Raw genomic sequence first — 57,671 nt, 5'->3', positions numbered from 1 at the left:
CTTGGCCTTCTCATCGGGCTTTTGCAGTTCCGTCAGCTGCCGCATGGCGGTGGCGCGCTCGTCGAGAGCAGCGCGAAGTTGCTGCACGTCGGCCTCCAGAGCACGCTCTGCAACCGCCAATCGGTCCCGCTCGTCGCACGCGATTGCATAGCGACCGCCCGATTTTGGACGCCCCGTTGGCGTGACCAGTGCATCGAGCGAGATGCTCGTCTTATTCATGATTTCGGCGATCCGGCGACCGCCGGTGACCGCCTCGACCTCTCCCTGCACCGATTCGAGCAGACTGGCCCTGACCTGCTTTTCGTTGTCTTCTTCAGCCTTGCTGCGCTTTTCGATTCCGGTGATGCCTTGCCTCACCCACAGCAGACCGGCCGGGCCACCGGCACCTCCCTGCACCAGATCGCTGATGAAGTTTTCTGCCTCGTCGGCCTGGGCGATCAGCCGTCCGCTGACGAGATCCTCCACCCGTGCTGACTTGCCCGTGTAGAACTGCTTGGTGATCCGATACTGCCCGGCTTCAGTGGAGATATCCGCCTGAACCACCGGAGTGCCGCCGCTATAGGGGCGCAGGTTTCGCACCTCGCCCGCGGTGCTGGTGTGCGGCTGGAAGAATAAAGCGTGCAGCGCCTCGAAGCTGGTCGACTTGCCGAACTCGTTCGGTTTGCACAATACATTGACGCCCTCGCCAATGTTCTCGATCGCTACGCCGCGCCCGGCGAAGCGTTTTACGTTGAACAGCCGCAGTGCCAGTATCCGCATCACGACACCTGCTGAGCAAAGGCGTAAAGACGTGCCAGCGCCGCGTTGGCGACACCCCGGTCTTGCTCGGAACGGCGATCATCGCGCCCCTCGGCCAGCAGGGCATCGGCGGCCTGACGCAGAGCCCCTCCCTTATCGATCTGGTCGAGATCATCGACCTCGCAAACGGTGACAAGCTCGCTGTCTTCAAGTTCAAACCAGGCAAAGTCATGCGCCATGTCAGCAGCGGCATGCGCCAGTGCGGTGCGCGCGGCGAGCCGGGCGTTGCCACTCACCTGAACGCGGGCCAGCGAATGCCTGCGATCTGCAGACGGCAGCAGTTGCGCAAGCGCCTGCACAGGGTCTTCGCCATCGAGCAGGTGCAGGTCCAGCGACTGCCAAACGAAGGTTCCGGTGCGCAATCGGTCGACCTGAGGCGACGCTGACGGCCCTGCGATGCTCACCAGCAACGCCTCTCCGGGTCGGTCATGCTTGAAGCGGTCCTGCTCTGGCGAGCCACTGTAATACGTCCGCGGGTTAACTTCGATCGCGCCATGCCAATCGCCCAGAGCGAGATAATCGAGCCCCGCTTTGACGGCGCGATCGGGGGTAATCACGTCAGACGCGACCTTGTCCTCGGAAAACTCGGTGATCGCGCCATGCGCCAGTCCGATGCGGATCATGCCATCGGCCGTGGCGCAAGCGTCCATCCATTCCGTCAGGTCGCGGCCCGGACGCCGCGTGGTGCAAGGAGCTGGCAACAGCGCTACACCTTCAGCAAGCGCGATCGGACTGGGATCGACCGCCAACACCACATTGTCGGGAGCCTCGTTGCGCAAGTTTGACCACAATTGCGCCGCCTGCAGTGAATCATGATTGCCGGGCAGGATGACCCAGCGAATGTCCTTGTGCTGGGCCATTTCCGCGAGTGCCTGCCGCCGAACGTCTGGCGCAGGTGTCTCCGTATCGAACGTGTCGCCCGCCAGCAGGATCGCGCTGGCACCATGAGAGTGCGCGTCGTCGGCGAGGCGCGCGAGCACGTTGTGCCGCGCCTCGCGCAGACGTCCGGGCAGGTCGCCTGAAAAACTGCCGAAGCGCTTGCCCAGATGGAGGTCGGCGGAGTGGATGAATCGAAACATGGCGTTTATTCAATCCCTGTGCTTGTGGCGGACGCAATGGCGCGAGCGCGGGCCAAGGCCTCTTCCAGCCGTTCGCGTGAAGTAGCGGCAAGCCGGTCTACCCCCAGAAGCCGCGCCATGTCGCGCGGTGCATCGGGCATTTCGGCCAAGCCTTCATTTTCGAGCACCACCGATACCAGCTCTGCGAGCGGAATCTCAGCGATAGCGCGGCGAGCGTCGTCGTCTGCGGGGCTACGGTAAGGATGGACCTGCACCACCGCCCCCTTCTTCCAGATAAACTCGCCAACCGATTCCTCCGTCCGATCACAGTCGCGCAGATGAAGCGCAATCTGATCACGGATCCGTGCTCCGGTGCGCTGCCAGCCATGCGCGCGTGCGATCCGCTGGTAGAGGATATCGGTCCGCAGCGGGCTTTCGGCTTCCATCACAGCATCGACCATCGCGCGCAGGGTTTCGCGATAGGCAAATGTTGCAAAGCGATCAGGATGTGCGGAGAAGCCGGACAGGTCGGTGATGCGGTAGTGCTTTGACGCCTCTTTGGCGGGGTGCGGTTCGTCCACCGGATCGGGCGGCGCCAAAGGCTGTGCCACGCTGGCGACATTGCCGCGTATCAGCATTGCTTCCGGTTCTGACACGTAAGTTTGGGCAGCTTCAGCCACCACCGCATCATGGTCCTCGATGGTATCGGCATCCTCAATCTTTTGCCCCATGTCCCAGTGGCCGGTTGGCAGTGCCTCCGCAACTTGTGCTTCAGCGGCCTGTCGTTCCCGGCTGGCTGCGAGCAGATCGCTCAACTGGCCGTCCAGCCGTGCCGCACAGCCAGCCGCATCGAACCACCAGTCGGTCGACCATACGCGCAATATGTTCCAGCCCAGCCCGGTAAGCACCTGCTCGCGCACCTTGTCGCGATCGCGCGCGGTGGCCGCGCTGTGGTAGGTCGCGCCATCGCACTCCACTCCTGCCAAATATGCACCCGGCAGATCGGGGTGGCGCACCCCAAGGTCGATGCGAAATCCCGATATGCCGACCTGCGGCACCAGCATCCAGCCACTTTGTTCCAGCCGCTCAGCCACCGCTTCCTCGAACGGCGATTCGAAGGTTCCGACCGAGCCGATGTCCTGCGCAGGCAAAGCGATTGCGCCTCGCTCGGCGTAATCGAGAAAGGTCTTGAGATGCTGAACCGCTAGCGCCTTGGTGCGGCTGGTGTCGATCTGATCTGCGGTAAAGCCAGAAAAGACGATCAATTCCTGCCTCGCCCGCGTCACCGCAACATTCAGTCGCCGCTCGCCGCCGTCGCGGTTCAGAGCCCCGAAATCCATCGTCAGCTTGCCCGCAGCATCTTTCCAGAAGGTAATCGAGAACAGGATGACATCGCGCTCATCGCCCTGCACGTTTTCCAGATTCTTGACGATCGTGCCCTCTATGCGGTCTTCGGCGAAGAAGTATTCCAATTCCGGTAGCTCGCGGCGGGCCGCATCGAGCAAATCCATGATTAGCGACTGCTGCTGCGCGTTGAAGGTGATGATGCCGAGCGTTGGGCGCTCCTTCTCGGGCATTTTCAGCCAACTGCGCATCCTGGCAACCGCTTCGTCGGCAACTGCCTGCGCTTCGATACGGTTGGTCCGGCTCTTGCCGCGATCGTAGATGCCATTGGGCACCTTTTGCAACCTCACAGCCTGGTCATCGACTTTCGGCGAGGGGAACGTGACCAGCCGGTTCTTATAATAATGGTGGTTGGAAAATGCGATCAGAGACTCGCTGCGGCTGCGGTAATGCCACCGCAAATCCCGCACCGGAACGCCGGCCGCCTTCGCCTCGTCGAGAATGCTCTCAAGGTCCTTTTCGTGATCGGCGACATCTTCCTCGACTTCGTTCCGGCCGAAGAAATTGGTCGGCGGAAGCTGCTTGGGGTCGCCAACGATGATGGTCTGGCGGCCACGCGCAATCGCGCCGACTGCATCCCAAGTCGTGATCTGCGAAGCCTCATCGAAGATCACCACATCGAACAGCGACTGATTGGGCGGGAAATACTGCGCAATCGAAAGCGGCGACATCAGCATGCATGGCGCAAGCTTGGAAAATGTCTCGGGCATCTTGCCAATCAGCTCGCGGATCGACTGGCTGGGGCGTTGCAATTCCATCTGATGGCGCAGAAGGCCAAGTTCGGAATTGCGGGGCACACCCTGCACCGGCGGCAAGCCATGCGAAATCGCGCCGATCACCCTCGATGCAGCATGCGAGCGCACCAGATCATCGATCTCGCGAAACTCCGTGATCACGTTCTCGTGCTGGAAGCGCCGGAAATCCCGCAGCACCGGGTCGCCATCCAGAACCTGGGGAAGCCACCAGCGTGCATAGCCGGTGCGAAATGCTGACCGGGAGTTATCAGCGTCCACCAGGCCGCCTTCGAGCTGTTCGACCAGTGGAGACAGACCACGCGCGTCTGCACGGTTGCGCACCTGGCACCATGCTGCCCAGTCCCGCAGCAGGTGGCGGCCATCGACCAGCGACTTCAGTTCTTCGCTGAGCCGTGCGAGGCCTCCAGGGGAATCGGTCAAGGATACCCGGCGTCCCGCCACCGCGCTGAATTCTTCGCGCGCGCTGTCAAAGCCGTTTATTCCGGCCAGCAATCTCGATCCTGCCATCAACAGCCGGTTTTTGTCGCCAGAATCGCGCAGGCAGGCCTCGACCGAACGCTCCACCGTTTGGCGCATATCGTCAGTATAGCCGGTCAGACGCAATGCGCGGCGCACTCGCGCAGCTCGCTCCAGGACGTCGGCGACCCTAGCCATGTCGGTATCTAGCCCATCCACGGGCAAGGGGCACCCATTCAGTGCACAGCCGTCGATCGCTGCGAGGCTTTCCTTCATCTCCCGCAAATGCTGCAGGTCTTCCTCCGGCTGTGCTTCACCGCCATCCGTATAGCCTTGGAGCAGCTTACGAACCTTGCGCTTGCCCAATATCGACATCGGCCAAAACGAAGCGTCCGCCTCGCGCCACTGCCGGTCGAGCGCATCAGGATCGAGATCACGCACTGCGCGGGGTGCATAGGCCGCGTCCATCGCGCGTTCGGCATTGCGATAGCGTGCAATCGCGTTGCCCAGGCCATCCAGCGCAGCCTTGCATTGAGCAAAAGCGGGGTCAAACGCGATGGTGAGATCAAGCTCCCTGCCCGCCTCAACTGCCTTGGCCAGCGCAGCCATTTGCTCAATTTCATTCCATGTTGCCGGCTCTGCTGATCGGATGCCAAGCGCCGCCTGATAGGCATCATATGCACCGCCCAGCAGGTCGGTGGCATTTCGCAGGGACTGCGCAGAAGTGAGCATATTTTCCTGCCACCCAGCACTCCAGGCAGCGATGTCGACCGTATCGAGCGCAGGCACTCGCTTTATCGACGCGAATACCCGGCCAAGCTCTCCGGCCAGGTCTTCAAGCTCCAGTAACGTCGCAGCATCATGTGCATCGCGCTGCGGCCATGACAGCTCAGGCGCGCACGCCGCCGAAGCCCTCAGAGCTATTCCCAGCGCCTTGTAGGGCGTCCAGCCATTGGGATAGACAGTGTGCAAAGCCGCGACATAATTGTTGAGGGTATCGCGGCGCAGGCGCAGCCGCTCGTTGCTCGCCACCCATTCGACAGGATCGACGCTCGTTCCATTTTCCCACGCCGCCTTGAGTTGACCGAGGAAGTTCCTGCGATCGGCCTTGTTCGAATGCAGTTCGATACAGCGATCGCCAAGGCCGTGCTCGCGCAGTCGTCTATAGACGACGTCCAGCGCAGCGGTCTTTTCCGCCACGAACAGCACCGTTTTGCCGACAGCAAGGCAGTTCGCGATCATGTTGGCAATCGTTTGGCTCTTGCCTGTGCCAGGTGGTCCGACGATCACGAAGTCGCGCCCCGCAGCAGCAGCAAGGCTGGCCGCCGTCTGCGAGGAATCGGATGGCAACAGGCAGACAATGTCGGCTGGCGCAAAGGCGCGGTCTATATCGGCTTCTTCATGAAATACACCAGAGCTGTCGTCCGCGCCGAACGCCTCCTCGGGCGTGTCGATCAGATGGCGAACCATGCGGTTTTCGCGCAGGGCATCCGTCCGCTCGACCAGATCCTTCCACATCAGGAATTTTGCGAATGAGAAGGTGGAAAGTGCGGTCTCGTCGACAACTTCCATTCCTGGCGCATCACGAACTGCAAGACGCATCAGCGCCAGCAACTTAGGCACATCCACACCATTGTCATCGAGCGGAAGTTCGCCTGAAAACTGTGGCAGCTTCAGATCGAACTCGCGTTCAAGAAACTGCAGTAACGTTGCGTTGAAGCGCGGTTCATCTTCATGATAGCGGATGCGAAAAGGCGAGCTGGCACTGCTGCGTTCGAGCTTGACGGGCACCAGCAACAGAGGTGCGCGATAAGTGCGCACATCTTCCGGCTTTTTCTTCCATCGCAGGAAGCCCACAGCCAGAAAGAGGGTGTTCGCACCGCCCTCGGCAAAATCGTTGCGAACCTGACGATGCAGATCGATCAGACGTGCGTCTAGCTGGGCTGTGTCCAACGGTGAAGGTAATTCGTCGCGTTTCAGCGCCTCAGCGGCAAATTCGCGCTGGATGTCCTTGCCATGCACATCGCGATACAGCGCGGGATCCCGCTCCCCCAATGGGTTCTGCGCGGGAAGCGAAATGATGCGGATGGCCGTCCCGCCCGCCAGCCTGTCTTCCAGAAACGCAGGATCGGTGCAGACGAAAGGGATGGTCTTCTTGGATTCAGGAAAGTTGAGCAAGCGGTTGCGCAATGTGAGGTCAAGTAGCTTGCGTTGCCAGCGATCGATACGCCCCGCAGCGGTTGTCGGCTTCACCTCCACCTCTTCGGCCGCCAGACTAGTGAACGAGGGCATTGCCGGAAGCGGCATTGGGGTCTGCCCGCCATCGTCAGGTCGGTTGTCGTCCCGCCGCGCCGGCTCGTGCGATGCCAGCGGCATGATCCCTCCACTGCGCGCCCGGCGCACATCAATGGCGGCCACAAACCCGTGCGCTTCGTGCTCACCCATCCTGTGATCGAGCGCGCTTTGTGCTGCTTCCAGCGTCATTGCCGGACGGTGGGTGACACCAGTTGTTTCAAAGACGATCAATTCCCGAGATGCCAGTGCCTTGCGCACCTCCATCTGGTCGGGTTCGATTGCGTTTCCAAAAGTGCGCGGCGTCAACCAGACGCCTGCAGCAGAATGACCTTCGAACATCAGGATCACCGGGTTAAGTCCTGCTGCCTCCAGAGCCGCAGCAAAATACAAGGTGGTATCAAGACAAGTCGCCAGCCGTTGATCGATCACGGTTGCCGGACGACGGACCTTCTGACCGCTGCGTTCGAAGCTCGCCGGTGGCTCGGCGTAAAACAGACCCAGCCCCGCGACTGCAGAATAGACTGCAGCCGACAGCATATAGGCGCGCTGCGGCGAGCCGGATTGATAGCCATCCAGTCCGCTCGGGTGCCCATGCGCGACAAGCTGTTCGGCTGCCGCTCGCAAAGTCTGGGCAATACCGGGGTCATTGGGCATCACAAACGCCGGCAGCAGTTGCGCCATATCGGAGACCCCGCCCCATTCGTCGCGAGCCAGCAACCGCACAGGAAAGACGCATTCGTGCAGCACATCACCGTGGGATGAGAGCGACAAACGAATTTCGCCGCGTTCAGCCTCGTTCAGCCCAGCGAGATAGTCAGCGTCCAGCTCCACTTTGCGATCGGCTAGGGCGAGGCTATCTCCCGAAGCGAGCCGGTCGATGGTCCAGATTTTGGGGCGCAGAAAGGCCGGCGAGGACGTCAGCGAGAGGCGGCAATCATCGAACTGCCTTGCAGTCACATTATTGATTGTGATCGACCTGACAACCGGAACGGCGTTCTGATAGGATGCATAGGTGAAACTGGCAGCGGCGTCTGCGACCACCTGTGGAGTCAGTGGATTTGGTTCGTCATCTGGACGCTGCAAGGGACCGGGCTGTTCAAATTTTTCCATGCGGAGCCTTTCGATCGAAGTAGCCCATCTAGCGTTCAGGATATTAAGAAGCGGATATCTCGTTCCATCTCAAGTGAATGCTTCCATCAGACCAAAGTAACCATTTTCGCATGTCCGTCGTCAGAACATTTGGCGCAACTCGCGGCGTAGATTAATGGAAAGCAAATCTCGTCGGTGGGTTGATGTTAGGCGGCGAGCTTGCGGTGTCGCAAGCGCCGATGTTCGATGGTCTGTCGTTTGATCTTTTCGCGCTGTTTGATGATGGCAGGCGCCCTGCCGAAGTAGACATCGGCGGGAGTAGGCTCTCGTGGTAGCGCTGGTGGTTGTAGTGCTCGACGAGCGCCTCGATCTGGGCCTCGAGGTCGCCGGTCAGGAAGTAGTTTTACAGCATGATGCGGTTCTTGAGGGTCTGGTGCCAGCGCTCGATCTTGCCCTGGGTTTGCGGATGCATCGGGGCGCAGCGCACATGGCTTCTCCGTCGACCAGTAGGGGCACATCGCAGAACCGATTTGTCAGCCTTACGGTGGCCAGAAAGTCAGACGCGAACTGTGCACCTTGCTGTGCACTTGACTGTGCTCACATTATGATTCACAAACCGATGCAATTGGAAAATCATTGGAAATGCTGCGGATTTTCTGAGCTTCTGCGTAAGGTTGATGATCCGGTCGGGAATCCTCTCGTCCCGACCAATTTCCCAGCGAAGCATTGAAAGAGAACGGCACCTAACGTCTGGTTGATCGGCGTATCACACTCGTGGAAGGTGTCCGATCAAGCGCGTGAAGAGCGGTTATGCTGCCCAAAGCTCTGGTTCGGCCAACGAGCCAAACATAGCCAGCCCGTGCGCAATCGAGGTGAGTTCCCCGCCCGACGCAATCCTTTCCGTCCCAAAGCGTCTGTCGAAGACGCTACGCACAGCGGGGATCAGCGAGGAGCCACCGGTTAGAAACACGCGGTCAATCTCCTCCGCAGCGATACCGGCCTGCAGAAGTGCGCGGTCGAGTGCCTGTTCTATGAGAACCAGGTCCGGGGCAATCCATGCCTCGAAGGCGGCTCGCTCGACCTCGACAGCGATTGTCAGCCCGCCGCCATCAAAGCGGAACGTGGCGCTGTCATGGTCCGACAGCGCCCGCTTCAATTGCCCGACTGCATCATAAAGCGGATAACCTTGCTCATGTTCGATCAGCGCTATCAGCCGCTCGATCGCTATGGGATCCACAGCATTGCGCTGTAGGCGCCGCAGCTCGTCGAGTGTCCGGCGGTTGCGCATCAGCGCGAGCCGCGACCAGTCGGAGAATTCCGAAAACCAGCCGTTCGGAATATCCAGAAGCTTGTCGAACGATCGGTATTGACCGCCCTTCCCCAGCATCGGCAGCACCAGCCGGTCGACAATGCGCTGGTCAAAGCGATCACCGGCAATCCCGATCCCAGACGAGGCCAAGGGCGTGCAGCGTTGCGGCGCGCGAGGTTCTGCGATCCGGACGATCGAGAAGTCCGTCGTCCCGCCGCCAAAGTCGGCCACCAGAACCGTAGCGGGCTCCGTAAGCCGGGTCGCGTAGCTGAACGCCGCGCCGAGCGGCTCATAGACGTAGTGGACTTCCACCCCGAACTCGCTGAACATCGCCTGGTAACGCTCGCGCGCAAGATCGCTGTCAGGCTGGGCGCCGGCGTATTCGACTGGGCGCCCCACGATCACCCGGCGGGGACGTTCGTCCAGCTTCCCTCGCGCGTGCGACACCAGTTTGCGCAGGAATAGCTGGCCCATATCCTCAAAGCGGCATGGCCGGTTAAAGATCAGCGCCCGTTCAAAGGACGGGCTCGCCACCACCGACTTGAAGGACTGAACGAAGCGGCAGTCGGAGGGGCTCTCAAGATATTCCTCGATCGCCCATGGGCCAGCCTCGCTGGCAATCCCGTCATCCTCCCAGAAACACAAGGCGGAGCGGAATGTTGCCCCGCTCGTTTGCATGGATTGGAATTCGATCAGTTCGGACCCGCCTGCGCCGTCCGCTAGCGCAGCGACGGTATTAGTGGTGCCGAAATCCAGGCCAATTGCCTCGATCATGTCGAACTCCGTTACGGGTGGGAAGGGGGAATGACCAGTCCCGAACGCCATGTCGAAGATTTCCAACCGGCTCAACCCGCAGGCCAGATCATCGTGCCGTCTTCTCCTGAACAACTGGAACCAACGTAATCTTGTTTCCAAAATCACGGACCAATGCATCTATCAGAAATGCCCGGTGATCCGCTCCGACGACAAACACCACGCGGGTCTCTGGGGACTTCCGATCCAGCAGGGATTTGATCACCCGCGAGGCGTTGCGGGCAATTTGCCGATCTCGCTCGGCGTAGAATGCGCTCAGTGGCGCAAGTGGTGTGTCCCTAAGCTCCACGGACAGGGCGTGATAATACTCTCGCGTTGCCTTATCGTAGCGCCCATCGTTGAGCGATGCAGCCGTTGCGGACTGAATAATCTGCTGCTGCTGCCTCTGGGCGGCCTCGACTTGCGGCGACCGAAGATCCGGCCGCTTGCTGAGATCGCGCTGCAAGCGCTTGATCTCGCTCTGCTCGCGCCAATAGTCCACCGGAATCGCTCGACCCTCTAGATCGTGTCCGAGCCAGTCTAGCCCGGTCGCGCCCGATCCATAATCTCGCGCCAATTCTCGCATCTCCAGCGGATAATTGGCCGCAAGATAGTTTGCGTCGCGATGCATATCTTCGTCGCGGATCTCAACTCCGACCGCATCTGGAGCGAATGCGCGGACAATCGTGTAGAGATCGTCATACGAATAGCGCGGGTTATCGGCATGGGCCGAATGCAAGGTCGCTATCACCATCACGTTGATGGGAGGCTGAGCGTCTGCGCCTGTGCGTCCGCTGGCCGACATGCAGCCGGAAAGCATGGCCATCGCGGCAAAGCATGCCAGCGCAATCGTGAGGATCCGGCAGTTTGACATCGCGTTCATACGCACTTTCCTCGCGCAATGCAGGCATGGAGCGCCGGGCAGACCTTGCCCAATCTGGGACATCACCTCGGCTGGAGCCATACGCGGCGCTTGGGAAAATCGGTAACGATGATGAACTCGCGGAGCAAACTGACACCCACATTGGCATGAACGCGGGCATCAGCGGAGACCTGCGCCCGGACATTGCGGAAGGTTTTTCCGGCAATCGTCAACTCCGGCACATAGACCACTGGCCGCGATACCGCTCCGCCGATGCCGCCCCCTTCCTCCGTGCCGACGGGCGTAAGCGCCAGCTGGGAGGCTAGCGTGGAAGAGATCAGCAGGTCCGAGCCGTTGCCGAGATCGAAATCGGCCGCCTGTTCCCCGGCGGCTCCAAACCCGACCTTGATGGTCTCGATCCCGTGCGCAGCCGTAAGATCAAGCATGATACCTTCCGGCACGGCAACGTCGTCCAGCCATTCTATCCGCCGGCCTTCGATATCGACGAGGACCCGATTGGCATCGAACAGCTCGCGCCCAAGGATCATGGGAAGCGGGGCGTTCAGAAGACGCGCGCCCACGTCCGACAAGTCCATGATGGCAGCCGTCGAGATCAGCAGGTCGCGACCCAGTGCCGTGACGCTGATATTGTTAACGAGTTCGGCGCGGGTGGTGCTTGCGCCGGTTCCTCTTGCCTCGACTGCGGCACCCTTGCCGAGCCGCAAGTGCCGGGCGGTAGAGGTGTCGAAAATCGTCACCTCAGCACCGCTGTCGACCAGCGCCTGAACCGGCTCACCGTGGACTTCGACAGATAGGAAAAGGCGATCGCCCCGGACTTCGAGGTCTTCGGCGTGCAGGGGAACTGCGAAAAGCGCGGCAAACGCCGCAATCAGATAACGTGACATCCCGCAATCATGCATGGTGTGTTAGTAAGTTGGCACACGTTCTCGACCGATGAACAAGCGGCACTGACAAACTGCTCTCGCTCGGCGTCGCACTGGCTTGTATTTCCACCTCCTTGCTACTGCCGAGCCACGAACCGCTTTCAGGATGACAATATTGGGTTCGATCCCCGAATGGCAGGAATTTTCAGAAGGGAGCGCAAGCTGCCATGTCGCTTCCGGGAAGTGGATGGCACGAGGTTGGCGGGATGCGGGTGGACAATTGCCAAGCATAACGTTTCATTCAGCTGATGCCGGCCTTGGGCGGCACCTTCCCTATCGGCTGTTACCAAGATAACTGAAAGCGCCCTCCCACGCGCCAAAGCCGAGCAATATCCGGCCTGCCATCATCGCCATCAGCAATCCCAGCAGGAACACCCAGACCAGCATGATGCCGGTCGTGATGCGCCAGCTTTTCGGCGGCAGGCCCTGAAACAGAAATGTCGCGATGCCCGCGACATTCACGCACACCAGATTGATGGTGAACAGGAACATCGCACTTGCACCCGCAGAGAGGTATCCTGCGCCGGTATAGATGCCCGCTGCGGTCAGCGGCGGCACCAGCGCAACCGCGATCATCACGCCCACTAGCGCAAGCGATGCGCCGCGACTGAACGCCAGCACCCCGGCCGCGCCGCACGCAAGCGCAAGCGCAATATCGGCCGGCTGAACCAGCGTGCGGTTTCGCAATTCAGAGGTGGACGGTTCAATCGTCAATATCATGCCGATCACCATGCCCGCCACGATTGCTAGCGCACAACCCAGCGCCAGTGTCGCAAACGCCTGCCGGCCCAACTTCCAGTCACCCACCGTCGCCGCCAGTGCCAATCCCATTGTAGGGCCAAGCAGGGGCGCGATAATCATTGCGCCAATCACCACAGCAACCTGCCCGCTGCGCATTCCAAGTCCGGCAATGATCGCCGACAAGGTCACCGTCAGCACAAAGGAAGGGCGGACGTGCAAGCTTTCTGCAATGTCATCGTAAAGCTCATCAGTGCTCAGTCGATCGCGGCTGAAGAAGCGCTCCAGCCATGTGGGCGGCGCCAAATCGCTCGTCAGCGGCAGTTCGGTTGCCGGGCTTTCCTCAATTGCAGGCAACACGGCTTCCAACTGCGCAACATGGGCCGTGAAGGAAGGCACAGCGGCAAACGCATCCTCCAGATCGATCAACAGACGTTCAGTGTAGCGCTGCTGGACGATGCAGGTGTATTTCTCCTGCGCGCCCGGAAGGGTTTCGCGCCAGAACCGTCGCGTATGACGCGGTAAAATTGTTTCCAGCTGCGCGATCTGATCTTCCGGCAGATATATTTGGACAAGCCTAGCTGACATTGATCCCTCCACCCCGATATGATCGATTGCCCTTGATGTAAGGGAACCTGACCATTCGAACCAGTGCGGTGGCCGTCCCGGCCTTGTGGCAAGGTGATATTGATTTGGAAGGGTGATGGTGAAAACCAGCTTTGGTCTCAACATCGAGCTTTTCAGCCCATCAATAGGCCCCATGGTCCATCGACCACGACGGGGTCGCTAGCTGCCAGACCGCTTTTGGCAAAAAGATCTTCGAAGCTGCCCGGCAGGTTTTGTGATAGCGCTGGCGGGCCGGAAGTGACTGATGATGGATGGAAAATCGAAATCCCGCCGCCCGCGAAGTCGATGCTGGTCAGTTAACCTCCTCGCTCCACGTCTAGCCCTGATGTCCAGCGCCGGGTCGCAAAGATCCCAAATAGCAGCGTAAGCAGCCCTAGGTTGAGCGCAGCATGCCAATAATCCTTAAGGGAGCCGCCCATCTGGTTCAGGCCTACCATCAGTTCCAATCCGGATGTCGTCGGAAACAACCGCGCAAGTGCCACCAGCACCGTTGGCGTCGCTTCGGCTGGCCACGAAAGACCGGCGAGAAAAAAGAGGGGCAAGGAGATTGGCAGCACCAGTTGCAGTGGGCGTTCGCGCGTAGGAAAAATGCTGGCCAGCGCGAGTGCTGCCGCAACCGTGGCGGCCACGAACAAGATCGCCCCGATTGCGACATCCAGTAAAGGTGCTGCCGCGCGCGGATAGTCGTGCCACCAGAACACCATGCCGACAAACCAACCCACATCAAGTAGTCCGATGAAGCTCGCCGCCAGCGCGATACCCGCCAACTGCCGCCGCGTCAGCCGCAGGTCGGGGCCAATGCGTTCGCGCGCGGTGCCTGCCAGCAGGGCAAGTCCGAGCAACAGGCTCTGGTGGATGATGACGAAGGCCACACCGGGAAACACCGCTGCCCCATATCCTTCGCGCGTATTGAACAGCGGCCTTGGTTGCAGCGCCAGCGCGGGCGGTGCCGGCGGTCCGGCGGCACGGGCCTGTTCGCGGGCTGCCTCACGGCCCGTCCGGCCGAGCGCGACGCCGATCCCGGTTAACGCGCTGGAGGCCCGCAGCAGGTATGCCCCATGCCCGATCAGCACCACGGTGCCAGTCTTGCCGCTGGCGATATCCCCCCCGAAGCTTTCGGGAATGATGAGCGCAGCCACGGCCTGCCCATCGGCCATCCAGCTTTCGGCAGCGGCGATATCGGGCAGGCTGGCGACAAGTTCGGTCTGTTGCGCGGCGCCGACCCGAATGACGAGATCGCGGCTGGCCGCGCTGCGATCCTGATCGACCACCACCACCGGGGCCCGCACCACGACTTCGCCGGTGTAGGCGCTGGGATAGAAGCCAGCATAGATTAAAGGCGCGGCAAACAGCAGCAGGGCAGCGGCGCGATCGGTCATGATCGCAGCAAAGAGCGCCCGGAAAGCTGCCCACATCAGCGCCGTCCCCAACTGTCTGGGTCGCGCGCCGCGCGTAAATACAGGATCGCGCCAGGAACGGCCGTTACGAGAGCGATGCCCAGCATCGCCAGCAGCGGCGCAGCCACCGCCATCGCGCTGCCTTCGGCAATCCAGGTTCGTGCCAGCAATCGAGCGAAATGCGTATAGGGCAATGCACCCGCCCAGACCCTCGCGAAGGCGCTGGCCTGTTCCAGCGGGAAGATCGCCCCTGCAAAGGCAAAGGATGCGCCGGCATAAAGCCCTGTGATTGACAGCGACTGGCTGAGTGTGCGGGTCGCCCCTAGAAGAAGCACCGCCACCCCGAGATAGGCAAGATACATCGCCGCATATCCGGCCATGAAAAGCGTGAACGATCCGGCGAATTGCCAGCCGCGCACGCCCGAAAGCCAGAACGTCGCGAGCAGACCCCAGCCCATAAACACAGCCAAATAAGGCGCGGCCTTGCCCGCCAGCGCGGCGACGCCGGGGGACCATTCGCGGATACTGCCGTCGCGCAACTCGCGTCCGAACGCTGAAACGACAGCCAGCATGAACAGCAGATGCAGCAGCGCCGGGTGCAGCAGGCTCACCAACTGCAATTCCTGACTGGCGGGCGCGTTCCAGGCAATTGCCGTCACTGCGCGCACAGGCGCCGGGCGCACACTTCCGGGTGCGGCAATGGCAGCAATCCATTCCGTCGCCAGTCGTGCATTGGCAGCATCGACGATTGCACCGGCCTCGCGCTGAACGGCCGCCGCAGCGGCGGGATAGCTCGCATTGAAATACAGGATCAGCGGAGCCTCCCCGCGCAGGGCGCGCTGCGCTGTATCGGGCGGCACCAGCAATGCGGCCTGCGCGCGCTTGGCGCGGATCATCTCTTCGGCTGCGGCGAGATCGGGCACCCTTCCTGCCAGCGCAAGGCCGGGCGCAGCCTCGATCCGGATCGCCAGATCGCGGCCGATCATAGTCTTATCCTGATCGATCAGCAGCACCGGAAGATCGCGGATCACGCCGTCCGAAAGTTGCCACGCGATCGCGCCGCACAGAAGCAGGGGTAGCCATGTCAGCAGGGCCAAATCCCAAGGGCTGCGCGCCAGAAACCGCCATTCGCGCGCCATGCTCGCCCGGAACGCAGCAGGGCGGGTCATTGTGGCCAGTCGAACAGCACCGACATCCCCGGTCGCAGCCCCGCGACGGGCTTGACGGGCCTGAGCCGCACCTCGAAGCCCTTGACGTCGAAGCCTTCCGATTGCCGCGTGGCCCGCCAGGTCGCATAATCGCCCGCAGGAGCGATGAAGCTGACCTTGAACCGGCTTGCTTTGCCGCCGAGCGCGGGGATGATCCCGGTGAATTCGGCACCCATCTTCGCGTCCTGCATCTGGCCTTCGCGCAAAGTCACCGTCACCCACGGGGACTGCGTCTCAGTGAGCAGCAGCACCGGATAGCCCGCGCCGACGATTTCACCCGGTTGCGCGAGGCGGCGACCGACTTCCCCGTTGGCAGGTGCGACAATTCGGGTCTCGGCGCTGGCGGCCGCGACTTCGGCGGCTGCACCGCGGGCTTGATCGGCCTGAGCGACCGCGGCCCGCCGGTCCTCGACGCGCGCGCCTGAGCGGGCGGTATCATATTGCGACCGCGCCGCGCGCTCCGTCTGTTCGGCGGCTAGCATGTTGGTGCGGGCCTCGTCGCGCTTCTGCCCGGCGATCACCCCTTCATTGGCGAGACGGTTAATCCGTTCAAAGGTCACGCGTGCTAGATCGGCCGCTGCCGCCGCCCGTCGCCACTGTGCTTCGGTCGCGGCGATATCGGTCGCGCGCGCACCGGTGCGGGCTTTGTCGGCCTGCGATTCGGCCGCCTCCACCGCCGCTGCGACCTGCCTTTCCTTGGCATCGACTTCCGGACTGTCGATCCGGGCAAGCAATTGGCCGGCGACCACCGCCTCGCCTTCATCTACCAGCACTTCGGCCAGTCGCCCTGTGACCTTGCTGGCGACGCGGTATTCGCGCGCATCGACAATTCCTTGCACCTGCCCTTCTTGCGGGCTCCATGCCAGCCAGAGACCGAAGGCGACAATCACGACCGCCAGCGCCCCGAGCGCGGCGCCCCACCCCCGGCTGAGCGATCGCGTTTCCGGCTGGGGCTGTGTTTCAGTCGCTGCCATGCTGTTCCTGTTCCTGTGCTGGGCGCGGCAGAAAATCGGGCAGGCGATCGACCTGGCCGCTGACCTGCAAAAGCGACACCAGCGCCTCGAGATATTCGTGCGCCGCCCGTGCTTGTTCGACGCGCACCCGCCCCGCAGCAAGCTGCGCGTCGGTGACATCGCGGCTGGTGCCTTGCAGTTCGCGGAACGAAAGGTCGGCGACGCGCAGGGATTCGTCCGCAGCAGCAATCGTGCGGCCATAGAGCGCATGGCGTTGCCGGGCCGAAAGCGCCTGCGCATGGGCGATCCGAACCCCGGTTTCAATCTGGACCTCCGCCTCGCGCACCCCGGCCTCGGCCTGATCCTGTGTCGAACGCGCTGCGCTGACGGCGGACCGCCGCCCCATGCCCGAGGCGATCTTGTATTTGACCCCGACCCCGAAGATGAAATCGGGATCGGTTACCAGAGTGTCTTCCCGGTCGAGATTATACTGGGCCAGCGCATAGACATCCGGCCGCAGCGCCGCCTTTTCCGCCGCGACCCCGGCGCCTGCCAGCTTCACATTGGCCTCAAGCCGGTTGAGGCCCGGGTGATTTTCCATTGCAGCGAAAAGGAAGTCATCAAGCGGCGGCAGCGGCACGTCGGGAACCGCAAGCGGGGTGGTCGGCTGCACGGGCGCCGGAGCGCGCAGCAGGCCCGCGAGCGCGATCTCGGTGGAGGCCAGATCAGCCTTGGCTTTCTCCGCCTCGCGCAACGCCTCCTCCAGAGCAGCTTCGGCCTGGAGCCGCTGGGCGGGTGCAATCTGCTGTTCGCGTTCGAGAGCGCGCGCGGCGCTCACGTGTTCTCGGATGCCGGCGACCACATCCTGCCGGATTTCCAGCGCCTGCGAAGCCAATTGTCGCCCGAAATAGGTATTGGCCAATTGCGCCAGACCCTGTTCCGACGCCTCGTTGCGATTGGCTTCCTCAATCGCAAGGCGGCTCGCCGCGCTGGCGCGGGCGGCATCCATCTTCCCACCCGCATAGATCGGCATCGTGGCGGTGACGATCGGACGGGACACAAAGCGGCGGATGCGGAAGCGCAGCGGATCGGCAATGCCGAATGCATTGGCCACCGGTTCGAGCGATCCGAGCGGCAAAACCAGCGTCTTCTGGAAATCCAGCACCTGTGCTTCGACGTCGACTTCGGGCCGGCCCAGCGTGCGGGTAGATTCCCGCCGCGCCTCGGCTGCCTGCACTGCGAAATTGGCCGCGTCGATTGCATCTGATCGGTCGAGAAACCGCGCCTGCGCCTCAGCATAGCTGAGCGCCAATCCGTTTTCCTGCGCAGCAACGGTGCCGACGGAACCAACGACCAAGACCGCGACCAGCCACACGCTGAGCATCCTTGCCGCATTTGGCATTCGCATCTCCATCGCCGGCAAGCATGTCAGTTGCGTCATCTGGCAGCCTCCGCGCTATCCGTCTGGCGGACCGAACCACATGAACGCGCTAGCCATAGTTCGGCCGAAAAACCTCAACGCATTGGCGCCCCCGTTGTGCCACGGGGCTGAGCAATCGGCAATCCCGCCGATCCGCTTGGCGCGCATATCCTATCTGTTGAATACCAGCGCGTGGATGACCCGGAACCCCGTCATGGCCGCGCGCGCCTGGATGAACGGCGGCATTGGGGTCGAAACCTGAATGGCAGGAAATCGCCGCAATTGTGAAAAATCTGCCTTCCAGGTTTTGACCCAATTGCCGACTCTACGGTCTGATGCCATTTACTTCGAGAGGGTCATGGTCGGTGGGGGTAGAATTGGTATTTGAACGTCTCATCGCCCTGACTGAGCGGCACGAACGGCTAATATCTTTAATCGGCGCTGGTTGGTTCGCGTGCGGATGTGCGGTCTATGCCAAATTCATCATGCTGCCGGACTTGCCGTTCCTGACCGACGAGGTCGTTCTGTATTCCGGCGCTGCCTACAATGCGCTATGGTTCGGCTTCGGGCGGCCAGCAGCCGAGCGGCACAAGAAGTTGAAGGCTAATCCCGAATAACCGCTTTCAACCCACACCTGTCATTCGCGGCTGCCTGATTGATCGCCCGCTTCTGCTCGAAGCCGCCAAGCCGCTTTTGTTACTCGCTCTCGATCTGCCCGCGTCGTTCCAGTCGGCGGGCGATCAGCCAGAACATCAGCGCCCAAGATGCACCCACCGTCCATCCGGCGAGCACGTCGGAGGGCCAGTGAACTCCGAGATAGACACGGCTGATGCCGACCGCGAGCGTCAGAAGCACCGCAAGCACCAGAAAGTATGACTTGAGCGCCCTGTTGGGCTGGACCCGCACCAACAGCGCAGCCAACGTCAGGTAGGTCACCGCCGCGAGCATCGAATGGCCGCTCGGGAAGCTCGATGTGTAAACGATCGATCCGTGCGGGACGAGGTCGGGACGCGGCCGATCGAAACCCTGCTTGAGCAGCGTGCTCACGAGCAGGCCGCTGCCCACAGCCGCCAGCATCAGCCACATAGCGCGGCGCTTGCCGTTGAGCAGGAAGTAGCCTGCCACAGCAAGTGTCAGGAGGGTTAGGACCCCGACTCCGCCCAACGCGGTGAAGTCGCGACCAACCTCCTCTATCCAGCCCGGCCCGATCGGGTCGGAGATGTCCTCCGGGTTCCGCAGCGCCAGGAGCAGGCGGGTATCGAGTGCGTGGCTTTCGCCCTCAAGCACCGCTTCGGCAAGTTCGATAAAACCCCAGATGGCCGCTGCGATCGCGGCAAGTCCCGCGAGCGTCCAGAACTGGAACCGTTCGCGCCAGACAAGGAAATGATTGCTACCTGTTTGCACCGGCACATCAACGCGCCCCTCGCCCGGCTTGTTCCACGATCCTCAGTTCGGAGGTGAATGTGCGTGGGAAGAATGCCGTCCACATCACGCAGATCCACAGCTGCTCTCACGCGAGGGAGAATGAACGAAAGCAGAGACTGACGGCGTCTGCGAGCGGGACGGATCGGTGAAGGTTGATCTTTCCGATAGCGCCTTCGCTAGGCCCGCGGGTGACGATTTGGCGGCATAGCAAGCGTCAGCTTTTGTCGCACTATGGATTTGTCAACGGCGACTGCAACTGGGTGGGGAGCAGACGTGCCCGAAATTTACGCGGCGACATAAATCAGTCCAAGGCCAGCAAGCGCTGAAAATGGCGCAACTGCTCGAACAGCGGCGGGTGCAAGGCGGTCGGCCCACCAGCATGCGTAGTCAGCGTGCCAGCGGAGCGGAAGGACAAGCAGAACCAGCGAAGAGAGCACGATGAACCATCCTGCGACCTCAAATGTCTGCGGCAACTTTGACGCGGGAGCACGTAGAAGCAGTGCCAGCCCCCCGCTGAGGCGAAGCCCCTGCTCGAAATTGTTGATCGTTCGAGTTGATGCCGTGAGGCTTAGCACATGCAGGGTACGCTCCGGCCGCAAAGCCATGAAGGCTCCCGTGCCAATCAACCACAACCCAGCCGCTACGCTGCCGACCAAGCCTAACAGTTCCATCAATGAACTATGCCATCGGCGTGAATGTCTGCACAGGGGTCGCTTTCAGAATGTCGGCTGCTGGCGAAAAACCCCTTGAAGCTGCCCGGCGGCTTTCGGGTCTGCCCACCGACCCCGCTCATGACCGGGGTTGGGTGGACTTCGGAATGGCAGCAGTCGAAGCCTGAATCAGGCGAGCGCATCTTTCTGACGGAGAAGGCGTGACCAACACCAGCACACAACCCAGCCGACAGAAGTCCAAAGCACTGCATCTTGCGCTCCCTCAACTCCCCAAACGAAAGAGCAGAAGCCGAACGCCAAAGTCGCGCCAATGAACATTGGATAAATCACTTCAAGCCGTTCGACTAATGACATATTTGGCTCCCCGCTTCCTGGTCGATGGTGTCCAGATTAGCTTGGATAAGCAATGTCTTCAACGGGGTCGATTTCAGAGTTTCAACCTCCCGCGAAAAGGCGGGTGAAGCTGCCCGGCAGATTTCAGGATCGCGGAGGGTGGTTGGGCATGACCACAGCGGCCTAGGAATTGGACATCGGCTGCCGCTGCCTTATTGTGGATCACCCTCGTCACTGTGTCGCAGGAGAGCGCAATGGTGGAGCAAAAAACGAAGCCTGACGGGTCGAGTGTGGAAGAGTTTCTCGGCAGCGTGCAGGACGACGCACGGCGCATCGATGCTGAGCGGGTCTGCACAATGATGAAGCGCGTGACAAAGGAGGAGCCACGGATGTGGGGCGCCTCGATGGTCGGTTTCGGCAGCTATCGATACAAGTATGAGAGCGGGCGCGAAGGCGAGTGGTTCATTACCGGGTTTTCGCCGAGAGCGACCGCGTTGACGCTTTACATTATGGGCGGCTTTCCCCGCCATCAGCCGCTGATGGATAGGCTCGGAAAGCACAAAACCGGCAAGTCGTGCCTCTACGTGAAACGGCTCTCCGATGTGGACGAAGAGGTTCTCGAAGAGCTTGTTCGAGAATCTGTGGCATATATGCGCGAGGCATATCCGGCGCCGTGATCTCTTCGCGAGATCCTCCGAAGGTCACGGCCGATGGTGGATTGCTGCCGTCAGCCGCGGACCGCCTCAACCCAATTTATCCGGGTAATCAGCTCGTTCTTCCCATAAGCCATCATTCGCGTCCCTTCTGCAATTTCCGATCCAGAACGGCGGGCGCCTCATTCCTCGTCGAGCAGCTCCGCCGCATAAGGAGGCGTGCGCCAAGCTGTCGCTATGTTGGTGGTCTGGGTCATCAGGCCAATCATGAAATAGCCAAGCGGTAGCCATTCCTTTGCACTTTGGGGAAACCACATCCCGTAATCAGCAAAGATTCCCAATAGTAAGCACCAGATGGCCGCCAGAAGGCTGGTCGTGTAGCCGCCAACGGCCGCCGCTTCGGTCGCGAGAGCGCGTTCCCGTTCGTCTAGCGGCTCGTTGCCGCCGTGCTTGGCCCTGACGATCAATGTGTGGGTGGTCGACCAAACCATTGCCGCGAACACCAGCTGTTGCCCGGCCTTCACCCCGTTTGCCACCGCGACCAGTCCGGCGATGGCAACCAGCACGAGGAAGGCGTTGACAATGATCGACATCAACGGCCCCGTCAGCGCCAGATTGCGCGGCCGCTTGAGTAGCTGCCTGATCCGCTCTGCGGTTTCGTTCTTGCCGTAAGCCATCATTCGCGCCCTTTCTGCAATGCCTGCGAGAGCGAGGGGAACGGTTCGAATGAAAACAGCAGTTCCACAGACACGCCGAACACTTCGGCAATCGACAGCGCCAGTTCAAGGCTGGGCTTGTAGTCGCCGCGTTCGAGGAAGCCGATGGTCTGGGGATTGACCCCCACGGCATCGGCTAGCTCTCGGCGGGTCATCCCCGCATCGGCCCGAAACATGGCGATTCGATTGTGAATTTCCCTCGTCATGATGACGACATGCATGAAATGTTGCGTTAACACAACAAAAAAGTGGGAAAGTGAATGTTGCTTTAGCAATACCGGTATGTCCAAGCGTGCCGTTTCTTCGGGCGGCACGTGGGCCAGATCGTGCGTAGTCCCTGCAAACGGACGGGCGTCCATCTTGGGGTCGTTTCCTGCCTGTCAGCTTTTCGTCTCATTGCCGCGATAGCAGCCTCTCGGCTTTCGGGATTTGCCGATGCGCTCGCGAGCGGCAGCATGTGGGTGGAAAATCGAAAGACTGCTTTCGGGAGGTGCGAACTGCCTGACTCACGCTCGTCGCATAAACCGGGATCGCATGCATGGCATCTATTTCGTGCTCCGTCCGGCATTACAGCCGGGAGCGCCTTGCCCACCGAATACCGAACCCTTTCAAAAATTCACGACGTCACCGCCGACCAAATCAGTCCTTGCGATTTTGCCGGACCAGTTCGGCAAGGGCGATGCTCGTCCCAGCAATGCCCTTGCGTGCATGGTCCGCCCCAACCGACATGGCGGTCGCGGCAGCTTCAGCAAACAGTCGTCCGCCGACCGAGATCACCGTCGGATGCTGGGGGGACACAAGGCGGCTTTGTTCGATTGTGCTGCGCAACTGGGCAATCGCATGGTGGCGCGGCAAGGCATCGGATAGACCGATATCGACCGCATGGGGGTGCTGCGCGCTCATCTGATTGCTGAGCGCTTCTTCGCTCTGAGGGAATGCAAGATCGACCTGCCATCCGGCGGCAAGAAACTGGTCGGCCAGCAGCGTGGTGCCCAGCATGTGCTTTTCGCCCGGCGCGGTTGCCAGCAGGATCCGGTAGCGACTGTTGCGGATCGTTTGCGGCGACGTGTTGTAACGCACCGCGTGGCCGGCAAGCTGCAACATGCTGAGCGCGATCGTCAGGTCGAGCTCGCTGCATCGATCGTCCAGCCAAGCATTGCCCAGCGACCGCGCGGCCGGTTCAATCAGCAATGTCAAAATGGCATCGTTGGTCCAGCCTTGATCGGCAAGGGATGCTATCACGGCATTGAGGGCAAGATCATCGGCGTTGAGCGCCAGTTCCACCAGCCCCGCAATTTGCTCAGCCATGGCCGGAGGAATGGTTGATGTGTCAGCGGCTTTCAGCAGCCTGTCGCCGTTCCGACGGTCGAGCAACATATTCCAGTCGGAAAACAGCCGGGCCGTAACCATATGCTCGCTGAGTAATTCGATCTGACTGTGGCGCCCATCCCGCTTGATGGCGGACCACAATGTCTCCAGTGCTGCAGGCGGTCCTTCGAGGGTCTGCAAGAAGCATCCTTCCTCGAACAGCAGCATGCCGGTCACGTCGAGGCTGCGATTACGCGCCCGCGCTTTGGACGCCAGCAGATCAAGATCGCCGGGACGCGGCGCGGCGGTAGCGACGCTCTTGTAGGTCAGGCAGCTGATCCAATCCGCTGCACCCTGTTTGCTCTTGGCCCCTTGCGCCAACATATCGTCATCCCTTCAAGGGACGAGGACAAGCGGCAATCAAGGAGAAGCATAGCCTCGCCAAGCGGTCCGGCAGACGATCCCCATCCGCCAAAAATGTGTTCGCCCGACCATAATCCGGTATCGAATTGGCCGCAGCGTAGCTGATATCCGACGCCTTTAAGGCGACAGAATGCAAATTCAATCCCGATCGGCAGGACTGCGCCAATTTCGGATAAGCGTCCACTTGGGCAGATGAGCGACGCTCGAACCCGGATGCATTCTGGCAGAAGGAGGCCGGACCCTGCCACGATAGGTTTGCCGAGCCTTGGCTACAGCTATCAACACCAATACCTCGCCACCGCTGAGTTGCGTCTGCAACAGGCGGCGTGAGGCTGTCGGTCTATTGCGATTGGCTGTTGGCGCCAGTGGCTTAAGAGGTGCCTCAAGTCTCGGCGGCCGTCTCCTCTTCATACTGGGACATGACCCACGAACCAACCGTCGAGCCGATCACATTCTCGATGGTGGCTGCGTCTTCAAGCCGCGACCTGAAGGCGAATTCCAGCTTCTGCCTTCCAAGTTCGGTCGTCTTGATCGACACAGCGACAGCCTCGGCGCGTTCGGGTTCTTCGGTGCTGAGCCGTGAAGCGCTTTTGTCGTAAGCCAAGCAGGCCGTTGACTGGATCTCCTCCAGTCGAGAGAAGAGGTTCAGCTTCGTCTCGAAAACGAGGTAGAACACATGCTCGGGAAGGGAACCTGCCCTCGCTACGATCCGCACGGGGGTTGAAAACAGCAGGCTGTGCGGCACCACCGCGGTCTGCTTGAGCGGCCGGATCGAATCTTCGCGGCGGTCAATCTCCCTCAGACGCGAGGCGAGCAGGTTGATGTCGAGCACCTCGCCGCGATATTCGCCGATCTCGATTATGTCGCCGATGGTATAGGCGCGGTTGAAGGTGCGAAACGCAGACCCCGAAAGGCAAAGGATCAGCTCCTTGGTCGCAACAACGACCGCCACGGCCACCGCTGTTAGTGAGAGCGCGAAGGTTCGCAGCTGCGGCGCCCAAATCATCAGCAGCCCCACCATCGCGACGAGCAGCAGCGCATTGCGCATATTGGCGCTCCACCGGCGCGCAGCCTGAGGGGGTAGATCGGCACGAGCCTTCAACGCGCGCCGCGTAATCCACCCCACGAGCATTAGAGCCGAAAGCAGTGCAATCGAAGCGAGCAGGTCGGGAAGCGAAGATTGAGCGGAAAGCGGAAAGGTCATGCGAAAGCCTTTAAATGGCTCGGCGGCTGGGCGCCAGATGTGCCGTTTACGCGCACCTTGCCGCCGCACCAGCGCGCGGCTCCGCGAGCTTCACTCAGACTTCGGTTCGCAACAGCGCCATTGGGCGCAAGACCTGACGGCGTTGCAGTCCGCCTGCCAGCGCTCCGGTGGTCACCCCCATCGTGCTGATGAACACGGCGATCTTCAGCAGGTCGGCAATTCCCGCCTGCTCATTGCTTAGGGTCGGCCACGTCGAGATGAGATCTGATGGAAAAACCCAGAGCTCGATCGCCAAGGCCGGCGCGGCCACCATGACGAACAGGCCGACGATCGCCAGCAGCAGCGAAAGGAAGATCACCAAGTTCGCCATTGCGAGATGCTTGGGAGCGATGTGGCTTTCTTTTCGTAGGAGGAATTTGCCTCAGGTCGACTTTGACTGCCTTGACGCTCTTGCCTTTCTCGGTGCACGCAGGCGAGCGGGAAGCAGTGTGATCGGAAAAGGTTCGAGGTGTTCGGTTACGTTAGGGATCGCTTTGGCAGCCTTCCGCAGCAATGCCATATGCGCCTTCGAATAGCGCCCCTCGGTTTCGCTCGAAAGCTTGTGCCCTGCGAAGTCTGCCCTCAATTCAGGCATCACTTCGGCCCCTTTCATTGCGTTTATGACCGTGTGTCTGAAGGAGTGGGTGGCCTGGCCCGCTTTCAAGAATGGCAGCGCGTCTGCGATTTTGGTCCAGATAGTCTTGTAGTAACCATCCCCCATGGTGCCCTTTCCGCTTTCCGCGGCGAGTTCGGGGAACAACAGGGTTTCGCCGGCTGCGTGCAATGCAGTCACGTAATCCGGCAGCCCAAGGCGGATCAGCTCGCTCGCGAATGGCAATTTGCGGGCCGATGTAATCGTCTTGAGGCGCCGGATTTTCGTAGGGCGAATGTCGAATTGCCAATGCCCATCAACGACTTCGATATCATCGAGCAGGAGGCCGCAAATCTCCTCCCGCCGCATTCCGGTATACCAGCCGATCAGGGGCACGAAATACCAAGCACTATGGACGAGCAAACTCCCCGGCTGCATACGGCGAGCCAAGGATTTTGACCCAGTCCACGGCGGAAGGCTGAACAGTATCCTACCCTGTTCTTCGGTGTAAGCGTCGCGCTGGTCACGGGCATTGCGATCATCGTTCTCTATGAACGCGCTATAGTCGAGCGGGCTCAGAGGATGGTGCTTGATGAACCAAGTGGTGAGCTGGCGCAGGAAGCCCCAGTGGCGGTTCGTCGTGCTGAGACCGAGACCGAGCTGATCCTTGGTTAGCGCGCCGGCAGGCATCTCGACAGTCCCGCCTTTGTCCTTACGCCTCGCAGCCTTGGCAATGGCCTCTTCACCCTGCCGAACGCGTTCGCCGGTTTCCTCCACGATTTGCCAAATCGTCATTTCCCGATGCTTGGGCGATTTGCGGAACGAGGGACCATGCAGCGCCTCAAAGCAGTTATTGAGCTGGACGAAATGATCATGGGTGACGGTGGCCAAGGGCTGGCCGTGCATGACTTGCTCGAGCAGCAGAGCTGGCAGCCTGAATTGCTCCCGTGTCTTGTTCGTCCAGGGTTCCCCGCTCTTCCGGCGGGATTTGCCATCCTTCCCACCGGTGCGCGGATTATGCTCGAAGAATTTTTCGACCGCTGCGGTCGGCGCCATCGTCGCCCAAGGCCCAGCAACGGTCGGTGCAGCCGGTGCTGGTGCTATATGCGGTGCCGACGCATTCAACGGGGGCTGCGCCGGCTGCTCATACCCCGCCACAGGGACAGGGGCGTAGGCGGCACCGGGATTGCTCAAAACCTGCCTAAACTCCCGAATGGCCTCGATCCGCGCCTGATTTACGACTTTGCGGGCCATTGCCTCGCGCAGGGCAGATTGTTCGACGCCGATTTCAGCGAGACGAGCGATTGCCGCCTCCTCGGCCCCGTCCTGCGCGATTGAGACGGCCAAGTCCGACCATGCCATGACCACGATTGGCTCATCGTCGGCCTCCGGATCAATTCTGGCGACCAGGAAATCCTCCACTTTGCCTTTGCTTGCTCCATCCATCGCCGCCAACTCGCTGGCACCCAGACGCAGCGAGAGCGCATTGTCGATGTCGTCATGATCCTCTGGCGGCAGGAGATGAAGTTGCGCATGCATGACCTCGAGCCGGTCGCGCTCGACCAGCATCTGCCGGCGAAAGATTTCCGCCCGCTGCGTAGCGGTCAGTCCATCAGCGGCAATCTTGGCGATCATGTTCATGGCAAGCCGTTCGCAAATCAGGGTCATGGCCGGCGCCAGCAGAGTGGCCCGCTTCCGGCTGGTGGTTCTGAGCGAGAAGCGTAACCGAAAAGGCTTATCGGGACCTAAACGTATGAGTCTGCGAAAATAATATGTCCCGTGCTTGCGGGTAACGTTCTGAATGCCGCACATGGGGCTGGTCTCCTGCCGTGGCACCCTGCCGTGGCACCCTATTGTGGTGCTTTGGGCGGATGAGATTGCAAGAAGCTCGTTATTTCAGATGCTTGGATCATTCCTGGCTGGGGATCCTGCCACCCCAGCCATCTTTGCTTCCGACAATTGCAATGCCTTGCCCGGAACCGAAGGGTTTGCGGCTCGACAACGCTCAGCGCTTCAAGCAGTGGCGACCTTATGTGGTCCTTCTCCCGTTCCCAAACCCCAGTCTGGCCTGTTCTGGCCTGGAGTTGCGCGGCACTGGCCGGGTTCGTGGCACCTGCTCTGGCCATGCTGCAGTTGGCGGATGCTGCCGCTCCCGCTCCACTCGTCGCGGTTGTTGGCCCGGTCTTGGCGGTAGGCCTGATGGGTGTTGCGATGATCGCAGCCGCCGCAGCCGGGCGCATGTGGATCGGCGTGGCGCTGGCGCTGCTGGCCGGATTTGGCCTGTTGATATTGGCGCGAGCACTGGGCTTGCCGCCCCTGCCGCATCCGCTTTCGACCGGATTTGCCGTTGTCATCGCCAGCATCAGCTTTGCCGTAAGGGGCGCGTTGTTTGCCAAAAGCGCGTCCGACAAGGGCTGGTTGATCGCCGTGTCCGTCGTTGCCGGCGAAACCGCTATCCTGTTTACAGCTGCAGCCATGCCCGAGGCGCTACCCGATTGGCTGCTGGCGCTGTTGCCGGCGCAATGGGCCAGCACGGCGATCCAGACAGCAATCAGCGGCTCCGGCACACAAGCGGCAATCTGGCCCCTGTTCGCTCTTGCCGGCACGGCGGCGGCGACGCTGGTCGTGGTCCGGCTATGGCCACGTCGCTGGCCCTACCTGATCATGTTCAGCGCGTGGCTCGCGCTCTCGGCGCTCGTATGGCACCAGCCCGGCGCGTCTAGTCCCGATGCCGCCCCTGCTTTCGCTGCGGACGGAGTGCTGCTTGAAGGCAAATCACTAAACTGAGTATTTCCATTCTCACACTTAAGCGAAGGGCTACTGTCCGCGCGGCATCGCGCCTGCGCCGCTGCGATCCCCGTCTGCACTGTCAGGCTTCACCGGTAGCGGTTCGATCCGCCACACTTCCCCCGCGCTGCCTTCCTTGGCGTTAGTGAGCAGCCAGATTGCGCCGTCCGGCCCCTGCTCCACCTCGCGGATGCGGGTGTTGAGAGGGATGAACTCGGTTCCCGCCACCTCGCCGCCTTCCATGTCCACCCGTTCGATCCCGCCTGCAGATAGCGCGCCGAACAGGATGTCGCCGCGCCATTCGGGGAACATGTCGCCGGTGTATACGACCATGCCCGAAGGCGAACGCACCGGGTTCCAGTACTTCGCCGCGTCCTTGAACTGCGGATATTGTTCGGGATCGGGGATGTCCGTGCCGTCATAGTTCACCCCCCGGCTGACCACCGGCCAGCCGTAATTTGCGCCGCGCTCGATCCGGTTCAATTCGTCCCCGCCGAGCGGCCCCATTTCGACCACCCAAATCGCGCCGGAATAGGGGTCGGCCGCCGCAGCCTCGATATTGCGATGGCCGTAGGACCAGATCGCCTCGTCCGCGTCATTGCGGCCAACGAACGGATTGTCGCGCGGGATCGATCCGTCGTCGTTGAGCCGCACGACCGTGCCGAGCGTGTTCGACAAATCCTGCGCGGGCGCGAATTTGAAGCGTTCGCCGAGCGCGAGGTACAGCTTGCCATCGGGCGCAAAGACGATGCGGTTGCCAAAGTGGTTGGGGCCTTCGACCTTGGGCTGTTGGCGCCAGATCACCTCGAAACCTTCGATCCGGTCGCCGACCATCCGGCCGCGGCCCAGCGCGGTTCCGGCGGTGCCGCCTTCGCCCGCTTCGGCAAAGGTCAGGTAGACCAGATTATTGCTGGCGAACTGCGGATGCAGGGCCACGTCCATCAATCCGCCCTGCCCGTTCGCCCACACCTCGGGCGTTCCCGTCACCGGCGCGGAGACACTGCCGTCAGCGGACACGATCACGAGATCGCCAGGCTTTTCGGCTACCAGCATCCGTCCATCGGGCAGGAAGGCCATGCCCCAGGGCGTATCGAGCCCTTCGGCGACTTTGCGCACCGACAGAACGGCATCTTGCGTGGCGACGGATTCGGCCTGGTCGCTCGGCTGCGCAAATGCGGGCAAGGCCGCGCCAGCCAATGCCAGCGCGCCAATTGCAGCGGCGGAAATCGTATGTTTGGCGATCATGTGCATCTCCTCTCGGCGCGAACCGCGCCCGTTAGCGTTGCCCCCTCGCCCGCGCGTCAGATCACTGCCAGCTGCCGGTTGGTCAGCGTGCCGCCATACTGCCGCCGCAGCCTGACCTTGCGTTCGAGATCGCTGATCACGACGCCCGAAAAGTCGATACCGCTCAGGTCGTCGATGAAGTTAAGCGCTCCGGGCGTGTCGACATTAACCTCCATCATCTTGTCCCCGGCGATGTCGAGCCCGGCGAAATACATGCCATCATCGATCAGCTTGGGGCCGACGATCTCGGCGATTCTCAGCGCGGCTTCATCAGGGACGGCCATCTCCATCCCTCCGCCTGCCGAGATGTTCGAACGGTGGTCGTCGGTCTGGCTGAAGCGGTGGATGCAGGCATAGGTGCCATCGACCTTGAGCGGCCGCCCGTTGAGCGTGATCATCCTGAGATCGCCCTTGGCCGCAGCGGGCAGATATTCCTGCACGATCGCATAGCCATCACGCGTCACCGCCTCGATGATCTGGTTGAGGTTCTGGCGGTTGTTGTCGTCGATGATGAACACGCCCTGCCCGCCCGATCCTTGCAGCGGCTTGATCACGCCCTTGCCGCCATGGGCTTCGAGGAAGCGGTGAACCTCCGCATTTTCGCGGGTGATCGTGGTGGAGGGGCGCACGGCTTCGGGGAAGAACTGGAAATAGGTCTTGTTGACCGCGTCGGTGAGGTGCGACGGATCGTTGAGCACGATCGTGTCGCCGAGCGAGGCGAGTTGTGCAAACAGCAGACTGGAGGATGGCGCCCAGCTGCGCGTGCTCAGCTCCTCGGCCGGGTCGCCGCGCAGCATCAGGATGTCGTAATCGGCCAGCTTGATCCGCTCGGTCCCTTTCTCCGGGTCCTGCAGGTGCGCAAGATAGGTGGTGTCATCGTCGAACTCGGCGATCTTGCTGACCGTCGCCATTGCGCAGATGCCGTCCTGCCAATCATAGATGAAATCGCCCAGCCCGATCAGCGCGACCGTGTGGCCGCGCGCCACCGCTCTGCGGGCAAGGCGGATGGTGGAGTAGTCGTCCTTTTCGGTGGAGACGTCGTTTACGACGAAGGCGATGGCGATTCGGGTTTCGGGGCGAGGTTCGGTCATGCGGCGGGGCTTTCATGAAACAAGGCGTGAAGCGGGGTGCGCCGCGCCTCGGCAAGGCGCTGCCTTGCAGCGTCATCGGTGATGAAGGACGGCAGGATTTCGGGCGGCACCAGCACGCCCTGATCCAGCAATTGTTCGATCGTATGCAGGTGCTTCAATGCGAACTTGCCCAGCATCAGCACCTCCAGATCGCCGCCGCGCGCAAGGTAGGCGAGCAATTCGGCCAGCCCTTTGAGATACAGCGCATCCTTGGTCAGCCCGCCGCCGCGCTTCGCCCGCAGCGCCGTATCGAAGGCAGTGTCATGCGGGATAGCGTATTGTTCGACGAGGCAGGCGAAGATTTCCGGCCCCATCGCCTCGCGCACCGCCATGTCGGCGGCGATCACCCGCGCGGCCAGTGTGCGCAGGCGCTCTGCCGGGAAATAGCCCGCGAGATATTCGGCCAGCACCGCCACGCCTTCCTGCAGCTCGTCATAATCGGCGAGCCCGCCCGCCAGCACCTTCAGCGGCTGGCGCCGTCCGTTGTGGCGGCTGATCGCGTGAGTGCCGATTTCGTGCTGGATCAGCGGATCGATCCGCGATCGCGGAGTGGCGTAATCAGAGGCGATGTGAAGGTTGCCTGCCGACACATACAAGGACACGCCGGGATGCGGATCGAGGATCACTTCGCAGGCGAATTCGGGATGCTGCGCGCGGGTGCGGGCAACCTCGGCGCTCGCTGCCGCCGCCATCTCGGCAGCGCCAGCGTCGCATTCGTCATCGGGGAACACCGGGACTTGCGCCAACACTTCTTCTGCTGTGGCCAGCAGGCGCTCGCTGGCATGGCCGAACAGGTCCATGCTCGCCAGAATGAAGCCCGATCGCCCGCGCATCGATACCAGTTCGATCTGGCGATCGATTTCGCGCTGCTTTTCCAGCAGCAATGCCTGAACGAGGCGGTTCTCGATATCTTCGACCGGCAGAGCGAACAGAGCTTCGCGCAAGGCGGGCGCGTCACGCTGGAGCCCTTCGGCGAAGCGGCTGTCGGGCATTTCACGGTAATTCGAGCGGACGAAGCCGTCCCAGATTTCGGGAACATTGATGGGGGTCAGACGCGACAGCCAGTCGACCCGCGCATCCATCTGGGCAAGCGCGAGATCGACCGCCACTGCGGCATCGCACATTCCTGTGGCCGGGCTGTTTCGGGCTGGCATATTCATGTGCGGGCCGCCAGCCAGTCGCGCGCCCGGGCAAGCCCGGCGTGGAAGCCTTCGCGCAGATCCTGCAGCGCCAGAATATCGGCCTTGCCCGACCATTCGTCCATGAAGATTTTCTTGTATTCCAGCGTGATCACACAGGCTTTCGCGCCAAAGGTGGCGTGCAGCCATTCGGGGAAATTGCCCCCGTCCTTCCAACGGACATTCACCCGAACGTCCGGCATCGCATCCCTGACCGGACGGGATGCCAGACCTTCGGCGAAGGCGGCGAGCAGCCCGCCATGCGCTTCATGGTCGAGCGTGGTCGCGCCGAGATCGATATCGGGATTGCCCGATTGCGGAGCAAGGCGGGCGTTTGGGCTGCCGCGCCGGTGATTATAGCTGTGCAGGTCCAGCACCAGCACTTCACCATGCGCCGCGATCATCGCCTTCACCCGCTCTGCCATCAGCGTGTAGAAGTGGCGGTGCAGCGCGCGGCTGGCCTCGATTTCGGCGCGCGGCAAATTGTCGTTCCAGACCCTCACGCCCCAGGTTTCAGCCGGATCGCTGGTAATGCAGCGTTCGACCGGGCGGTTGAGATCGCATTCGAAGCGTGAACGGTTGGCCCGCAATACGGTGTCGCCGGCGGGCAGAAAATAGTCGGTGAGCGGGTCTTCCTCGCGCAGCCGCCCCGCTTCATCCAGCGCGAGGTACGGCTGCAGCGAAGGCCGGATGGTGTGGCCTGCGTGGATCGCCGTCACCAGCACCGGCCCATCGGTAACTAGGAGGTCCCACGGCGGCGAACACGCCTGATCCGCGCCTGTATCCGTCATCTTGCCCGCGTCCTTGTGGGCGGCTGCCTCAGTATCAATCGTGTCGTCTTGCATGACCGGTCAACCGGCAAGCTGTTGGCGGTGTTCCGCTGCTTGCGATGGAGCGACGGGGAGAGTCGGCAGGGCGGTCTGTGCCATGCGACAGGATCGCACAGATTCGGCAGAACCGCGTCCTAGCGCGCCAGTCCCACGCCGATTGCCACGGCTGCAATGCTTATCCCCATAGCTACCGCCATCAGAAGTCCGTCACGCACCAGCAGCGCCATCCCGAAAGCCGCGATGGGCAGCATCGGTGCTGAGCTGGCGAAGGGAACAAACTCGAGCGGCGGCACTGTCAGGCTCAGCGCGAGCACAATCCCTGCCGCAACACGTGGCCATGGCTGCGCGACGAGCTGCGGCATGCGACCGTGAAACCAGCGGTCGAGACGGGCTGCAACGGGATTGAGTTTGTCGGCGATCGTGTGCAGCTTGCCCGCGGAAACCGAACGCTTCTGGATGAAGCCAGGCATCCAGAGGTGGTCCTTGTCCAATAGCAACTGGACGGCTGTGAGCGCGATAAACAGCGCGAGAAACGTAGGAACGCCCGGAATACCGCCCAGCGGCGTGCTTTCGAGCAGCGCCGGGATCAGCAGTGCGGGGCCATAGGAACGATCGCCTATTGCATCCAGCACATTTCCGATGGTCACCCTATCGTGGCGGTCGGCGGTGCTGCGTAGCAGGTCAAGAATGTCGCAGACCGAATGGACGGGTTCAGCATCGGCTCGAGGCTCGGTGTTTTCCATGCGTCATGCCTCACTAGCGAATGATGCGATCAAGCGAGCCATAGCTTTCGGTAATCTTTCCGCGCGGGAATGCCAGCACGGCGATTGCCAATCCGCCCACGATGCTCACCGCGATGTGCAGCCCGTCACCGCCGAACAGCAACGGCGCGCCCGCCAATGCCAGCCCGAGCGGCACGAGCAGAAACCGCACAGCGCGGCATACTTCGGCCGCCGCGACCGCCAGCACCGTCAGCACCAGCGCACCGAGCAGGTGATCGGCATCGGCCATCCCGCCGTCCGCCCCCAGTGTCAGCCGGGTGAACAGGAACGAGAGCGCGATAATCCCCGCCAGCCAGAGGGTCCACGGCAGGTTCACCGCGCCGGTCCACATCTCTTTGAGGACGATCCCCGGGCCGCGATCGAATTCGTGCTCCACCTTGGTCAGCCTCCGCCCCTCTGGCGGGCTGACATCGTCTGTATCGCCGAACAGCAGCACGCGCAGGAAGCTGCGCCCGGCCTTCACCCGGCGGCGAAGAAAGCTCATGCTCGCCGCCAGTTCGTCGATCGAATAGGGAATTTGCACCAGCATTGCGGTCGCGCCGATCAGCGCCAGCGTGCTCCATGTCCCGATCACGATTGGTTGAATGATGATGAACCCGACCGAGACTATGCCCAGCGGCACGATCAGCAGTCCGAACGCCAGCACCAGCCACGGCATGGTGCGCCAGCGCGCGCGGCTGCCGACGATCCCGGTGAGGATCTCGACCATATAGACGAATGCGCCCACAGCGGCATCGGGAACGGGCCAGGCTTCGGAAACGCTGGAGGTGATGATTTCCTCGGTCCCGTTCTGCGGATCGGCCCTGCTGCCGTCGAAGAACGGTTCCCACACGCTGTCGATGTGTTCCATCTGATAGGCTGCGAGATAGCGCGAGAACAGCAGGCCGACGATCGCGAGCGCAATCACCGGCAGGCGCTGCGTCCAGGATGACGGGTTGAAGCTCCACCCCGGCGGGATTTCCGGCGAGCGCCGGCGGGCCAGCACGCTCGGTCCGATCTCCGGGGGCGCGCACACCGCCATGCCGAACACGATCCCGCCGACCAGCGTATCCGACAGATAGGCGGCCGCGTTCGGGGTCACGAACAAAACCGGCAGTGCCATGATGATCAGGCCCAGCCCGGCCGAAGCCCAGCGCGCAATCCCGATCTGCCAGCTGAGCGAGGCGGTGGCCGTCACCAGCAGCGCCAAGCCTGCAAGCACTTCGAGCGCGGCATAGAACCCGTTTTCGATGCCGATCATCGGCGGCTGGGTGATCAGCCAGCAGGCAAGCCCGATATTGACGAAATGCGTCCAGCGCGTCGCCCGGTGCTGTTCGATGCGGCGGGCTTCGACTTCCCGGCGCAGTTGCTCGGTCGCGGTCGCGCCGCCGTGCGCCTTCTCGCGCAGCCAGTCCGGCGGCGTGATGCCGTTCCGATCGTACCATGCCGCCGGATCGCGCTGTAGATTGGCGACCATCGCCGGAAGTTCATCCGCCAGCCGGTGCTGCGGACGCCAGCCCAGCCAGCGTTCGGCGCGTCCGATGTCGAGCGCGTAGTGATCATCCGCCATCGCAATCATGAACGGCTTGATGAACGGCTTTTCGCCGTGATCGATGGCATCGGGGATCAGCGGCTCGGCAGCGTTCTGCGCGGCTGCACCCAATTGCGCGACCGGGGCGGGCAAACGGAGTGTCGCCCAGTCATCGGTGCCGTGGATCAGCTCGCCGATGGTGTCCTGCAGCGTCCCGTAACCGACCGCCTCGGGTTCGCCGATCAGGATTTGCGCATCGGGAGGCAGTGTCGCCCGGCGCTGCACGGTGCGCCTGACCGCGTCGATCATGTCTTCCCGGTGCAGCATCGATTGCCCGGCATCGAGCGGTCCGGCGTAGAAACGCGACTGGAAATTGCGCTCGTAGATCCGGGCGATCTGATGTGACAGCGTCGGAACCGCACTTTGCGCGTCATACACCCCGGCCAGCCGCAGGATGGCATAGGGCATCTGCGCTTCGCTGCGGATCAGATCCTCGACCTTCTTCTTCGACTGCGGGTATTCCCATTGCGGGTCGAACGGCGCGGTTTCATCAATCGTCCCGCCCGGATCGGTCGGGGCGTGCACCAGCATCGTGCTGGCATAGATGAAACGTTCGACCCTGAAGCCTTCGAGCGCCGCAATAAGGTTGCGCGTGCCTTCGAGATTGACCTGGTCGTAAAGCGGGTTCGGCTCGCCCGAAAAGTCGAAGAAAGCGACGAGGTGAATGACCGCGGCAATATCGTGCCCGTGTTCGCGCCCGACCCAATCCAGCGCCCGCGTTATCGACTGGCGCGAGGTGATATCGATCTTGAGGATGGTCGGCCCGCCCTCCTGATCGTCACTTCGGTCGAGACCCACGATCCGGTAGTCCGCTTCCAGTGCGCGCGCCAGCGAATGGCCGATATTGCCGTCCGCACCAGTGATGAGAATGAGTGGTTTCGCGCCCTGTCCGACTTCCGACAAACTTTGCTCCCTGGCGGCTTGGCGAGATGGATTTCTGCCAACCGTCGCGTTTCAGGGTGTCGGCAGTTGTCCGGCGCCGCATTCGCCTGGGTTAGGCCGCAGCGCGCGGCACCAGTACGCGCCGGAGCGCTTGAATCCTCATCCTTGCGCGGGCATCACGAGCTGGGACGACACGGGGAGAAGGCAATGCGCAAATCGATGATGGCTGCAGCCGGCGGGCTGGCGATGGTGGCTGCGACGGGCGCAGGCGCGCAGACACCCGGCGGCAATTCGTCCGCCTCGCCGGCGACCATCGCCGCGCAGCAATCCGCCGCTGCCGGGCTTCCGGAAGACGGCACGCGCGACGCGGCATTCTCCACCCGAGGCTTTATCGCCACGCTGCCCGATCCGGTGATCCGCAACGCGGCTGGCAATCCGGTCTGGAACCTCGATGCCTATGCCTTTGTCGATGGCGCAGCCCCCGACAGTGTCCATCCGAGCCTGTGGCGGCACATGAGGCACCTCAAGCATCACGGGCTTTACCAGGTCAGCGACAACATCTTGCAGGTGCGCGGCTTCGACCTTGCCAACTTGACCATCATCCGCGGCGAGAGCGGCTGGATCGTTATCGACCCGCTGACCAGCGTCGAGACAGCGAAGGCGGCGATGGCGCTGGTGAATGCCACGCTGGGGACACGGCCGGTCAGCGCGGTGATCTATTCGCACAGCCATGCCGACCATTTCGGCGGAGTGCGCGGGGTGATCGACCCGGACGATGCGACGTCCGGGCGCGTGGCTGTGATCGCGCCCGAAGGCTTTATGGAGGAAGCCACGTCAGAGAACGTCATGGCAGGCGGCGCGATGCTGCGGCGCGCGGCCTATCAGTTTGCGACCGGCATGGCGCCAGGGCCGCAAGGGCAGATGGGCAGCGGCATCGGCATGGGCGTATCGGGCGGAACATTGTCGCTGATCACGCCGACCGACACCATCGCCGCCACCGGCGAGACGCGGATGGTGGACGGGGTGCGCCTCGAATTCCAGATCGTGTCGGGCAGCGAGGCTCCGGCGGAGTTCAACGTCTTCATCGCAGCGGAAAAGACCTTCCTCGCCGCAGAGATCGCCACCTGCACGATGCACAATATCCTTACCCCGCGCGGCGCGAAGGTCCGCGATGCGCGGGCCTGGGGGCATTATCTCGACGAGGCGGCGCGGCGCTATGCTCCGCAAAGCGACACGGTGATATCGAGCCATTGCTGGCCGATCTTCGGGCGCGCCGAAGGCACGCAGTGGCTCGAAGCACAGCGCGACAACTATCGCTACCTGCACGATCAGACCGTGCGCCGGATGAACCGCGGCGAGACCATGGCCGAGATTGCGGAAAGCCTGACCCTGCCCGCCGACCTCGGGCAGGAATGGTCGACCCACGGCTATTACGGCACCTACAGCCACAATGCGAAGGCGATCTACCAGTTCTACCTCGGCTGGTATGACGCCGTGCCCGCCAACCTTAATCCGCATCCTCCGGTGGAACGCGCCGCAAAGCTGGTCGATGCGCTGGGCGGCGCAGAGCGCGTACTGGCGCTGGCGCGCAATGCGATGGCGGGCGGCGATTACCGCTGGTCATCCGATCTGCTCCAGAACCTCGTGTTCACCGAGCCGGACAATGCGGCGGCACGCGCGGCGCTGGCGGAAAGTTACGAACAGCAGGGCTACAGCTCCGAAAGCGCGATCTGGCGCAACCAGTTTCTGGCAGCGGCGCGGGATTTGCGCGGCGCAAGCGCCCGCAGCGCCGCCACCCAGAGCACCGATCTGATCGCCGCCGTCGCTACGCAGGAACTGCTCGATTCCGCCGCCACCCGGTTCGCGCCGGAGCGCTTCGGCGACCGCAGTCTCACCATCGGACTGGAGCTGACCGACCGCAAGGAACAGGCGATGCTGGAAGCCAATGGCCGCGTGCTGATCGGCCGCGTGGGCGAGACGCCAGCCGCACCGGATGTGGCAATGCGCGGACCACGGGCGCTGGTGCTGGCGCTGCTGTTTCTCAAGCAGCCGGTCAGCACGATGCAGGCGGCGGGGCTTCAGGTCGAAGGCGATGCAGCCGCACTGCAACACCTGATCGACGCGCTCGACCCGATGCCGCAGGGTTTCGCGATCGTCGAGCCGTAGAAAAGCGGCTGCATCGGGAAGGGTTCGCGGCTCTGGTCCGTTAGGCAATGAGACGGCGGGTAGCATTCTGCCAGACCGCGATAGGACGAGCCGATGAATGCAATGACCTGCGACGGGATCGGGCGATGAGCAAGGCCAGCATTGCGCTCAACCGCTTCGGCTATGGTCTTGCGAGCGGACAGCGGCCACCCGCCGACCCTGTGGCCTTTTTGCTGCGCCAACTCGAAACCTTCGACCCAGCGCCGCGCCCCATTGCCGCGCGCACCAAGACCCGCGGCAAGACCGGCGAAATGCTGCAATTGCTGCGGGGCCTGCGCGATCAGATGCAGCAGATGGGCGATCCGGCGATGAACGATGCTGGCGCGGCAGCGATGATGGCAGAAACCGGCGCGGACGATCCGCGCGCCGCCGCTTTGGCTGCGCTCCCGCCCGACTACCGCAAGAAGCTGGTCGAAGCGCGCCGCGTCGCAATCGATGATCTGGCGGTGCGGGTGAACGTCGCCATCGCCAGTCCTGCGCCGATGGTCGAACGGCTGGTGCATTTCTGGTCGAACCATTTCAGCGTCTCGGTCGGCAAGCCGGGGACGCAATTCGAAGTCGGCCCGCACGAATTCACCGCGATCCGCCCGCACGTGCTGGGCCGCTTTTCCGACATGCTCAAGGCTGCCGTCCTGCATCCGGCGATGTTGCTCTATCTCGACCAGTTCCAGTCGACCGGACCGGGTTCGCCGTTCCAGCAGCGCCGACGGCGGCGCGCGAACCCGCAGGGCGGACGCGGCGGGCTGAACGAAAATCTCGCGCGCGAGGTGCTCGAACTGCATACGCTCGGTGTCGGGGGAGGATACGATCAGGGCGACGTGACCGAGCTTGCCCGCGCGCTGACCGGCTGGACAGTGCCGGGGATCGGGCGGGTCGGCCGGTTCGCCGAAGACCAGCCGAGCGGCGCGGCCTTCGTGGCGCTGGCGCATGAACCGGGCGCGCGCAAAATAATGGGCCGCCGCTACCCCGCGGGCGGGGCGGAGCAGGCGCTGGCGGTGCTGGACGATCTGGCCACGCATCCCGCCACGGCGCGCTTCATCGCCATCAAGCTGGCTCGCCATTTCGCCGGAGACACCCCGCCCGCCAGCCTCGTCACCCGGCTGGAGGCCGATTTCCGCACCACCGGCGGCGATCTTGCCAGCCTCACCCGCACGCTGATCGCTTCGTCCGAAGCGTGGGTGCCGGGTCCGGTCAAGTTTCGCGCGCCGTTCGAATGGTTTGTCGCTGCCGCCCGGCTGACAGGCATCGACGGGCTGGAGCCGCGCCGGATCGCGCGCGTGCTGAACGAGTTGGGCCAATCGCCGTGGCGCGCGCCCTCGCCCGCCGGTTATGACGATCTTGCCGCCAGCTGGGCCGCGCCCGACGTGCTGCTGCGCCGCTCCGAACTGGCGGAACGCATGGTGCAGGCCGTGCCCGCCGACGATGTCATCGCCCGCGCCGATACCGCCTTTCCCGGCACCCTGAGCGATACCACGCGCAGCTGGCTGACCCGCGCCGAAAGCGGGCGGCAAGCGCTCGCACTGCTGCTGGTTGCCCCTGAAATGATGCGGAGATAGGCCGTTATGCTCACCCCACTCGATCGCCGCACGCTGCTTGCCGGATCGCTTGCACTAGGGGCCAGCGGGCTTGCCCTGCCCCGTATCGCGCTGGCGCAGGCCAGCGGCACGCGCAATCTGCTGTTCGTGCTGCTGCGCGGCGCTGCCGATGGCTTGTCGATGCTCGCCCCGGTTGGCGATCCCGGCCTCGAAGCCTTGCGTGGAGCCAGCCTGACCGATTACGACGGTGCACCCCGGATCGGCAGTTTCTTCGCGCTCCATCCGGCGCTGGCCGAGATCGGCAAGGCGGCGCAGGCGGGCGAGGCGTTGTTCATCCACGCCGCCGCCACCGCCTATCGCGAACGGTCGCATTTCGACGGGCAGAACCTGCTCGAAAGCGGCGGACAGGTGCCCTATTCGGCCAAGGACGGCTGGCTCAACCGGCTGGTGGGCCTGATGAACGAAGCGGCCCCGGACGAGCCATTGCGTGCGCTGGCGATCGCACCGTCCGTGCCGCTGGCGCTGCGCGGCAATGCACCGGTGTCGAGTTACGCGCCCTCGTCCCTGCCCGATGCGAGCGCCGACTTCATGGCCCGCGTCGGCGCACTGTACGAAAGCGACGCCGAGTTGGCAGGTCTGTGGGCGCGCGCGCTCGAAACTCGGGCGATGGCAGGCGACGATGGCCTGCGGAACCTGCGCGATGCCAGCGCCAACGGAGCCCTGGTCGCCTCGCTGATGAGGGGCGAACGCGGCGCACGGATCGCGATGATCGAGCTCGACGGCTGGGACACGCACGCCAACCAGCGCGGCGGGTTTGCCCGGCAGGCGCGCGGGCTCGACGCGCTGCTCGCCGCCTATCGCAGCGGGATGGGCGATGGCTGGCGCGATACGATGGTGCTGGTGGCGACCGAATTCGGCCGCACCGCGCAGCTCAATGGCACCGGCGGCACCGATCACGGCACCGCCAGCGCAGCGATGGTGCTGGGCGGCGGCGTGCGCGGCGGGCGCGTGCTGGCCGATTGGCCGGGGCTTGGCGCAAGCCAGCTTTACCAAGGCCGCGACCTTGCGCCCACCATTGCGCTGGAAAGCGTGCTGGCGGGCGCGGTGGCCGAACATCTGGGTCTGGACCCGGCGCAGGCTATGGCCCGGCTGTTTCCGGGCCGCAGCGCAGCGCCGCTATCGGGGATAATGCACGGCTAGAATGAACACTCGGTCGCTTCGGCGGCGCTATCGCGGCTGATATCGCTGATCTGGATTACGAAGGCACCTTCGGATGCAAAGGTCAGGCGACCACCCGCTTCGCCCAGACACGCCGCGCTCAGCACCATTTCACGCCAGCCCTTGCCCTCGGCAACCGAAAGCGGTTGTGTGATGTCGAACACCTTGCCCCCTGCGGTGACAGTGACGGGTGAAGTCGGCCGCTCGTTCACCTGATAGGCGATGCGCCACGCGGCCCCGCTTTCAGGGCCGGTCAGCGTCAGCTTTGCACCGGGGGCGAAGGCGATGCGGCGCGCGTCTTCCTGCGCCTTGCGATCCATGCCGGTCGCGGTGATGCCGTTGCCGGTGCCGCGCAGATCGGGCAGCACGGCGTTATCGGCGACAGCCTGCACCTGTGCGCCGAGCCGCCCGGCGGCGAACCATGCCGCGCCGCTATCGGCTGTCAGAGCGTTGCAGGTTTCGTCCAGCGGGGCGAGGCGCGTGGCCGCGCCCAGATCGAGCCCGTAGCCGAGCGGAAACAGCGCGCCTTCCGGCCCGTTGAGCGGCGCGCCTTCGCAGCTTGCGGGCCAGCTGAACGACAATCGCCCGGTCGCGGGGCGCTGTCCGAATAGCACATCGGCCACCCCTGCGCCTTCGCTTCCCGGCAGCCATGCGGCGACGAAAGCATCGGCGGCGTTGAGTTCGCGGTTCATCCACAGCGGGCGGCCCGACAGGAACACCGCGACTGTCGGAATGCCGCGCTCGCGATAGGCCTTGAGCAGCGCCAGCCCTTCCTCGTCGCGGAAGGCCAGATCCTTGCGGTCGCCGACGAATTCGGCATAGGGCTCCTCGCCGAACACGACGATGGCGACGTCAGGCTCCCCGCCCGCTTGTCCATCCTTGGCCAGCACCGCCGCGCCGCCTGCAGCCTTGGCCGCAGCGGCAATCCCGTCAAATATCGACGTCGCGGCGGGGAAATCGGCAGCGGTCAGATCGCCCCCACCCTGCCACGTGACCGACCAGCCGCCAGCCTGCTGCGCGATATTGTCGGCCGCGCTTCCGGCCACTTCGATCCGCACGCCGGGCTTTAACGGCAGCACGCCGTGGTTCTTGAGCAGCACCTGCGATTTCGCCGCCGCCTCGCGCGCGATGGCGCGGTGTTCCGGCGACCCGAGCAGTTCCCAGGCACCGCCGTAAGCGCGATCAGACGGCTTCACCTGCCCATCGAAAATGCCGAGCTGCTGCTTCAGGCGCAGCACCCGCAGAACCGCTTCATCGAGCCGCTCCATCGGGATCGTGCCGTCCCTGACCTGCCCGACCAATGATGCGTAAAGCGCCTTCCAGTCTTCGGGCACCATGTAGACGTCCAGCCCCGCCAACAGCGCCTGCGGGCAATCGGCATTGGTGCATCCCGCGACCTGCCCGTGGCCGTTCCAGTCGCCCACCACCAGCCCGTCAAAACCCAGCCGCCCGCGCAACTCACCGGTTAGCAGCGGGCCGTTGCCGTGCATTTTGGTGCCGTTGATCGAATTGAAGCTGGCCATTACGCTGGCGACACCGGCCTCGATCGCGGCGGGGTATGGCGCCGCGTGGATCGCCATCAATTCGGCAAGATCTCCGTTCACGTCGCCTTGGTCGACCCCTTGAGCCGTGCCGCCGTCACCGAAGAAATGCTTGGCCGTCGCCGCAACCTTGCCTGCGCCCAGGAAGCCCGGTTCGCCGGGGCGTCCCTGCAAGCCTTCGACCATCGCCGCGCCGAGCCGGGCGACCAGTTGCGGGTCTTCGGAATAGCTTTCGTAGGTGCGCCCCCAGCGGTCGTCACGAGCGACCGCTATGGTCGGAGCGAACGTCCAGTCGATGCCGGTGACCGCGATCTCCACCGCCGTGGCCGCGCCGATGCGGCGGATCAGTTCTGCGTCACCCGCCGCGCCCAGCGCGATATTGTGCGGAAAAACGGTCGCGCCGATGACGTTGGCATGGCCATGCACCGCGTCGGTCGCCCACAACGCCGGAATTGCCGGTTCGCCGCCGGGAATCGGCGCGGTGGATGCTTCCCAGAACTCGTCGGCCAGCTTCAGCCAATCCGCTGCAGGCGCCTTGTCATCGCCGTATGGCCCGGAATTGCCACCGTTGAGAATCGTGCCGAACCGGTAGCGGCGCACATCGGCAGGCGTGATCGAGCCGATATCCGGCATCACAATCTGCGCGACCTTGCGCTCGAGGCTCATCGCCGCGAGCAATTGCTCAGGCGTGGCGGGTGCAGCCTTTGCCTGCACGGCAGGAGCTGCGCCGGTCGATTGCAACGGAGCCGTTGTGGAACAGCCGGCCAGCAAGGCAGCAAGGCCCGCGCTCGCTGCGAGCTGCCCGAAAATATTACGCGTCACCAGGCAAGTCCCTCCCAAGACCATCGGTCAGCTGGTCGTGCGTTCAGTTGAGAACGTTATCAAGATACTACAAACCCCGCGCCCTTTTGCAAGCATCAAGCGATCAGGCGATGCGGGTTCCCACAGGTCGCGCGAAGGTTGCCAGCAGCACCGCGCTCGCCAGCGACAGGGCCGCGAACAGCACGAACAGCGCGGAATAGCCGAGCCCCGGCACCAACATCACCGTCAGCCACGGCATCACCATTCCCGGCAGCGTGTTGGTGAGGTTGAAAAATCCCAGATCGCGCCCGCGATGTTGCGGCGCGGGCAGCACCCGCAAGGTCTGACCCGTGTGGAGCGCAAGAAAGATCGCGGCAGCAATGGCAAACAGCACGTAACCCGCCACCGCCAGCGCGAGCGTGCCCGCCCCCGCCATCACCAGCATCCCCGCCGCGCACAGCAGCGCGCATGCCGCGAGCGGCAGGATCGGGCGGCCATGCCGATCCGACCAGCGGCCCAGCAGCAGCGACAGCGGCACTGCACAGACCAGCACCACGCTGAAGATATTGGCCGCCGCATTCTCCGGGAAACCCGGCGCCAGTGATCGGAGCCAGAACAGCAGAAACGCGAACATGCCGCCTTCGGCCACCTGCACCAGAAACCGCGCCAACCACATCCGGCGCACCGCGTGGTCGACCTTCGGCAGATCATCTCCGGCGACCGCGACGCGCGGCTGCATCAGGTTCGCGCGGGTGCGCCCGCCGCCGCAGACCACCGCCGGCAGCACCAGCGCTGCGACAAGCGCTGCGACCAGCCACAATCGCCCCTCTACAGGAACCAGCCCGCCATACGTCACCAGCGACCCCGCCAGCGCCCCCAGCGCCGGAGACACTGCCAAAGCGCCGCCGAGCACGCCCTTCTGGCTATCGGGAAAGCAGTCCCCGGCCCACGCCATCAGCGGCCCAAGCATCAGATTAAGCCCGACTTGCCAGGCCATCACCAGCAGAACCAATTCGCTCGCCGATCGCGCTTCGCCGACCGCCAGCAGCAGCACTGTGGAAAGCGCCAGTCCTGCCACGATCCACGGGCGGCGCATGGCAAAGCGATCGCTCAATATGCCGGCCGCGATATTGGCGATGCTGGCCACCACCGCGCCGAAGAAGCTCACCTGTGCCAGCACCGCGACATCCTCGCTGCCCTGCAATTCGGCGATCCGCTGCGGCAGCAGCACCGTCAGCAGCGGAACATAGGCCACTGCCCCGCCCGCCGCTGCCAATGCGAACAGCACCAGAAACCAGCCCGGCTGGCGAGCGGCCTCCGGCAGCGACGGGTTCAAGCCGCGTCCGAAATGCTTGGCGGCGCGGGCGCGGTGGACGACCGTTCGATCAGGGTGGCGGCGACTTCGATCACGGCATCGCCTCCCTCGTCGCGGCCGTGAAGGATAAGCTGCTCTACCGCGCGCGACACCGTCTCCGAAATCGGTTGGTCGATGGCGGTCAGCGGCGGCTGGGTGAAACGCACGATCGGAGTGTTGTCGAACGACACCAGCGACAGGTCGCGCGGCACGCTCATCCCGCGGTCCCGCGCGACTTCGAGTGCGGCCAGCGCCATCTGATCGCTGCTGGCGATGATCGCTGTCAGATCAGGGTTTCGATCGAGCAGCGCGCGCGTGGCCCGCGTGCCGGATTCGTAACCGAAATCGCCCGCTTCGAGCAGGCCCTCCCACGGCAGGCCGTGTTCGCCAAGGGCACGCTTCCAGCCCTCGATCCGCCAACCGCTGAGGCTGTATTGCGCCGGGCCTGCAATCATCGCAATGCGGCGGTGGCCGAGTTCGATCAATCGGCTGGCGGCAAGATGCGCCGCGCCGTCATCGCCCATCGTCAGCGCAATGCCCGGCCCCGGCTCCATCGATCCGATCCGGGCAAAGGGAATATCCCGTTCCGCCAGCAGCGCCGTGATCAGCCGGTTTTCCGAGTGCGGCGGGGTCAGCACCACGCCATCGGGCTGCAGCGCCGAGATCGCCGCGCCCAACTCGCGTTCGACATGGTCGGAATGGGTGTCGATCAGTTCGACCATCATCCGGTAGCCGTGCTTGGAGCAGGTCAGGATCCCGCCCAGCAACATCTGGTCGACCCAGTCGGTGCCGCGCCGCTCGCGCCAGTCGGCCAGCGTGCGTTCACGATCATTGATGGCGAGGATGATGTAGGATCGCGACCCGCTCATGCGCTGTGCGGCGAGGCTGGGGACATAGCCCAGCCGATCGATCGAGGCGCGCACCTTGTCGCGCAATTGCGCGCGCACGTTCGGCCCGCCATTGACGACACGGCTTACCGTCTGGAGCGAGACTCCCGCATCCTCGGCAACATCCCTGATCGTGACTGACTTGCGCCCGCGCGCCATTGGCCCTGTATTCCCGTCCCGCTCATCACATGCACGCACGCCCCGTATCGGGATCGTTCGTACAGCGATAGCCCCTGATCCAGTCGATTGCGAATTGCGCGGGAAAGGCGTTGGCGGCAAGCCGTTTCACATTGGTTTCTTCCGCCGAACCCGCGGCTTCAAGCGAGCCTTTTGGCAGCACGCTGCTGCACATCGCCCCGCCTGAAAGCAGCAGGGCCGCTCTCGGCGTTCCCGCCTTGAGCAGCCCTGTCAGCATCATGGTTTTGCTCGCCTCAGAATTCGAAGCGGGCAAGGAAGGTGAAGCGCCGGTCATTGCGGAATGCCGAGCGGGTCACGCGGTTGCCCTCAAAATCGACTACCTGCGTGGTGCGCGTCACTTCGTCGAGCAGGTTCACGCCCTGCACGCCGAGTTTCAGCCCCTCCATCACCGACACGAAGATCGACGCATCGAGCTGCCCCGTCGCTTCCTGCCAGATCGGCGAGAACGGGAAGATGTCGTCGCGCGGCGTGATCAGGAAGTCCGAGCGCCAGTTGTAGGCGGCCCGCATCGACAGCCAGTCTTTTTCGTAGAACACCGTGGCGTTCAGCGCGTGCTTGGAAATCCCCGCCAGCGGCTGCCCGGCGACAAAGGAGCCGGCGTTCAGCGGGTTTGCCCCGGTCGCCACTGACGGTGCACCCACACCCGCCAGGGTCGGGTTGGAGAAGTCGCTCCCGTCGACATAGGTATAGGTAAACTGCGAACCCAGGCCATTGAGGAAGCCCGGCAGGAAGTCATAGGTCTGCTGGTATGCAAACTCGAAGCCCTTGAGGATGCCGTCCTGCGAATTGACCGGACCTTCGAGTGCGACCTCTACCGGAACGCTCGCGTCGTAGTTGACGGTAGCAAACCCGGTGTCGATGAACCCGCTGACATCCTTGACGAAGCCCGACAACGTCACCGAACCGACGGCATCGAAATACCATTCGACCGACAGATCGTAGTTCCAGATCGAAACCGGTAGCAGGTTGCGGTTGCCGGTCTGCAAGGCGAACAGCGGCCCGTTGGCCAATGCCTGCGCTCCGGCTATCTGCAAGGCGTTGGTGTTGTCACCGATCCCGCCGCCTGCGCGGAACAGCTGCAGATCGGGGCGCGAGATATTTTTCGATGCTGCCGCGCGGAACAGCAGGCCGTCGCCGACATCAAGTTTGGCATTGATGCTCGGCAGCCAGTGTTCGAACACGATGTCGCGATCATCGATCAGCACTTCGCCAGTGTGCGCGGCGGCAAATTGTGCCTGTCTTTCAGTCGACAATTCGCAGTAACCGCGCAACACGCCGGGTGTCGGAGGGGCCGCACAGCTTGCCTGGATTTCGGACAGCTGCACGATCCCGTCACCATTGGCGAACCCGTTTTCCGGGTTATCGAACCGGCGCGGATCAGGCAGGCCGATGCGGCCGAGGCTGGAGACTTCCGTTTCGACGTAGCGCAGGCCGATATTGCCGGTAAGGTTCCAGCCATTGCTGAAGTCGGTGCCGTAATCGACGCGGGCATAGGCCGCCTTGGTCACTTCGGTCACGAACGACACTTCACCGGGGCAGTACACGCCTTCGATGTCGCAAGGCACCGGCTCGCCCGTCACCTCGTCGGGCCGGACGCGGCCATTGACGCCATAGTTGAACCGTTCGGGCGACTGGCCGAATTCCTGGATTTCGGCAAATTGCTGATCGGTCACACCGGCCAGATATTCGCCGAGGAAGTCATCGCCGCCGAAATAGAACGCGCCGCCGTTTTCGATTGGAACCGGCGCGCTGCCGCGTTGGAAATTGTCGCCGAACGGTGTGCGGTATTGAGCGTAACCCGGGAATTCATCGACGAACGCACCGCCGGCAATGGCGAATTCCTGACCCGGCAGGCCGGTGTAATAGCGGCCCGGAATAAACCCGTTGCCGAACGGACCCGGCCCGCTGGCACCGCAGCCCGAACCCTCACCCCAAGGGGCACAGCCCGCACGGCCGGCCCACACAGCCGACAGGTTGCCCCAGGTGCTGAAGTTGGTGTTGCGGGTGGTGCGATCACGCTCTGCCCAGCGCGCGCCGAAACGGGCGGCCTTGAAGAAGCCGGTGTCGCTGATGTCATATTCGGCATCGAAGCGCAGGCTCTGCAACTCGCCTTCGTTCTTTTCGCGGCTGTCGAGGCCGAACCAGTAATAGCTGTCACGACCGGAGGTGAAGTAATCGGCCGGCGCGCCCGGAGGCGCGATGAAGCTTACCTGCGGCACATTGCCGCTGAGGTCGAGATCGACATTGGCAAAGGTGCTGAGCGCACCGAACACCGAATCGCGCGACAGATCGGAGGTGATGTTCTGCGCTTCGAAATTGACCCGGAACCGGTCGGTGATGTTCCATTTGACATCGAACGAGAAATCCTGCGTCGTGGTCTTGGTATCACGCAGGAAGCGCAGCGAATCCAGCGGAATGCCGCCGCGCCCGAACGGGGTGGCATAGGCATCGCCAGGACGCTGGGTCAGGATTCCGCTCTGGAAGAAACCGCGATCGTCGAACTGCAGATTGCTGCCCGCAGCCGCCACCGGGAACAGCGCTTCATCGTCGACGCGCGAAATCAGAGCGAATTCTTCGGATTGGAACCCGGATTCGGCGCGGAGCCATTCGAAGGTGGCGATGAAATTGCCGGTGGGGTCTTCATACTGGACAACCGCAGACCATGCCTCGCGGTCACGATCGAGATCGGTGGTGCGCACGCCCGCGCCCTTGGGCACCAGCACGGCCCCGTCAGGCGGGAAATTTTCGGGCGTGAAGTTGGGATCGCCCACGAACCCGCCCGAACCGACCGACTGCGCGCGCAGGCATGGCCCGCCCAGATCAGCCGGACGATAGCAGGGATCGGCGACCTGCGAGGCATCGGTGCGGCTCAGCAGTTCGGACTTGGCATAGGCCAGCTGGAAGCCGAGCGAACCTGCGTCACTTTCGTAAGTGGTCGAACCCAGCACCGAAAAGCCCGGCGACCATTCCTGCCGCAGATCGCCGTAATTGGCCTCGATCGTGCCCGCGATATGGGTGCCGCGCTTGTCGAGCGGCTTGCGCGTGACGAGGTTGACCGTGCCCGACGGCCCGCCTTCGATCATGTCGGCGGTGACGTTCTTGAACACCTCGACCCGGCCCAGCAATTCGGGCGAGACATCGTTGAAGCTGAGTTCGCGCCCGCCGGTGGCGGAGAAAATGTCGCGTCCGTTCAGTTCCGAGCGCGCGAACGGCAGGCCGCGGATGATGACGCCGGTGCCTTCGACCGAGAACCGGTCGGGGTCAGTGGTCTTTTCGAACCGCCCGATAGTGATGCCGGGGATGCGCTGCAGCGTTTCGGCCACGGACCGGTCGGGCAGCGCGCCGATATCTTCGGCAGTCACGGCATCGACGAAGGTGTCGGCGTCACGCTTGATATTCTGCGCCGATTCCAGCGAGGCGCGGAAGCCGGTGACGATGATGTCACCTTCCTGAGGCTCTGCAACGACCGCTTCCTCTTCGGATTCGGATTCGGCCTCGGTCTCGGCATCCTGCGCCAGTGCGGGAGATGCCAGCGCGGCGGACATCGCCAGAGCTGAGGCGGTGCCAAGAACGAACAGGCGGCGACGCGGCGCAACGGATGCGTTTTTCATGATGTTTCAACTCTCCCCTATCCCCGTGGCACATTCTTGCCGTCCACTGGAGCTTGCTGATGCATTCGTAGCGCATATTGTGAGCGTTCTCAAGACTTGTAATCCGTGTGGTATATTGCATTCTGGCAACACATCGCGGGGCGGCAGAATCCCGGACATCAAGGGCGAATTCGCCCGGCAGGGATTGAGGAAAACATGGCAATTCAACGCATAATCATCGTTGGCGGGGGAACGGCCGGGTGGATGGCCGCGGCGGCACTATCGCGCATCAAGTCCGGACGACCTGTGGAAATCACGCTGATCGAATCCGAAGCCATCGGCACGGTCGGCGTGGGCGAGGCAACGATTCCACCTTTCGTCGGCTTCAACGAGTTGCTCGGGATCGACGAGCGCGAAATGCTCGCCGAGGTCGGCGGCACCTTCAAGCTGGGCATCCAGTTCGAAAACTGGAACCGGATCGGCGAAAGCTACATCCACCCCTTCGGCGCCTATGGCTACACGATGGGCGGGATCTCGTTCCACCATGTCTGGCACCACATGGCGCAAGGCGGAGACAAGCGCCCGATCCAGGTCTTCAACCTTGAAACAATGGCGGCCTATTTCGGAAAATTCGCCCGCACCGAAGATTACAAGCGCGACGATTTACCGCCGGTCAATTACGCCTATCACCTCGATGCCGGGCGCTATGCCGCCTATCTGCGGCGCTTTGCCGAAACGCGCGGTGTGGTGCGGCAGGAGGGCCGGATTGCCGACGTCGCGCTCGATGGCGAGAGCGGCTTTGTCACTAATGTCACGCTGGATGATGGCCGCCAGTTCGCAGGCGATCTGTTCATCGATTGCTCGGGCTTTCGCGGCTTGCTGATCGAACAGGCGCTGAAGACGGGGTACGACGACTGGAGCCAGTGGCTGCCCTGCAACCGCGCGGTCGCGCTCCCCTGCCTGCGCGATGACGGCGGCCCGCCCCCGCCCTTCACCCGCGCCACTGCGCACAGGGCCGGATGGCAGTGGCAGGTGCCGCTGCAGCACCGCAACGGCAACGGCCATGTCTATTGTTCAAGTTACATGGAGGACGGCGAAGCGCTCGACATCCTGCTGGGCAATATCGCGGGCAAGCCGCAGGCGGAGCCGAACTTCCTGCGGTTCGTTACCGGACGGCGCAAGAAGTTCTGGAACAAGAACGTGGTCGCGCTGGGGTTGGCGGCGGGTTTCATGGAGCCGCTGGAATCAACCTCGATCCACCTCGTCAACACCGGCATCGACAAGCTCATATCGCTTCTGTCGCTCGACGGGATCACCCAGGTGCAGGAAGATGCCTTCAACCGCCTGACGGGGCGCGAATATGCCCGCATCCGCGACTTCCTGATCCTGCATTACAACGCCACTTCGCGCGATGATTCGGATTTCTGGAACTATGTCCGCACGATGGACGTGCCCGATACTCTCACCGAGAAGGTCGAGATCTTCAAGGCCAACGGCCAGATCTTCCGCGAGGAGGACGAACTGTTCACCGAAACCAGCTGGGCGGCAGTCATGATGGGGCAAGGCATCAACATGGGCGGCCACAACGCAATGGCCGACACATTCGATCCGGCCAAGACGCGGGAGGAAGTGGACGAGATGGAGAAATCGATCCGCTATCTCGTCCAGCAAATGCCGGGGCATGGCGATTACCTTGCGCGCTACTGCCCGGCTGCGGCCTGACGCGGCTTAGAGCGCCTTCTCTAACCTGCGGCGAGTGCCAGACCCGCCAGCGCCCTGCCGGAAAGCCACGCACCTTCGACGCGGGGGTTATGCAGGTAATCGCCCGCGATCCCGATGCCTGCTTGGGCATTGTAGCGCGCGCCTTCACCCGCCCGCGCGCCTATCGGTGCCTGCGGCATGGCGTAGAGCCAGCGATGCGCGTCAAGGTGCATCGCAGCGACCGGAGCGACGCCGGTCGCCGCAAAGAAATCGGCCAGCAACGCTGCGGCGGCCGCATCTTTCGGCAGGTCGATAATCTCGCGGCTGCGCGCCGGGCTGGCGTGAACCACCCAGTTTTCGGCTCCGTTACGCCCCGGCTTGGCCGAGTTGCGCGCGGCCCATGATACCGGCGCGGTATCGCTGCGGAAGGTATCGGCGGCAAACGGTAGGCGCTCGCCAAAGCCCGCCATCACCGCCCAGCACGGAGCGGATAAGACATCGCCCGACAGCGCCGCCAGATCGGGCGCGGCATCGGCCAGCAGCACCGCGGCCTGTTCGGCAGGCACCGCGACCAGCACACGAGCGGCGGTGAACGCCTCGCCGTCGGTTTCCACAAGCCAGCCGGCGCCACTGCGCAAAATCCGCTCCGCCCGCACACCCCAGCGCACGTCGAGCGCCTTCGCCATCGCCTTCACCGGCGCATTCATGCCCGGCACCCCGACCCATGCCTCGTCCCCGGCCGCAGGCCAGCGTGCGACAGCACCGGTCGCTTCCCACGCTGCGACAGCATCCTGAAACGCCGGATCGCGGGCGGTGAAATACTGCGCGCCGTGATCGAAGGCGACGCTTTGTCCGCCGATCTCCGCCCGCCGCGCTGCCATCCGCCCGCCGGGCCCGCGCCCCTTGTCAAGAACCGTGACCGAAGCTCCGCTGCGGGCCAGTTCGCTGGCACAGGAAAGGCCCGCCATGCCCGCGCCGATGATGCAGTAATCGCTGAAGTGTTCGTTCATCCCGCGCCAACGCACGGAAGCTTGGGAGGTTTCAGCCAATACGCGGTTTCACGGCGCGCTGCGCGGCGACCTCGCTTCGGCCAGCAGCAGCGAGAACCGTTCCTCGCTGTCGGTCCAGCGCGCACGCGGCTCCCAACCGCCTGCCGCCAGCAGAGTGTTGGATGTGCGGCGGGTGAACTTGTGGCTGTTTTCGGTGTGGATGCTCTCGCCCGCCGTCATTCCGAAGCGCTGCCCGCTGACCGAGAAGCTGACATCCTCCTGCGCCACCAAATGCATCTCGATCCGCGCATAGGTGTCGTTCCAGCGCGCTTCGTGCTTGAACGCCGCGACTGGAATATCTGCCTGTAACTCGCGGTTGATGCGGTGGAGCAGGTTGAGGTTGAACTTCGCCGTGGTTCCGGCCGCATCGTCATAGGCGGCGACCAGCAGCTCCTCGTCCTTGATCAGGTCCATCCCGATCAGCAGCAGCGCGCCGACGCCCAGTGTTTCGCGCATCGAACGCAGCAGATCGGTGGCGGTGCGGGCGACCATGTTGCCGATCGTCGATCCGGGGAAGAAACCGAGCTTGGGCAGCCCTTCGACCTCGCCCGGCAATTCGACCCGGCGCATGAAATCGGCTTCGACCGGCCAGACCGGCAGGCCCGGAAACTTGGCGGCCAGATCGGCGGCGGCGGCGCGCAGGAAGTCTCCGGAAATATCGAGCGGCACGTAAGCCGACGGCGCAATCGCCGACAGCAGCAGCGGGGTCTTGACCGAAGAGCCCGATCCGAATTCGACCACCGCGCGGCCCGGCCCGATCAGCTCGGCAAATTCTTTCGCACCGCCGCGCAAAATCTCGGTCTCGGCGCGGGTCGGATAATATTCGGGCAGCTGGGTGATATCCTCGAACAGCTGCGATCCGGCATCATCGTAGAACCAGCGCGCCGGCACAGCCTTCTGCGCTTCGGCCAGCCCGTCGAGCACGTCGGCGCGGAAGGCCGTATCCACGCCGGTCGCATCGCGCTCGACCAGCTTCAATCCTTTGGGCGTGGTCATGAATTGCCATCCTTTGCCAGCCTGAGGCCGGTGAACTGCCAGCGCTGGTGGGGGTAGAAAAAATTGCGGTACGACGCGCGCGAGTGGCCGCGCACCGTGGCGCAGCTGGCCCCGCGCAGCACCACCTGCCCGCTCATGAACTTGCCGTTATATTCGCCCACGGCGCCGTCTGCCGGGCGGAAACGGGGGTACGGCAGATAGGCCGAGCGGGTGAACTGCCAGCCATCGCCGAACAGGCCTGCTTCGCCGCGCGGCAGCGGGGGGGCGGCTGCATCGAGCTGATTGCCGCTGGCCGGATCATGCGCGGGCAGCACCGCAGCCCCGTCCTGACCGCGAGCGATGGCTTCCCATTCGAACTCGGTCGGCAGGCGCGCACCGGCCCATGTGGCATAGGCATCGGCCTCGAAATGCGAGATGTGGGTAACGGGCGCATCGGGTTCGCGCACCTGCCAGCCCTGATGGGTAAAGTGCTCGTCGTCTCGCCAGTAGAGCGGCGCGGTAATCCCCTCGCGCTGCACCCACGCCCAGCCATCGGCGAGCCACAGACGCGCATCGCAGTAGCCGCCATCGGCGATGAATTCCGCCCATTCGCCGTTGGTCACCAGCCGGTCCGCCAGCGCGAACGGTTCGAGCAGCACGCGGTGGCGCGGGCCTTCGTTGTCGAACGCAAATCCCTCTTCGTCATGACCGATGAGCGCGATCCCGCCGGGATGCTGGTGCCAGCCGATTGGCGAGGCGGCACTGGCGGAGGCTTTCGGGCTGCCTTCCCACATCGCCGGGCCAAGCGGGTTCTGAAACAGCGCGTGCTTGATATCGGTCAGCAGCAATTCGGTGTGCTGCTGCTCATGCGCGACGCCCAGCGCGATCAACCCCGCCAGTGCCGGATCGTCCAGCAGCGGCGTCATGGCGTCATTGATCGCGGCGCGCCAATCCAGCACTTGCTCCAGCGTCGGGCGCGACAGCAATCCGCGCGCAAACCGGTCGATCCGTGCGCCTTCGGCCTCGTAATAGGAATTGAACAGGAATGGCCAATCCGCGTCACACAACTGGTATCCCGGCGCGTGATCGCGCAGCAGGAAAGTCTCCCAGAACCATGTCGTGTGCGCGAGGTGCCACTTGGCCGGACTGGCATCCTCCATCGACTGGAGCGTGGCATCGGCATCGCTCAGCGGAGCAACCAAGGCTTCGGTCAGGGCGCGGGTGGCGCGGAATTGTTCCGCCAGCGAGGGGACGGATTGGCTGTCAGCCGCGCCGATGGGCTCGCTACGGGGCACGGAATTCTCCTGTCGTCGCCTTGCTTCAATGCTCAATCATGCCGCAAAAGCGTGACAAGCGAAAGGCATAGGCCAAGGCACTTGCCCCGCGGGGCAACCGGCTCGTCCCTATGCCGCGTGGGCGCTGATCCCGGAATCGCGCGTTCCGGCCGCCTCGTTGAGCATTTCGGCCACGAGAAACGCCAGTTCGAGCGATTGTTCGGCATTGAGCCGCGGATCGCAATGGGTGTGGTAGCGGTCGCCCAGCCGTTCCTCGGTAATCGCCACCGCGCCGCCGACGCATTCGGTCACGTCCTGCCCGGTCATCTCGATATGGATGCCGCCGGGGTGTGTCCCTTCGGCGCGGTGCACGGCGAAGAAGCCCTTTACCTCGCGCAGGATGCGGTCAAACGGGCGGGTCTTGAAGCCGCTGTCCGATTTCACGACGTTGCCGTGCATCGGATCGCAGCTCCAGACCACCTTGTGCCCTTCACGCTCCACCGCGCGCACCAGCTTCGGCAGGCCGTCCTCGACCTTGTCATGGCCGAAGCGGCTGATCAGCGTGATGCGCCCCGCCTCGCGCTTGGGGTTCAGTTCGTCGAGCAGCCGGATCAGCGCGTCAGGCTCCAGGCTCGGCCCGCATTTCATGCCCAGCGGATTGCCGATCCCGCGCGCGAATTCGATATGCGCGCTGCCTGGAAAGCGGGTACGATCGCCGATCCACAGCATGTGCGCGCTAGTCGCATACCAATCGCCGGTGAGCGAATCCTGCCGCGTCATCGCCTGTTCGTAAGGCAGCAGCAGCGCTTCGTGGCTGGTGTAGAAGCTGGTGCCCTGCAACTGCGGCACGGTGGCAGGGTCGATCCCACAGGCCTCCATGAAATCGAGCGATTCGCCGATCCGGTCGGCCATCTGCGCGAATTTCTCGGTCCACGGCGTGCGTCCCATGAAATCGAGCGTCCACTGGTGGACCTGCCGCAGGTTGGCGTAGCCGCCACCCGCAAAGGCGCGCAGCAGGTTCAGGGTCGCAGCGGCCTGCGAATAGGCGCGCACCATGCGGGCCGGATCGTTGCGGCGCGACACCGGATCGAATTCGATGCCGTTGATATTGTCGCCAAGGTAGCTTGGCAGGGTCACGCCATCGATCGTCTCGGTCGGCGAGGAGCGCGGCTTGGCGAATTGCCCGGCCATGCGCCCCACCTTCACCACCGGACGTTTGCTGGCGAAGGTCATCACAACCGCCATCTGCAACAGCACGCGGAAGGTATCGCGGATGTTGTTGGGATGAAACTCGGCAAAGCTTTCCGCGCAGTCCCCGCCTTGCAGGAGGAAGCCGTGGCCGTTGGCGACATCGGCCAGATCGGCCTTCAGCGCGCGCGCCTCGCCTGCGAACACCAGCGGCGGATAGGACGAGAGCGTGGTCTCCGCCTCGACCAGTTCGGCCGCGTCCTCGTATAGCGGGAGATGCCGCGCTTCGCAGGCTTTCCAGCTTTCCGGGTTCCAGGTCTTGGGCACGTTCAATTCTCTTTCCATGCGTGGCGCGCGATGACGGCGCGGGGGCGCCCGCTACAGGACGCGGGTTTCAATTGTAAAGCGACAATGCCTGCCGGGACAACATTATTTCCCGCAAAGAGCGATAGGCCCGCCCGATCAGCGCCCGATCATTTCGCCCCGGACAGCGGCAGTGCCGCCAGCGGGGGCCTCTGCCAATTCCTGCCCTTCCGGGATAATCGCCAGCCGGAACGGTACGCCGTTGGCGAAATACCGGTCGGCGAGGAACTGCATCACCTGCGGGCTGGTCTGCGAATAATCGGCCAGCAGCGTGCGCAGCAAGGCCACCCGCTGCGGATCGGTGGTCGCGCCTTCCAGATTATACAGCCAGAACTGGTTCCCCGTCGAAGCCCGGCGGATCAGCTGGGCGAGCGGTTCGGTCACCCGCGAAAGCTCGTCGGCCGTGGGCGGATTGGCGGCCAGATCTTTCGCAATCCGGTCAGCCTCGGCAAAGAATACCGGGACGAATTCGGGCTCCAGCTGAGCCAGCGCGGTGATCCGGCCGCCGCTCGGCAGATCCTCGGGCCAGTTGGAAAACACCTGCGGCGAATAGCTCGCCCCGGCCTTTTCCCGCAGCGCCTCGAGCAGCCGGTTGTTGAACAGCTGGGTCAGGATTTCGAGCTGGCGGCTTTCGCGCAAGCTCGCCACGCCGCCGCCGCTGGGCCAGGCGACCACGGCGGCTGCCTGATTGGCATCGCCGCGATGGGTGACAACCGCCGGCGCTTCGGTCGTGGCAGCAAAGGACGGCACCCGCGCCGCGACCTCCGCAGGAATTTCCTCACGCGGCGCCAGCGCACCGAAGGTCAGCCGCAGCTGCTCGACAATTGCCGCCTTGTCGAATTCGCCGAACACCAGAACTTCGATCGGGCCTTGCTTGAGCAACGGCTCCCATACTTCACGGAAGCCTTCCGGCGTTACCGTCTTGAGCGCCGCCGGGTCGGGCGTGGCGAAACGTGGGTCGCGTCCGGTTGCGAGATATTCGAGATCGCGGCTAAGCACGCCGCCAGGACTGGTCGAATAGGTGTTGTAGGCAAGCTCCGCCGCGGCCTTGGCGCGTATCACCGGATCGGGATCCCAGCGCGGCATCCCCAGCTTGGCGGCGAACAGGTAAAGCTGGTCGGCGACGTCATCCGAGCGTGTCTGCGCGGTGAGCGTGAAGACCGCATCGTCAATCGAGAAGTCGAAGCCGAGCTTGCGCCCTGTCGCCAGCCGGTCGATCTCGTTCTGCCCGAGTTCGCCCAAGCCCGAACCGACCAGCGCCGCTTCGCCCATCGGGGCATAGACCGCGCTGTCCGCATCGAACGCGCGGTAACCGGCACCGAACCGCACCCGCACCGTTACCCGGCCCGGCTCGGCATCATTGGCCCACACCAGCGCCTTCACACCATTGGCGAAATCGATCTGCTCGATTTCGAGTACACCCAACGCCTGCTGGCTGACGACCGTGCCCGGCTCGCCAACCGGCGGCAGTTCATCGAACGAGATGCTCTCCGCCGCCAGCCGTGCGCTGCCGTCCACCTCCGCCTCGCTGGCGAGCGCCAGTCGCAGCGCGTTTGCGTCCGCCTCGCCCGCAGCGGGCGTGACATAGACCGAGCGCGTGACCACGCCTTCGAACAGCGCCTGCGTGCGCGCTAGCACCTCTTCGGGATTGAGGCGGTCCGTCATCCCGCGGAACACGTCGAGCACCACCTGGGGCGCGGCGACGGTTTCGCGAATGTCGACCGCGTTCACCACATTGTCGGCGAGGCTGGAACCCGACTGGACGCTCTCCTGCTCGACCTCATTGGCGAACACCACGTCGAACTCGGCCGCCTCGCGGTCGATCTCCTCCTGCGTCGGCGGATTGGTGATGGCATCGGCAATCACGCTGCGCACATCGG

Annotated in this window: 42 protein-coding genes and 1 pseudogene (2 of these 43 running past the window's edge); 7 read left to right on the top strand and 36 right to left on the bottom strand. The window is 63.3% G+C overall.

Going from position 1 to position 57,671, the window contains the following annotated elements:
* The 12 genes and pseudogenes from Q0L48_RS10610 to Q0L48_RS10555 form a co-directional block, all read right to left on the bottom strand.
* Positions 1-759: the 5' end (the start) of an AAA family ATPase gene (locus Q0L48_RS10610; protein ID WP_296720687.1), read on the bottom strand. 1,869 nt of this gene lie to the left of the window's left edge; the window shows 759 of its 2,628 coding nt (coding positions 1-759); the start codon lies at positions 757-759; its stop codon lies beyond the left edge, outside the window.
* Complete coding sequence (locus Q0L48_RS10605; RefSeq protein ID WP_296720685.1) at positions 759-1,877, bottom strand: DNA repair exonuclease; 1,119 nt, start codon at positions 1,875-1,877, stop codon at positions 759-761. Before Q0L48_RS10605 ends, Q0L48_RS10610 begins: the two co-directional genes overlap by 1 nt.
* Positions 1,878-1,882: 5 nt before the next feature.
* Positions 1,883-7,876 carry a DUF3320 domain-containing protein gene (locus Q0L48_RS10600; protein ID WP_296720683.1) on the bottom strand — a complete coding sequence of 1,998 codons (5,994 nt, stop codon included), beginning with the start codon at positions 7,874-7,876 and terminating at the stop codon, positions 1,883-1,885.
* Positions 7,877-8,061: 185 nt separating this feature from the next.
* A pseudogene (locus tag Q0L48_RS10595) lies at positions 8,062-8,348 on the bottom strand (integrase core domain-containing protein); the annotation flags it as partial.
* A gap of 315 nt (positions 8,349-8,663) precedes the next feature.
* Positions 8,664-9,938, bottom strand: coding sequence for an Hsp70 family protein (locus tag Q0L48_RS10590; RefSeq protein ID WP_296720680.1), 1,275 nt, complete (start codon positions 9,936-9,938; stop codon positions 8,664-8,666).
* An 88-nt stretch (positions 9,939-10,026) separates the two neighbouring features.
* The gene (locus Q0L48_RS10585; protein ID WP_296720677.1) at positions 10,027-10,839 is read right to left on the bottom strand and encodes a hypothetical protein; all 813 of its coding nucleotides are present in this window, start codon (positions 10,837-10,839) and stop codon (positions 10,027-10,029) included.
* Between the two features lie 62 nt (positions 10,840-10,901).
* A complete protein-coding gene (locus tag Q0L48_RS10580; RefSeq protein ID WP_296720675.1) occupies positions 10,902-11,738 on the bottom strand; it encodes an aspartyl protease family protein in 837 nt (278 codons plus the stop codon).
* Positions 11,739-12,035: 297 nt separating this feature from the next.
* Complete coding sequence (locus tag Q0L48_RS10575; RefSeq protein WP_296720673.1) at positions 12,036-13,262, bottom strand: TIGR00341 family protein; 1,227 nt, start codon at positions 13,260-13,262, stop codon at positions 12,036-12,038.
* 161 nt (positions 13,263-13,423) lie between these two features.
* Positions 13,424-14,542: an ABC transporter permease gene (locus Q0L48_RS10570; RefSeq protein WP_296720671.1), complete on the bottom strand. Its 1,119-nt coding sequence runs from the start codon at positions 14,540-14,542 to the stop codon at positions 13,424-13,426.
* Positions 14,542-15,693: an ABC transporter permease gene (locus Q0L48_RS10565; protein WP_296720668.1), complete on the bottom strand. Its 1,152-nt coding sequence runs from the start codon at positions 15,691-15,693 to the stop codon at positions 14,542-14,544. The genes Q0L48_RS10570 and Q0L48_RS10565 overlap by 1 nt, the downstream gene beginning before the upstream one ends.
* Positions 15,690-16,706, bottom strand: a complete 1,017-nt coding sequence (locus Q0L48_RS10560; RefSeq protein ID WP_296720665.1) for an HlyD family secretion protein — start codon at positions 16,704-16,706, stop codon at positions 15,690-15,692. Before Q0L48_RS10560 ends, Q0L48_RS10565 begins: the two co-directional genes overlap by 4 nt.
* On the bottom strand, positions 16,693-18,087 hold the full coding sequence (locus tag Q0L48_RS10555; RefSeq protein ID WP_296720662.1) for a TolC family protein: 1,395 nt from the start codon (positions 18,085-18,087) through the stop codon (positions 16,693-16,695). Before Q0L48_RS10555 ends, Q0L48_RS10560 begins: the two co-directional genes overlap by 14 nt.
* 395 nt (positions 18,088-18,482) lie before the next feature.
* Between Q0L48_RS10555 and Q0L48_RS10550 the strand changes: the two genes are divergently transcribed.
* The gene (locus Q0L48_RS10550; RefSeq protein WP_296720660.1) at positions 18,483-18,722 is read left to right on the top strand and encodes a hypothetical protein; all 240 of its coding nucleotides are present in this window, start codon (positions 18,483-18,485) and stop codon (positions 18,720-18,722) included.
* A 79-nt stretch (positions 18,723-18,801) separates the two neighbouring features.
* On the opposite strand, the gene Q0L48_RS10545 is transcribed toward Q0L48_RS10550, so the two are convergent.
* The gene (locus Q0L48_RS10545; protein WP_296720657.1) at positions 18,802-19,515 is read right to left on the bottom strand and encodes a phosphatase PAP2 family protein; all 714 of its coding nucleotides are present in this window, start codon (positions 19,513-19,515) and stop codon (positions 18,802-18,804) included.
* A gap of 299 nt (positions 19,516-19,814) precedes the next feature.
* Entirely contained in the window at positions 19,815-20,201 is a 387-nt protein-coding gene (locus Q0L48_RS10540; protein WP_296720654.1) for a hypothetical protein, read from the bottom strand.
* A gap of 587 nt (positions 20,202-20,788) precedes the next feature.
* On the opposite strand from Q0L48_RS10540, the gene Q0L48_RS10535 reads away from it, so the two are divergent.
* Positions 20,789-21,211, top strand: a complete 423-nt coding sequence (locus Q0L48_RS10535) for a DUF1801 domain-containing protein (RefSeq protein WP_296720651.1) — start codon at positions 20,789-20,791, stop codon at positions 21,209-21,211.
* Between the two features lie 158 nt (positions 21,212-21,369).
* Here the strand turns inward: Q0L48_RS10535 and Q0L48_RS10530 are convergent, their stop codons facing one another.
* The 6 genes from Q0L48_RS10530 to Q0L48_RS10505 form a co-directional block, all read right to left on the bottom strand.
* On the bottom strand, positions 21,370-21,864 hold the full coding sequence (locus tag Q0L48_RS10530; protein WP_296720649.1) for a hypothetical protein: 495 nt from the start codon (positions 21,862-21,864) through the stop codon (positions 21,370-21,372).
* On the bottom strand, positions 21,864-22,262 hold the full coding sequence (locus Q0L48_RS10525; protein ID WP_296720648.1) for a helix-turn-helix transcriptional regulator: 399 nt from the start codon (positions 22,260-22,262) through the stop codon (positions 21,864-21,866). The genes Q0L48_RS10530 and Q0L48_RS10525 overlap by 1 nt, the downstream gene beginning before the upstream one ends.
* 280 nt (positions 22,263-22,542) lie before the next feature.
* Positions 22,543-23,592, bottom strand: a complete 1,050-nt coding sequence (locus Q0L48_RS10520; RefSeq protein WP_296720645.1) for a BLUF domain-containing protein — start codon at positions 23,590-23,592, stop codon at positions 22,543-22,545.
* 424 nt (positions 23,593-24,016) lie between these two features.
* Positions 24,017-24,838 carry a mechanosensitive ion channel domain-containing protein gene (locus tag Q0L48_RS10515; protein ID WP_296720642.1) on the bottom strand — a complete coding sequence of 274 codons (822 nt, stop codon included), beginning with the start codon at positions 24,836-24,838 and terminating at the stop codon, positions 24,017-24,019.
* 94 nt (positions 24,839-24,932) lie between these two features.
* On the bottom strand, positions 24,933-25,208 hold the full coding sequence (locus Q0L48_RS10510) for a hypothetical protein (protein ID WP_296720639.1): 276 nt from the start codon (positions 25,206-25,208) through the stop codon (positions 24,933-24,935).
* Positions 25,209-25,259: 51 nt separating this feature from the next.
* Complete coding sequence (locus tag Q0L48_RS10505; protein ID WP_296720637.1) at positions 25,260-27,137, bottom strand: site-specific integrase; 1,878 nt, start codon at positions 27,135-27,137, stop codon at positions 25,260-25,262.
* A 438-nt stretch (positions 27,138-27,575) separates the two neighbouring features.
* On the opposite strand from Q0L48_RS10505, the gene Q0L48_RS10500 reads away from it, so the two are divergent.
* On the top strand, positions 27,576-28,256 hold the full coding sequence (locus tag Q0L48_RS10500; protein WP_296720635.1) for a hypothetical protein: 681 nt from the start codon (positions 27,576-27,578) through the stop codon (positions 28,254-28,256).
* Positions 28,257-28,286: 30 nt separating this feature from the next.
* On the opposite strand, the gene Q0L48_RS10495 is transcribed toward Q0L48_RS10500, so the two are convergent.
* The 6 genes from Q0L48_RS10495 to Q0L48_RS10470 all read right to left on the bottom strand — a co-directional run bounded on the left by Q0L48_RS10495 (position 28,287) and on the right by Q0L48_RS10470 (position 35,933).
* The gene (locus Q0L48_RS10495) at positions 28,287-29,501 is read right to left on the bottom strand and encodes a PQQ-dependent sugar dehydrogenase (RefSeq protein WP_296720632.1); all 1,215 of its coding nucleotides are present in this window, start codon (positions 29,499-29,501) and stop codon (positions 28,287-28,289) included.
* Between the two features lie 56 nt (positions 29,502-29,557).
* Positions 29,558-30,631, bottom strand: a complete 1,074-nt coding sequence (locus Q0L48_RS10490) for a glutathione synthase (protein ID WP_296720630.1) — start codon at positions 30,629-30,631, stop codon at positions 29,558-29,560.
* Positions 30,628-31,830, bottom strand: a complete 1,203-nt coding sequence (locus Q0L48_RS10485) for a tyrosine/phenylalanine carboxypeptidase domain-containing protein (RefSeq protein WP_296720629.1) — start codon at positions 31,828-31,830, stop codon at positions 30,628-30,630. The genes Q0L48_RS10490 and Q0L48_RS10485 overlap by 4 nt, the downstream gene beginning before the upstream one ends.
* Positions 31,827-32,639, bottom strand: a complete 813-nt coding sequence (locus Q0L48_RS10480; RefSeq protein ID WP_296720627.1) for an N-formylglutamate amidohydrolase — start codon at positions 32,637-32,639, stop codon at positions 31,827-31,829. Before Q0L48_RS10480 ends, Q0L48_RS10485 begins: the two co-directional genes overlap by 4 nt.
* A 173-nt stretch (positions 32,640-32,812) precedes the next feature.
* Entirely contained in the window at positions 32,813-33,421 is a 609-nt protein-coding gene (locus tag Q0L48_RS10475; RefSeq protein ID WP_296720625.1) for an exopolysaccharide biosynthesis protein, read from the bottom strand.
* A gap of 13 nt (positions 33,422-33,434) precedes the next feature.
* Positions 33,435-35,933, bottom strand: a complete 2,499-nt coding sequence (locus Q0L48_RS10470) for an NAD-dependent epimerase/dehydratase family protein (protein ID WP_296720622.1) — start codon at positions 35,931-35,933, stop codon at positions 33,435-33,437.
* Positions 35,934-36,131: 198 nt separating this feature from the next.
* Between Q0L48_RS10470 and Q0L48_RS10465 the strand changes: the two genes are divergently transcribed.
* The 3 genes from Q0L48_RS10465 (at position 36,132) to Q0L48_RS10455 (ending at position 40,852) form a co-directional block, all read left to right on the top strand.
* The gene (locus tag Q0L48_RS10465) at positions 36,132-38,078 is read left to right on the top strand and encodes an alkyl sulfatase dimerization domain-containing protein (RefSeq protein WP_296720620.1); all 1,947 of its coding nucleotides are present in this window, start codon (positions 36,132-36,134) and stop codon (positions 38,076-38,078) included.
* Between the two features lie 125 nt (positions 38,079-38,203).
* Positions 38,204-39,673, top strand: coding sequence for a DUF1800 domain-containing protein (locus tag Q0L48_RS10460; protein ID WP_296720617.1), 1,470 nt, complete (start codon positions 38,204-38,206; stop codon positions 39,671-39,673).
* A gap of 6 nt (positions 39,674-39,679) precedes the next feature.
* Positions 39,680-40,852 carry a DUF1501 domain-containing protein gene (locus tag Q0L48_RS10455; RefSeq protein ID WP_296720614.1) on the top strand — a complete coding sequence of 391 codons (1,173 nt, stop codon included), beginning with the start codon at positions 39,680-39,682 and terminating at the stop codon, positions 40,850-40,852.
* Here Q0L48_RS10455 and Q0L48_RS10450 read toward each other — a convergent pair.
* The 5 genes from Q0L48_RS10450 to Q0L48_RS10430 form a co-directional block, all read right to left on the bottom strand.
* Positions 40,849-43,233: a glycoside hydrolase family 3 protein gene (locus tag Q0L48_RS10450; RefSeq protein WP_296720612.1), complete on the bottom strand. Its 2,385-nt coding sequence runs from the start codon at positions 43,231-43,233 to the stop codon at positions 40,849-40,851. The genes Q0L48_RS10455 and Q0L48_RS10450 overlap by 4 nt on opposite strands.
* 103 nt (positions 43,234-43,336) lie before the next feature.
* The gene (locus tag Q0L48_RS10445; RefSeq protein ID WP_296720610.1) at positions 43,337-44,548 is read right to left on the bottom strand and encodes an MFS transporter; all 1,212 of its coding nucleotides are present in this window, start codon (positions 44,546-44,548) and stop codon (positions 43,337-43,339) included.
* Complete coding sequence (locus Q0L48_RS10440) at positions 44,545-45,612, bottom strand: LacI family DNA-binding transcriptional regulator (RefSeq protein ID WP_296720608.1); 1,068 nt, start codon at positions 45,610-45,612, stop codon at positions 44,545-44,547. The genes Q0L48_RS10445 and Q0L48_RS10440 overlap by 4 nt, the downstream gene beginning before the upstream one ends.
* A gap of 25 nt (positions 45,613-45,637) precedes the next feature.
* Complete coding sequence (locus tag Q0L48_RS10435; protein WP_296720604.1) at positions 45,638-45,871, bottom strand: hypothetical protein; 234 nt, start codon at positions 45,869-45,871, stop codon at positions 45,638-45,640.
* A 13-nt stretch (positions 45,872-45,884) separates the two neighbouring features.
* A complete protein-coding gene (locus tag Q0L48_RS10430; protein WP_296720601.1) occupies positions 45,885-49,262 on the bottom strand; it encodes a TonB-dependent receptor plug domain-containing protein in 3,378 nt (1,125 codons plus the stop codon).
* A 195-nt stretch (positions 49,263-49,457) separates the two neighbouring features.
* Between Q0L48_RS10430 and Q0L48_RS10425 the strand changes: the two genes are divergently transcribed.
* Complete coding sequence (locus Q0L48_RS10425) at positions 49,458-50,963, top strand: tryptophan halogenase family protein (RefSeq protein WP_296720599.1); 1,506 nt, start codon at positions 49,458-49,460, stop codon at positions 50,961-50,963.
* 20 nt (positions 50,964-50,983) lie between these two features.
* Here the strand turns inward: Q0L48_RS10425 and Q0L48_RS10420 are convergent, their stop codons facing one another.
* From Q0L48_RS10420 to Q0L48_RS10400, 5 genes are all read right to left on the bottom strand, one after another.
* A complete protein-coding gene (locus Q0L48_RS10420; protein WP_296720596.1) occupies positions 50,984-51,991 on the bottom strand; it encodes an NAD(P)/FAD-dependent oxidoreductase in 1,008 nt (335 codons plus the stop codon).
* A gap of 9 nt (positions 51,992-52,000) precedes the next feature.
* Complete coding sequence (gene egtD / locus Q0L48_RS10415) at positions 52,001-52,987, bottom strand: L-histidine N(alpha)-methyltransferase (protein WP_296720594.1); 987 nt, start codon at positions 52,985-52,987, stop codon at positions 52,001-52,003.
* Entirely contained in the window at positions 52,984-54,261 is a 1,278-nt protein-coding gene (gene egtB / locus Q0L48_RS10410; RefSeq protein WP_296720591.1) for an ergothioneine biosynthesis protein EgtB, read from the bottom strand. The genes egtD and egtB overlap by 4 nt, the downstream gene beginning before the upstream one ends.
* 108 nt (positions 54,262-54,369) lie before the next feature.
* Positions 54,370-55,755: a class II 3-deoxy-7-phosphoheptulonate synthase gene (locus tag Q0L48_RS10405; protein WP_296720588.1), complete on the bottom strand. Its 1,386-nt coding sequence runs from the start codon at positions 55,753-55,755 to the stop codon at positions 54,370-54,372.
* Positions 55,756-55,890: 135 nt separating this feature from the next.
* On the bottom strand, positions 55,891-57,671 hold the 3' portion of the coding sequence (locus Q0L48_RS10400; RefSeq protein ID WP_296720586.1) for a pitrilysin family protein. 1,213 nt of this gene lie beyond the right edge of the window; only the last 1,781 of its 2,994 coding nucleotides appear in the window; its start codon lies off the right edge, out of view; it ends in the stop codon at positions 55,891-55,893.

The organism is Erythrobacter sp. (assembly GCF_024305245.1).
GTDB lineage: Bacteria > Pseudomonadota > Alphaproteobacteria > Sphingomonadales > Sphingomonadaceae > Erythrobacter.
Note: the sequence above shows the minus strand (reverse complement) of the source record. Positions and strands in the feature narration are given on the sequence as shown.

What these genes read in the sequence shown, in the direction of transcription:
- Q0L48_RS10605 (WP_296720685.1), bottom strand. Translation starts at nt 1,877, where the DNA reads ATGTTTCGATTCATCCACTCCGCCGACCTCCATCTGGGCAAGCGCTTC.
- Q0L48_RS10600 (WP_296720683.1), bottom strand. Translation starts at nt 7,876, where the DNA reads ATGGAAAAATTTGAACAGCCCGGTCCCTTGCAGCGTCCAGATGACGAA.
- Q0L48_RS10590 (WP_296720680.1), bottom strand. Translation starts at nt 9,938, where the DNA reads ATGATCGAGGCAATTGGCCTGGATTTCGGCACCACTAATACCGTCGCT.
- Q0L48_RS10585 (WP_296720677.1), bottom strand. Translation starts at nt 10,839, where the DNA reads ATGAACGCGATGTCAAACTGCCGGATCCTCACGATTGCGCTGGCATGC.
- Q0L48_RS10580 (WP_296720675.1), bottom strand. Translation starts at nt 11,738, where the DNA reads ATGCATGATTGCGGGATGTCACGTTATCTGATTGCGGCGTTTGCCGCG.
- Q0L48_RS10575 (WP_296720673.1), bottom strand. Translation starts at nt 13,262, where the DNA reads ATGGGGCCTATTGATGGGCTGAAAAGCTCGATGTTGAGACCAAAGCTG.
- Q0L48_RS10570 (WP_296720671.1), bottom strand. Translation starts at nt 14,542, where the DNA reads ATGTGGGCAGCTTTCCGGGCGCTCTTTGCTGCGATCATGACCGATCGC.
- Q0L48_RS10565 (WP_296720668.1), bottom strand. Translation starts at nt 15,693, where the DNA reads ATGACCCGCCCTGCTGCGTTCCGGGCGAGCATGGCGCGCGAATGGCGG.
- Q0L48_RS10560 (WP_296720665.1), bottom strand. Translation starts at nt 16,706, where the DNA reads ATGGCAGCGACTGAAACACAGCCCCAGCCGGAAACGCGATCGCTCAGC.
- Q0L48_RS10555 (WP_296720662.1), bottom strand. Translation starts at nt 18,087, where the DNA reads ATGCCAAATGCGGCAAGGATGCTCAGCGTGTGGCTGGTCGCGGTCTTG.
- Q0L48_RS10540 (WP_296720654.1), bottom strand. Translation starts at nt 20,201, where the DNA reads ATGGAACTGTTAGGCTTGGTCGGCAGCGTAGCGGCTGGGTTGTGGTTG.
- Q0L48_RS10535 (WP_296720651.1), top strand. Translation starts at nt 20,789, where the DNA reads ATGGTGGAGCAAAAAACGAAGCCTGACGGGTCGAGTGTGGAAGAGTTT.
- Q0L48_RS10530 (WP_296720649.1), bottom strand. Translation starts at nt 21,864, where the DNA reads ATGGCTTACGGCAAGAACGAAACCGCAGAGCGGATCAGGCAGCTACTC.
- Q0L48_RS10525 (WP_296720648.1), bottom strand. Translation starts at nt 22,262, where the DNA reads ATGGACGCCCGTCCGTTTGCAGGGACTACGCACGATCTGGCCCACGTG.
- Q0L48_RS10515 (WP_296720642.1), bottom strand. Translation starts at nt 24,838, where the DNA reads ATGACCTTTCCGCTTTCCGCTCAATCTTCGCTTCCCGACCTGCTCGCT.
- Q0L48_RS10510 (WP_296720639.1), bottom strand. Translation starts at nt 25,208, where the DNA reads ATGGCGAACTTGGTGATCTTCCTTTCGCTGCTGCTGGCGATCGTCGGC.
- Q0L48_RS10505 (WP_296720637.1), bottom strand. Translation starts at nt 27,137, where the DNA reads ATGACCCTGATTTGCGAACGGCTTGCCATGAACATGATCGCCAAGATT.
- Q0L48_RS10495 (WP_296720632.1), bottom strand. Translation starts at nt 29,501, where the DNA reads ATGATCGCCAAACATACGATTTCCGCCGCTGCAATTGGCGCGCTGGCA.
- Q0L48_RS10490 (WP_296720630.1), bottom strand. Translation starts at nt 30,631, where the DNA reads ATGACCGAACCTCGCCCCGAAACCCGAATCGCCATCGCCTTCGTCGTA.
- Q0L48_RS10485 (WP_296720629.1), bottom strand. Translation starts at nt 31,830, where the DNA reads ATGAATATGCCAGCCCGAAACAGCCCGGCCACAGGAATGTGCGATGCC.
- Q0L48_RS10480 (WP_296720627.1), bottom strand. Translation starts at nt 32,639, where the DNA reads ATGACGGATACAGGCGCGGATCAGGCGTGTTCGCCGCCGTGGGACCTC.
- Q0L48_RS10475 (WP_296720625.1), bottom strand. Translation starts at nt 33,421, where the DNA reads ATGGAAAACACCGAGCCTCGAGCCGATGCTGAACCCGTCCATTCGGTC.
- Q0L48_RS10465 (WP_296720620.1), top strand. Translation starts at nt 36,132, where the DNA reads ATGATGGCTGCAGCCGGCGGGCTGGCGATGGTGGCTGCGACGGGCGCA.
- Q0L48_RS10460 (WP_296720617.1), top strand. Translation starts at nt 38,204, where the DNA reads ATGAGCAAGGCCAGCATTGCGCTCAACCGCTTCGGCTATGGTCTTGCG.
- Q0L48_RS10455 (WP_296720614.1), top strand. Translation starts at nt 39,680, where the DNA reads ATGCTCACCCCACTCGATCGCCGCACGCTGCTTGCCGGATCGCTTGCA.
- Q0L48_RS10440 (WP_296720608.1), bottom strand. Translation starts at nt 45,612, where the DNA reads ATGGCGCGCGGGCGCAAGTCAGTCACGATCAGGGATGTTGCCGAGGAT.
- Q0L48_RS10435 (WP_296720604.1), bottom strand. Translation starts at nt 45,871, where the DNA reads ATGATGCTGACAGGGCTGCTCAAGGCGGGAACGCCGAGAGCGGCCCTG.
- Q0L48_RS10430 (WP_296720601.1), bottom strand. Translation starts at nt 49,262, where the DNA reads ATGAAAAACGCATCCGTTGCGCCGCGTCGCCGCCTGTTCGTTCTTGGC.
- Q0L48_RS10425 (WP_296720599.1), top strand. Translation starts at nt 49,458, where the DNA reads ATGGCAATTCAACGCATAATCATCGTTGGCGGGGGAACGGCCGGGTGG.
- egtD (WP_296720594.1), bottom strand. Translation starts at nt 52,987, where the DNA reads ATGACCACGCCCAAAGGATTGAAGCTGGTCGAGCGCGATGCGACCGGC.